General features: G+C 64.2%; 42 protein-coding genes, 1 tRNA gene and 1 pseudogene. 30 read left to right on the forward strand and 14 right to left on the reverse strand.

Translation table 11 applies throughout. The features are described 5' to 3' along the window. Positions 1-154: 154 nt before the first annotated feature. From iolB to ACXJ7R_RS00890, 6 genes are all read left to right on the forward strand, one after another. Positions 155-967 (forward strand): 5-deoxy-glucuronate isomerase, encoded by an 813-nt coding sequence (iolB, locus tag ACXJ7R_RS00865; protein ID WP_457150149.1) that lies wholly within the window; start codon positions 155-157, stop codon positions 965-967. 257 nt (positions 968-1,224) lie between these two features. Then, positions 1,225-1,932, forward strand: a complete 708-nt coding sequence (locus ACXJ7R_RS00870; protein WP_095083282.1) for a DUF1045 domain-containing protein — start codon at positions 1,225-1,227, stop codon at positions 1,930-1,932. 33 nt (positions 1,933-1,965) lie between these two features. Continuing rightward, a complete protein-coding gene (locus tag ACXJ7R_RS00875; protein WP_095083284.1) occupies positions 1,966-3,120 on the forward strand; it encodes an alpha-D-ribose 1-methylphosphonate 5-triphosphate diphosphatase in 1,155 nt (384 codons plus the stop codon). Then, complete coding sequence (gene phnN / locus ACXJ7R_RS00880; protein WP_457150150.1) at positions 3,117-3,746, forward strand: phosphonate metabolism protein/1,5-bisphosphokinase (PRPP-forming) PhnN; 630 nt, start codon at positions 3,117-3,119, stop codon at positions 3,744-3,746. Before ACXJ7R_RS00875 ends, phnN begins: the two co-directional genes overlap by 4 nt. A gap of 114 nt (positions 3,747-3,860) precedes the next feature. Continuing rightward, on the forward strand, positions 3,861-4,616 hold the full coding sequence (locus ACXJ7R_RS00885) for a COG4280 domain-containing protein (RefSeq protein WP_457150151.1): 756 nt from the start codon (positions 3,861-3,863) through the stop codon (positions 4,614-4,616). Beyond that, entirely contained in the window at positions 4,613-4,828 is a 216-nt protein-coding gene (locus ACXJ7R_RS00890) for a hypothetical protein (RefSeq protein WP_457150152.1), read from the forward strand. Before ACXJ7R_RS00885 ends, ACXJ7R_RS00890 begins: the two co-directional genes overlap by 4 nt. A gap of 16 nt (positions 4,829-4,844) precedes the next feature. Here ACXJ7R_RS00890 and ACXJ7R_RS00895 read toward each other — a convergent pair whose 3' ends face one another. The 4 genes from ACXJ7R_RS00895 to ACXJ7R_RS00910 form a co-directional block, all read right to left on the reverse strand. Beyond that, complete coding sequence (locus ACXJ7R_RS00895) at positions 4,845-5,744, reverse strand: aldose 1-epimerase (protein WP_457150153.1); 900 nt, start codon at positions 5,742-5,744, stop codon at positions 4,845-4,847. 122 nt (positions 5,745-5,866) lie between these two features. After that, positions 5,867-6,862: an ABC transporter permease gene (locus ACXJ7R_RS00900; protein WP_095083296.1), complete on the reverse strand. Its 996-nt coding sequence runs from the start codon at positions 6,860-6,862 to the stop codon at positions 5,867-5,869. A 59-nt stretch (positions 6,863-6,921) separates the two neighbouring features. Further along, positions 6,922-8,460 carry a sugar ABC transporter ATP-binding protein gene (locus ACXJ7R_RS00905; RefSeq protein ID WP_095084325.1) on the reverse strand — a complete coding sequence of 513 codons (1,539 nt, stop codon included), beginning with the start codon at positions 8,458-8,460 and terminating at the stop codon, positions 6,922-6,924. A gap of 105 nt (positions 8,461-8,565) precedes the next feature. Next, on the reverse strand, positions 8,566-9,528 hold the full coding sequence (locus ACXJ7R_RS00910) for a sugar-binding protein (RefSeq protein ID WP_095083299.1): 963 nt from the start codon (positions 9,526-9,528) through the stop codon (positions 8,566-8,568). A gap of 578 nt (positions 9,529-10,106) precedes the next feature. On the opposite strand from ACXJ7R_RS00910, the gene ACXJ7R_RS00915 reads away from it, so the two are divergent. Both ACXJ7R_RS00915 and ACXJ7R_RS00920 read left to right on the forward strand, forming a co-directional pair. Next, entirely contained in the window at positions 10,107-11,219 is a 1,113-nt protein-coding gene (locus tag ACXJ7R_RS00915) for a LacI family DNA-binding transcriptional regulator (protein ID WP_457150154.1), read from the forward strand. A gap of 468 nt (positions 11,220-11,687) precedes the next feature. Further along, positions 11,688-18,740 (forward strand): SdrD B-like domain-containing protein, encoded by a 7,053-nt coding sequence (locus ACXJ7R_RS00920; protein WP_457150155.1) that lies wholly within the window; start codon positions 11,688-11,690, stop codon positions 18,738-18,740. Between the two features lie 127 nt (positions 18,741-18,867). Here ACXJ7R_RS00920 and ACXJ7R_RS00925 read toward each other — a convergent pair. From ACXJ7R_RS00925 to ACXJ7R_RS00935, 3 genes are all read right to left on the reverse strand, one after another. Beyond that, positions 18,868-18,944, reverse strand: a tRNA-Arg gene (locus ACXJ7R_RS00925). A gap of 286 nt (positions 18,945-19,230) precedes the next feature. Continuing rightward, positions 19,231-20,151 (reverse strand): DUF1003 domain-containing protein, encoded by a 921-nt coding sequence (locus tag ACXJ7R_RS00930; RefSeq protein WP_457150156.1) that lies wholly within the window; start codon positions 20,149-20,151, stop codon positions 19,231-19,233. Between the two features lie 696 nt (positions 20,152-20,847). Further along, positions 20,848-21,762, reverse strand: a complete 915-nt coding sequence (locus tag ACXJ7R_RS00935; protein ID WP_457150157.1) for a D-alanyl-D-alanine carboxypeptidase family protein — start codon at positions 21,760-21,762, stop codon at positions 20,848-20,850. A 376-nt stretch (positions 21,763-22,138) separates the two neighbouring features. Between ACXJ7R_RS00935 and ACXJ7R_RS00940 the strand changes: the two genes are divergently transcribed. From ACXJ7R_RS00940 to ACXJ7R_RS00955, 4 genes are all read left to right on the forward strand, one after another. Continuing rightward, positions 22,139-23,953, forward strand: coding sequence for a methyl-accepting chemotaxis protein (locus tag ACXJ7R_RS00940; protein WP_457150158.1), 1,815 nt, complete (start codon positions 22,139-22,141; stop codon positions 23,951-23,953). Positions 23,954-24,290: 337 nt separating this feature from the next. Next, positions 24,291-25,394, forward strand: coding sequence for a hypothetical protein (locus ACXJ7R_RS00945; RefSeq protein WP_457150159.1), 1,104 nt, complete (start codon positions 24,291-24,293; stop codon positions 25,392-25,394). A gap of 111 nt (positions 25,395-25,505) precedes the next feature. Further along, positions 25,506-26,126 (forward strand): nucleoside triphosphate hydrolase, encoded by a 621-nt coding sequence (locus ACXJ7R_RS00950; protein ID WP_457150160.1) that lies wholly within the window; start codon positions 25,506-25,508, stop codon positions 26,124-26,126. Positions 26,127-26,210: 84 nt separating this feature from the next. After that, positions 26,211-26,558 carry a hypothetical protein gene (locus ACXJ7R_RS00955; RefSeq protein ID WP_457150161.1) on the forward strand — a complete coding sequence of 116 codons (348 nt, stop codon included), beginning with the start codon at positions 26,211-26,213 and terminating at the stop codon, positions 26,556-26,558. Positions 26,559-26,591: 33 nt separating this feature from the next. Here the strand turns inward: ACXJ7R_RS00955 and ACXJ7R_RS00960 are convergent, their stop codons facing one another. Beyond that, positions 26,592-27,296 (reverse strand): glutathione S-transferase family protein, encoded by a 705-nt coding sequence (locus ACXJ7R_RS00960; RefSeq protein WP_457150162.1) that lies wholly within the window; start codon positions 27,294-27,296, stop codon positions 26,592-26,594. A gap of 400 nt (positions 27,297-27,696) precedes the next feature. Here ACXJ7R_RS00960 and ACXJ7R_RS00965 point away from each other — a divergent pair, with 400 nt between their 5' ends. Then, positions 27,697-28,515, forward strand: coding sequence for a class I SAM-dependent methyltransferase (locus tag ACXJ7R_RS00965; protein ID WP_095083329.1), 819 nt, complete (start codon positions 27,697-27,699; stop codon positions 28,513-28,515). A 129-nt stretch (positions 28,516-28,644) separates the two neighbouring features. Here the strand turns inward: ACXJ7R_RS00965 and ACXJ7R_RS00970 are convergent, their stop codons facing one another. Then, positions 28,645-29,853: a beta-ketoacyl-[acyl-carrier-protein] synthase family protein gene (locus tag ACXJ7R_RS00970; RefSeq protein WP_457150163.1), complete on the reverse strand. Its 1,209-nt coding sequence runs from the start codon at positions 29,851-29,853 to the stop codon at positions 28,645-28,647. Between the two features lie 5 nt (positions 29,854-29,858). Next, positions 29,859-30,113 carry an acyl carrier protein gene (locus ACXJ7R_RS00975; protein ID WP_184873030.1) on the reverse strand — a complete coding sequence of 85 codons (255 nt, stop codon included), beginning with the start codon at positions 30,111-30,113 and terminating at the stop codon, positions 29,859-29,861. Between the two features lie 215 nt (positions 30,114-30,328). Here ACXJ7R_RS00975 and ACXJ7R_RS00980 point away from each other — a divergent pair, with 215 nt between their 5' ends. From ACXJ7R_RS00980 to ACXJ7R_RS01000, 5 genes are read left to right on the forward strand one after another with little or no spacing between them, the layout of a single operon-like run. Next, on the forward strand, positions 30,329-31,162 hold the full coding sequence (locus ACXJ7R_RS00980) for an urease accessory protein UreD (RefSeq protein ID WP_457150164.1): 834 nt from the start codon (positions 30,329-30,331) through the stop codon (positions 31,160-31,162). Positions 31,163-31,190: 28 nt separating this feature from the next. Beyond that, a complete protein-coding gene (locus ACXJ7R_RS00985; RefSeq protein ID WP_095083338.1) occupies positions 31,191-31,493 on the forward strand; it encodes an urease subunit gamma in 303 nt (100 codons plus the stop codon). An 11-nt stretch (positions 31,494-31,504) separates the two neighbouring features. Then, positions 31,505-31,759: a DUF1272 domain-containing protein gene (locus tag ACXJ7R_RS00990; RefSeq protein WP_457150165.1), complete on the forward strand. Its 255-nt coding sequence runs from the start codon at positions 31,505-31,507 to the stop codon at positions 31,757-31,759. A 31-nt stretch (positions 31,760-31,790) separates the two neighbouring features. Continuing rightward, a complete protein-coding gene (locus ACXJ7R_RS00995; protein ID WP_457150166.1) occupies positions 31,791-32,378 on the forward strand; it encodes a HupE/UreJ family protein in 588 nt (195 codons plus the stop codon). A gap of 6 nt (positions 32,379-32,384) precedes the next feature. After that, positions 32,385-32,690, forward strand: coding sequence for an urease subunit beta (locus ACXJ7R_RS01000; protein ID WP_457150167.1), 306 nt, complete (start codon positions 32,385-32,387; stop codon positions 32,688-32,690). A 50-nt stretch (positions 32,691-32,740) separates the two neighbouring features. Here the strand turns inward: ACXJ7R_RS01000 and ACXJ7R_RS01005 are convergent, their stop codons facing one another. Together ACXJ7R_RS01005 and ACXJ7R_RS01010 are read right to left on the reverse strand one after the other, a co-directional pair. Then, the gene (locus tag ACXJ7R_RS01005) at positions 32,741-33,235 is read right to left on the reverse strand and encodes a hypothetical protein (protein WP_457150168.1); all 495 of its coding nucleotides are present in this window, start codon (positions 33,233-33,235) and stop codon (positions 32,741-32,743) included. A gap of 114 nt (positions 33,236-33,349) precedes the next feature. Beyond that, positions 33,350-33,721 (reverse strand): hypothetical protein, encoded by a 372-nt coding sequence (locus ACXJ7R_RS01010; protein WP_457150169.1) that lies wholly within the window; start codon positions 33,719-33,721, stop codon positions 33,350-33,352. A 179-nt stretch (positions 33,722-33,900) separates the two neighbouring features. On the opposite strand from ACXJ7R_RS01010, the gene ureC reads away from it, so the two are divergent. From ureC to ACXJ7R_RS01055, 9 genes are all read left to right on the forward strand, one after another. Continuing rightward, entirely contained in the window at positions 33,901-35,616 is a 1,716-nt protein-coding gene (gene ureC / locus ACXJ7R_RS01015) for an urease subunit alpha (protein ID WP_457150180.1), read from the forward strand. A gap of 31 nt (positions 35,617-35,647) precedes the next feature. Next, entirely contained in the window at positions 35,648-36,082 is a 435-nt protein-coding gene (locus ACXJ7R_RS01020) for a hypothetical protein (protein WP_457150170.1), read from the forward strand. A 33-nt stretch (positions 36,083-36,115) separates the two neighbouring features. Then, the gene (locus ACXJ7R_RS01025) at positions 36,116-36,709 is read left to right on the forward strand and encodes a hypothetical protein (RefSeq protein WP_457150171.1); all 594 of its coding nucleotides are present in this window, start codon (positions 36,116-36,118) and stop codon (positions 36,707-36,709) included. Between the two features lie 113 nt (positions 36,710-36,822). Continuing rightward, positions 36,823-37,428, forward strand: coding sequence for a glutathione S-transferase family protein (locus ACXJ7R_RS01030; protein ID WP_457150172.1), 606 nt, complete (start codon positions 36,823-36,825; stop codon positions 37,426-37,428). Continuing rightward, the gene (ureE, locus tag ACXJ7R_RS01035) at positions 37,425-38,030 is read left to right on the forward strand and encodes an urease accessory protein UreE (protein WP_457150173.1); all 606 of its coding nucleotides are present in this window, start codon (positions 37,425-37,427) and stop codon (positions 38,028-38,030) included. Before ACXJ7R_RS01030 ends, ureE begins: the two co-directional genes overlap by 4 nt. After that, complete coding sequence (locus tag ACXJ7R_RS01040; protein WP_457150174.1) at positions 38,023-38,694, forward strand: urease accessory protein UreF; 672 nt, start codon at positions 38,023-38,025, stop codon at positions 38,692-38,694. Before ureE ends, ACXJ7R_RS01040 begins: the two co-directional genes overlap by 8 nt. After that, on the forward strand, positions 38,691-39,131 hold the full coding sequence (locus ACXJ7R_RS01045; RefSeq protein ID WP_457150175.1) for a DUF3995 domain-containing protein: 441 nt from the start codon (positions 38,691-38,693) through the stop codon (positions 39,129-39,131). The genes ACXJ7R_RS01040 and ACXJ7R_RS01045 overlap by 4 nt, the downstream gene beginning before the upstream one ends. Next, positions 39,128-39,769, forward strand: coding sequence for an urease accessory protein UreG (ureG, locus tag ACXJ7R_RS01050; protein WP_457150176.1), 642 nt, complete (start codon positions 39,128-39,130; stop codon positions 39,767-39,769). The genes ACXJ7R_RS01045 and ureG overlap by 4 nt, the downstream gene beginning before the upstream one ends. Before the next feature lie 118 nt (positions 39,770-39,887). Next, positions 39,888-40,655 (forward strand): class II aldolase and adducin N-terminal domain-containing protein, encoded by a 768-nt coding sequence (locus ACXJ7R_RS01055; RefSeq protein WP_095083360.1) that lies wholly within the window; start codon positions 39,888-39,890, stop codon positions 40,653-40,655. Positions 40,656-40,666: 11 nt separating this feature from the next. Here the strand turns inward: ACXJ7R_RS01055 and ACXJ7R_RS01060 are convergent, their stop codons facing one another. Beyond that, positions 40,667-41,299 carry an HAD family hydrolase gene (locus ACXJ7R_RS01060; RefSeq protein ID WP_457150177.1) on the reverse strand — a complete coding sequence of 211 codons (633 nt, stop codon included), beginning with the start codon at positions 41,297-41,299 and terminating at the stop codon, positions 40,667-40,669. A 257-nt stretch (positions 41,300-41,556) separates the two neighbouring features. Between ACXJ7R_RS01060 and ACXJ7R_RS01065 the strand changes: the two genes are divergently transcribed. Then, entirely contained in the window at positions 41,557-42,516 is a 960-nt protein-coding gene (locus tag ACXJ7R_RS01065; protein WP_457150178.1) for a sugar-binding transcriptional regulator, read from the forward strand. Between the two features lie 58 nt (positions 42,517-42,574). Here the strand turns inward: ACXJ7R_RS01065 and ACXJ7R_RS01070 are convergent, their stop codons facing one another. Then, positions 42,575-42,760, reverse strand: a complete 186-nt coding sequence (locus tag ACXJ7R_RS01070) for a hypothetical protein (protein WP_095084331.1) — start codon at positions 42,758-42,760, stop codon at positions 42,575-42,577. A 110-nt stretch (positions 42,761-42,870) separates the two neighbouring features. Between ACXJ7R_RS01070 and gcvA the strand changes: the two genes are divergently transcribed. Beyond that, positions 42,871-43,776: a transcriptional regulator GcvA gene (gene gcvA, locus ACXJ7R_RS01075; protein WP_457150179.1), complete on the forward strand. Its 906-nt coding sequence runs from the start codon at positions 42,871-42,873 to the stop codon at positions 43,774-43,776. A 230-nt stretch (positions 43,777-44,006) separates the two neighbouring features. Next, a pseudogene (locus ACXJ7R_RS01080) lies at positions 44,007-44,171 on the forward strand (sugar ABC transporter substrate-binding protein); the annotation flags it as partial.

A 44,171-nucleotide genomic window follows, 5' to 3' on the forward strand; every position in this document is an offset into this window, starting at 1 on the left:
GAATTCGCCACCGGCACGCCGTTCTGGGGCGTGATCGCGCTCGGCTTCGCCGGTTACGCCGTGTGGCAGTTCTTCTATCTCTACAAGCCGGCCGACGAGAGGCCGGCCGACGAGAGCAAGACAACGGCCGAGGCCGAACCGAAGGAGTAACCGGATGTCGAAACTGCTGGTGAAGGCCGACAAGGGCCATGGCCGCGTCGCCCATGTGACGCCGAAAACCGCCGGCTGGACCTATGTCGGTTTCGACCTGCATCGGCTGAGGCCCGGCGAGAGCGCTGCTGGAAAAACGGGCGATCGCGAAGTCTGCCTGGTGTTCGTCACCGGCAAGGGCAAAGCGACAGCCGGCGGTAAGGACCTCGGCCTGCTCGGCGAGCGCATGTCGCCGTTCGAGGGCAAACCCTGGTCGGTCTACATACCCGAAGGGTCGGACTGGTCGGTTGCGGCAGACACGGAGCTCGAACTCGCGGTCTGCTCGGCACCGGGCCTCGGCGGCGGCCTGCCGGTGCGTGTGATCAGACCAGAGGATCTCGGCCAGGAGGTGCGCGGCAAGGGCACCAACACGCGCTATGTCACCAACGTCCTGCCGGAAGGCAAACCGGCCGATTCATTGCTGGTGGTCGAGGTCATCACGCCCGGCGGCCACACGTCGAGCTACCCGCCGCACAAGCACGACCAGGACAATCTGCCGGCCGAATCCTATCTTGAGGAAACCTACTATCATCGCCTCAACCCGCCGCAGGGCTTTGCCTTCCAGCGCGTCTACACCGACGCCGACAAGAACGGTCATCGCGCGCTGGATGAAGCCATGGCGATCGAGGATGGCGATGTCGTGCTGGTGCCCAAGGGCTATCATCCCTGCGCCGCCTGCCATGGCTACGACCTCTACTATCTCAACGTGATGGCCGGGCCGAAGCGGACGTGGAAATTCCACAACGCGCCCGAGCACGAATGGTTGATGAAGGCCTGACCGGTCGCACGTTTTGGGTGAAGCTGTTGGTCCAGCTTGGAAAAATCGTCGGCTAAGGACCTGCCGGGTCGATTTGCCTTCGAAAACCCTTCAAAGCTTCGTCAATCCGTCATGGAAATCGCCTATGGCAGCGGGGCCAGTGCATGTCGCCCAAAAGTGAGCAGCGGTTTTGGGATTACGACATGCGAAAAACCAAGACTTAAAGCGCGTCGCAGCATTTCTTCAAACGCGGCGCGCTTTAACGAGGACTTCTTCTCATGCGCTACGCCATCTATTTCACTCCCCGGCAGGACGAGCCGCTGGCGCGGATCGCCGCCAACTGGCTGGGCCGCGACCCGTTCGGTGGCGCGACAAGGCCGGTGGAGACGGTGGCCGATCTGTCGGCGGCGGAAGTTGCCTTCCACACCGCTTCGGCGCGGCGCTACGGTTTTCATGCGACGCTGAAAGCCCCCTTCCGGCTGGCTGCCAACGAGACGGAGACCTCGCTGCGCGCGGCACTCGACCATTTTGCCGAGGCAACGCCGGTGGTGACGATCCCGCGCCTTGTCGTCAGCCAGATCGACAGCTTCTTTGCGCTGGTGCCGGAAGGACCGCTGCCTCCKCTCAACCGCTTTGCCGATGACGTGGTGCTCGGTTTCGACCGGTTTCGCGCGCCGTTGACAGAGGCCGAGATCGAACGGCGCAGCCCGGACTCGCTGAAGCCCGCCCAATTCCGCAATCTGTGCCAGTGGGGCTATCCCTATGTCTTCGAGACCTTCCGCTTCCACATGACGCTGTCCGGCCGGGCGGGGCCACAGGAAAGCCCTCGTCTTCGTGCAGCAATCGACAGCCTGTTCGCGGAGGTGCTGCAACAGCCGGTGCTGGTGGATGCGTTGACGCTGTTTGTCGAAACCGAACCGGGCGCACCGTTCATGGTGCTCTCCCATCACGCGCTCGGGCGCCGCCCTGCCAGAAAAACCGCCTGAATAACCGAGCCGGAATAACAAGGACTGCCTGAAATGACCGCCGAAACTGTTCTTACCAACGCGCGCATCGTGCTTGCCGACGAGATCGTCGAGGGTTCGCTGGTGCTGCGCGACGGCTTTATCGCCGGCATCGATGCCGGCACCGGCCACACCGGCGGGACCATGGCCGGCGAGGATATGGGCGGCGACTACATCATTCCCGGGCTGGTCGAACTCCACACCGACCATCTCGAAGGCCACTACGCGCCGCGGCCGAAGGTGCGCTGGAACCCGATCGCCGCCGTGCTCGCCCATGACGCGCAAGTGGCGACGGCCGGCATCACCACCGTGCTCGATGCCTTGCGCGTCGGCATGGACGAGGACGCCGACCTGACATCGGACGACATCCGCAAGCTGGCCGACGCGATCGAGGACAGTGTTCAGCAGGATCGTCTGCGGGCCGACCATTTCATCCATCTGCGCTGTGAGGTTTCGGCGCCGGACTGCCTTAAGGCCTTCGCCAATTTCGACGGCGATGAGCGGGTCAAGCTGGCATCGCTGATGGACCACGCGCCCGGCCAGCGCCAGTTCGTCAACCTCGAAACCTATGCCTATTACTACCAGCGCAAGCTGAAATTGACCGACCGCGACTTCAAGCTGTTCTGCGAAAAGCGGATGGCGGAATCGGCCCGGAATTCGGGACCGAACCGTGTCCATATCGCCGCAGCCTGCCACGAGCGCGGCATCGTGCTGGCCAGCCACGACGACGCCACGACAGGCCATGTCGACGAGGCGATCGAACAGGGCGTGCGCGTCGCCGAGTTCCCGACCACGGAGGAAGCCGCCAGGGCCTCGAAACAGGCCGGGCTTGGCGTCTTGATGGGTGCGCCCAACGTCATGCGCGGTGCTTCGCATTCGGGCAATGTCTCGGCCCGCACGCTGGCCGGCGACGGGCTGCTCGACATCTTGTCGTCCGACTATATTCCTTTCAGCCTGATCCAGTCGGCATTCTTCCTCGGCGACGTTGTCGAAGGCATTTCGCTGCCGCAGGCGGTCGCCATGGTCTCGAAGAACCCGGCCGAAGCGGTCGGCCTGACCGACCGCGGCATCATCGAACAGGGCCGCCGCGCCGATCTGGTGCGCGTGCGTGTCGACGACCATGTCCCGGTCGTGCGCACGGTCTGGCGGCAGGGACGCCGGGTCGCATGATGGTCTCGGCCTTGATCGAGCGCGAATTGTCCGCCGAGAGGTTTCCGATCCGCGACGGCGTCTTCGTCGCCGTCGTCGGCCCGAGCGGCGCCGGCAAGGATACGGTGATCGGCTACGCCCGCGCCCGCTTTGCCGACGAGACCCGGCTGGAGTTCGTTCGCCGCGTCATCACCAGGCCGAGCGATGCCGCGAGCGAGGATCACGACACGCTGGCCGACGCGGCCTTCGTCGAAGCCGAAGCGGATGGCGCCTTCGCCATCTCCTGGGAGGCGCATGGCCTGCGTTATGGCATTCCGGCCGATGTCGACTGGTCGGTCGCCAATGGCCATGTTGCCGTCGCCAACGTGTCGCGCGCGATCATCCCGGTGCTGCGCGAGCGCTATGCCAATCTGGCCATCGTCGAGATCACCGCCTCGCCGGAGGTGCTGGCCGAGCGGCTGGCGATGCGCGGGCGCGAGTCGCGCGGCGAAGTGCTGGCGCGGCTGGCGCGAAGCGCCAGTGTGACCTTGTCGGGACCTGATGTTACCTCGATCGACAACAGCGGCCCGCGCGAGGCGGCCGGTGAACGCTTCGCCGAGGTGCTGCGCAAGGCGATGGCCTTCTCCGACATATCGGGCTTGATCTAGAGCCAATTGGCGCTTCACTTGCTTTTTCGCTGCCACTGGAGCGCTGTATGGTGCTGACGGCATCATGATGCCGGATCGCGATCCCGGGGCAACGACCTTCCAGGAAGAATCTCCATGCAGACTCTGACACCCATCCTTTCGACGATCACGGCGGCATTCCTGGCGTCCTTCGTCGAGGTCGTCGAGGCCTTCACCATCGTGCTCGCTGTCGGGGTGACGCGCAGCTGGCGCCCGGCACTGACCGGCGCAGCACTGGCGCTGGCGCTGCTGGCGGCTTTGGTGCTGACGTTCGGCCCGCTGCTGGCGCTCGTACCCATCACCACGCTGCAGTTCGTCGTCGGGGTACTGCTGATCCTGTTCGGCATGCGCTGGCTGCGAAAGGCCATCCTGCGCAGCGTCGGCGTCATCGCCCTGCATGACGAGGAGGCGGCCTTCTCCAAGGAAACCGCTACCTTGCACCGGCAGGCCAACGACCGCCGCGCCGACTACCTCGCCGGGCTGGCGTCGTTCAAGGCGGTGCTGCTCGAGGGCGTCGAGGTGGTGTTCATCGTCATTGCGGTCGGCGCCGCACATGGACAGACGCTCTACGCCAGCCTCGGCGCGCTGGCGGCTTTCGTCCTGGTGATGCTTATCGGCCTGGCGGTCCACCGGCCGCTGGCACGCGTGCCGGAAAATGCACTCAAATTCGTCGTCGGGCTGATGCTGACCAGCTTCGGCATCTTCTGGACCGGCGAAGGCATCGGCGCCGACTGGCCGGGTGCCGATCTCGCCTTGCTCGCCATTTTCGCCATCGTCGCGCTGGCGTCGTTTGCCATGGTGCGCTGGCTGCGCAGTGCCTACCCCACACTCAGCGGAGGGCTCGCCCGATGAACGTCATTCGTCTTGCGGCCAAGGAATTCTTCGGCATGTTCGTCGATGACGGCAGCCTGGCGCTGCTGGCGCTGGTCCTGGTGGCCATCATCACGGCGGCGGTGAAGCTGCTGGCGCTGCCGCCGCTGCTCGGCGGCGCGCTGCTGTTGCTAGGCTGCCTCGCCATCCTGTTGCACAGCGTTCGCCGCGCCGCACGCGGAACCAATCGGTAGGGCTGGCGCTGTTGCTCTAAGCCCCAAGGGCAAAGGGCATCAGCGACACGGTGCCAGCCGCACTTTCGCCTGGGGCGAGCACGATGACGCCTTCGTCCGGTTCGCTCCATCCGCCCCGGTTGAAAGCGCCGGAGGCGTTGGTCTGCGGTTCGACGCAGAAATACGGTTTCGTCGGGTCGGCGTACAGCATCAGGTGTCCGAAGACGGGATCGGCCTTGATGCGCAAGCCTGCGCCGCGCGCCGGAAAGCGGAGCGTCGCGTCGCCCGTCCAGCCTCCATAGTCATTGTTGCGCCAGCCGGCGGGCAAAGGCCGGCCACCGGCGAAGTCGAGTTCGGGTGCAAGCGTGATCGGATCGCCCGCGATGCCTTGCGGTTCTTCGAGATAGAATCGCGTCGCCTCGAACTGCAATGTGACGTTCGGGTCGCGATCGAACCAGGGATGCAGGCCAAAACCGAACGGCATGGAAACCGGCCCCGTGTTGGTCAGCGTCATGGTCACGCTGAGCCCTACCTCGGACACCACGAAAGCCTGCGTCGCGCGGTAGGAGTAGGGTTCGACGCCGGCTGCGATATCCAGCGACAGCGTTGCTTGGGCGTCGCTCGCCTCAGCGACAGTCCAGGCGTGTTTCCAGCCACTGCCATGCACGTTTATTGTTTCGGGTGGATTGTTCGGTTGGACCTGCCAGCGCTTGGCTGCGAAGTCGAAGGCGTTTCCAGCGATGCGGTTGGCGTAGGGCATCATCGGAAACATGGCGACGCCAAGCACGTTGCCCGCTTGCCGATCGTCATCGGAAAGCCGGCGCATGAGGTCGATGCCGCGCCAGCGCAGCGAGCCCACGCTGCCGCCAATGCGCGGCACGAGGTCGACCTCGAGCGCCCCGGCCCTGAGCGTCAATGGTTCAGGAACTGCACCCATCGCCTACCATCCATCCGCCATCGATATCAGGCATTTGGCCCGATGTGCGTGTCCAGTGGATCGCAGAACAACACCACGGCTGCAATCATTTCATCGATACAGAGCTGTGCCGGGGCTGACGGTTATTCCGCGGCCGCACCGGCCACGTTCTTGCGAGCGGCGTCGACCATCAGCCGCCTTGCCCGGAACACGCCCCATTGCTGGTCGACCAGCACGCCGATGAGGATGACGCCACCCATCACCGCGAAATTGAGCGAGGACGGGATGCCGAGCAGGTTGACGAGGTTCTGCAGTTCCTGCAGCAGCACCGTGCCGAGGATGACGCCGATCAGCGAGCCCTCGCCGCCGCGCAGCGAGAAGCCGCCGAGCACGGCCGCGGCAATGGCATAAAGCTCGTAGAACTGGCCATGGCTGGCCGGCGAGATCGAGCGCGTGTACATGGCGAAATAGATCGCCGACAGCGCCGTCAGTACACCGCAGATGACATAGGCGGCCATGACGACGCGGCCTGTGCGGATGCCGGAGTACTTCGCCGCCTCCTCGTTCTTGCCGATGGCGTAGAGATAGCGGCCGAACACGGAGCGGTGCAGCACCACCCACATGACGATGGAGATGACGATCAGCGCGATGAAGCTGTTCGGCACGCCCCAGGAGCGGCCGGCCGTCAGGAATTCCAGGTCAGGAAAATTCTGACCGAAGGCGAAGCCGGCGGTGCCGTCGGCGGTGTAGAAGCGGGCGACGCCACGATAGATCAGCAGGCCGCACAGGGTGACGACGAAGGGCTGCAGCTTGAGCCGCGTGATCAGCCAGCCATGCACCAGGCCGATGATGGCGCCGAGCGCGATGATCAGCACGAAGGCCAGCGGCCAGTCCAGTTCGCGCACGGCGATGAAGTCGATGAACAGCGTTCCCAGCAACGCGACAACCGAGCCGACCGACAATTCGATGCCGCCGGTGATGATGACGAAGGCCTGGCCGATCGACAGGATGCCGAACAGGCCGATCAGGTTCGAGGTGTTGGCGAGATTGATCGGCAACAGGAAGCGCGGGTTGATGATCGCCACCACCGTTCCCACCACCAGGATCAGGATCAGCAGGCCGAGATCTTTCTTGCTCATCGTCTTCTCCCCAATGCCGCCTGAGCAGATCGCGCTTCCCGCGACCCCGCGGCAAAAAACTATTTCGGCTGCTTGCCCACCGCCAGCAGCAGCACGTTTTCCTGGCTGAACTGGTCCTTGTCGAGAATGCCCGATATCTGGCCCTCATGCATGACGGCGATGCGGTCGGACACGCCGATCACCTCCTCCATGTCGCTGGAGATCATCAGCACGGCGACGCCGGCGTCGGCCAGCGCCCGCATCAGCCCGTAGATCTCCGCCTTGGCGCCGATATCGATGCCGCGCGTCGGCTCGTCGAGGATCATCACTTTCGGGTTCATGGCCAGCCATTTGCCGAGCACGACCTTCTGCTGGTTGCCGCCCGAAAGCGTGCCGGTGCGTGTCTGCACCGACGGCGCCCTGATGCCGAGATTGCTCTTCTGCTTTTCGGCGGTGGCGGTCTCGGCACTTGCCGAAACCAGCGAGCGGCGCGCATGCGCCGGCAGATTGGGCAACGAGATGTTCTGGGCGATCGACAGGTCGAGCAGGATGCCGGTCAACTTGCGGTCCTCGGGCACCAGGAAGATGCCGTGGGCGACGGCATCCGCCGCCGAGCCCAGCGCAAGCGGCTTGCCGCCAAGCTCGAGGGCACCGCCAAGGCTGCTGTCGATGCCGAAAAACACCCGCGCCAGTTCGGTGCGGCCGGAGCCGACAAGCCCGGCAAGGCCGAGGATTTCGCCGCGCCTGACATCGAGATCGACAGGCCGGCTGGGATAGGCAGGAGTGCGGATGGCCTTGGCGGCAAGCGCGACCGCGCCGGGAGCCCGCGCGGCCTCGGAGGCTTTTTCGCGCTCCTTCAGCATGCGGCCGATCATCAGCTTGACCATCTGGTCGTGGTTGATGGCGCTCTTCTGCAGCGTGCCGGCAAGCATGCCGTCGCGCAAAACGACGACGCGGTCGGCGACGCGCTCGACCTCATGCAGGCGGTGCGAAATGAAGATGACGCTGATGCCATCGGCCTTCAAGGCCTTGATGACGTCGAGCAGTTTGTCGGTTTCGGCGAGCGGCAGGCTCGATGTCGGCTCATCGAGGATGACCAGCCTTGCCTTGATCGACAGCGCCTTGGCGATCTCGACCATCTGCTGCTGGGCCAGCGACAGAGCGGCAACCGGCGTGTCGGCCGAAAAATTGGCGCCGACGCGCTTCAGCAGCGGCGCCACCATGGTGCGCAGCCGGGCGCGGTCGACGAGCTTCAGTGCGCCGGCTCGCAACGGCTCGCGGCCAAAGAAGATGTTGGCGGCAACGTCGAGATTGTCGAACAGGTTGAGTTCCTGGTGGACGAAGGCGATGCCCGAACCGAGGCTGGCTTCGACCGAGAGCCCGTCATGCGCGATGCCGTCGACCGTGACGGTGCCGGTGTCGGGCCTGGTGACGCCACCGAGGATCTTCATCAAGGTCGATTTGCCGGCGCCGTTTTCGCCGACGAGGCCGATGACCTCGCCCGGCCTGACCTCCATGGAGAAGCCATCGAGCGCGACGACGCCCGGATAGGTCTTGCGCACGTTCTCGAGCGTGAGGAACGGGGTGGACGCCGTTATGGATGTTTCGGAATAATTCATCACGCCTGACAGCAGCCGGTGGGCCACAGACTGACCGGCCTTCGCCGGCCCGTCAATACGAATGCCGGCCCGGGGCGAACCCCGGACCGGCGCAATTGCTCTGTCTCAGTTTCCGGACATCGCCTTCAGATTGGCGGCATAGGCGTCGACGTCGTCCTTGCCGATGATCTTGGTGGGGATGATGATCAGGCCGCCCTCCGGGATGCCCGACTTGTCGCCCTTGAGATAGGAAGCCATCAGCTTCATGCCCTGATAGGCCCATTCGAAGGGCTGCTGCACGACGGTGGCGGCAACGGTGCCTTCCTTGACGCCGCCCAGCGTGATCGGATCGTCATCGAAGCCGACGACGGTGATCGAGCCGAGCTTGCCGGCGTCGCGCAGCGCTTCATAGATGCGCGGCGTGTTGTAGGAGTAGAAGCCGACCATGCAGGTGACGTCGGGGCTGGCGACCAGCGCGTCCTCGACGTTCTTCTTGGCGCGCGCCTGGTCGATGTCGTCGCCACGCACGTCGACGAGCTCGATCTTGGTGCCGGCGAGGCCGTCCTTCATGCCCTGGATGCGTTCCTTGGCATTGTCGGCGCCGAGCAGGCCGACGAAGCCGAGGCACTTGCCGCCATTGGGCATCGCCTTCTTGGCGATCTCGGCCGCCTGCTTGCCGGCATCGACGTTGGACGAGCCGATATAGGCGACACGCTTGGTCTGCGGGGCGTCGCTGTCGGTGGTGAACAGCGCCGTTTGCGAGGCGATCTTGTTCAGCCCGTCGGTCGAGGTTTTGGGATCGACGGCCGAGACCATGATGCCCTTGACGCCGGCCGTAACCAGGTCATCCATCAGCCGCTGCTGGATGGCGACGGAGGACTGCTCGGGATATTTGAGCTCGAGATTGTAGTCCGGCAGTTCGCCTTGCGCCTTCTTGACGCCGGCTTCGGCGGCCTTCCAGAAATCGGAAGCGCCGTTGACGACGAAGGCCAGCGTCGGCTTGTCGTCGGCGCGTGCGATGGCCGTCGCCGTCAGGCCGATGAGCAGCGCCGCTGTGGCTACGGATGCATTTCGTATCAAGGATTTCATGTTCAACCTCCCGTTTGGCTCAGTCGTTCGACTGACCGATCTTAGTCATCTGGAATTTGCCGTCTGCAGCTTGAACGCCCTCCTCCTCAAAGGGTCCCGGCGCCGAAACAACGGCGTCGTTCCAGCTGCGATCATGGACTTTAGAGACTCATCCTTCGTTCGTAAATAGTCCGATTTGTCAGACATATCACTTGTCCGAAACACAGCTTGCGGAGGTAGTATCCGCTCGCCATCGGGCTATTTTTACGCAATCCACCGCTCCCGGACCGACCGGGCCGGATGCGATGGATTGACGGTACAGCGCATTTTTGTATTAGTAAACAGTATTAGTTTTTGAGCCGTATCCAGGGCAGTATTGCGGTTTCGCGGCGCACCTGCCGGCGAGCCGGCGCATTGCGTGCGTCTGAGAGCAAGCCTTGTGGCTTTTGGGTTTCGAACCCTGTGGCACTGCGTGAGAGATGGACCTCGAGAGCGCTAATAGATATAAATGATCGCAGCGATCTCTATAAATCGATAATGTCACGCCATCTTGTCGGCCTCACCGGCTGCCGCTAGACAGGCCTAGGATTGGGGATGCCATGAGCGAGACGACGGATCCGGAAACCCTCGACACGGCGAAGCGGCGCAAGCCGCTGGCAAAGAGCGCCAGGGGTCGCGTCACCATGACCGACATCGCCAGGGCCGCCGGCTGCTCGCAGGCGACCGTTTCCTTCGTGCTCAACAATTCGCCCGGCATCAAGCTGTCGCAGCAGACGCGCGAACGGGTGATCGAGGCCGCGCGCTCCCTCGGCTATGCCGCGCCGGCATTCTCCGCCCTGCGGGCGCCCGTGGCCTCGTTCGAAGGGCTTGACGGGGTTATTGGCTTTGCCGTCGACCAGCTTGCCACCAGCCCCGAAGCCGTCGTCGCCATCGAAGGCGCGCGGCAGGCCTCGTGGAACGCGGGCAACGTGCTTCTGGTGGCGCAGACGCTGGGCGATTCCGTCATGGAGCCGCGCGCCATCGCCGCCTTGACCAAGCGGGGCATTTCGGCGCTCATCTACATGACCATCTTCACCCGCGAGATAACCGCACCCGACTATCTCTACGGCCTCGACATCCCGGTGATCCTGCTCAATTGCTACACGGCGGACTATGCCTTCCCCGCCGTGGTGCCGAGCGAGATCGCCGGCGGCCAAAGCTCCACCCGCCACCTGATCAGCCACGGCCACCGCCGCATCGCCACCATCACCGGCGAGCCGTGGATGCAGGCTGCACAAGATCGGCTGAAGGGCTATCGCCGCGCACTCGCCACCGCCGACATCCCGTTCGATCCCGAACTGGTGGTCGAGGGCGACTGGTCGGCCAGCGCCGGCTATGCCGCGACCGTCAAGCTTTTGGCGCTGAAGGACCGGCCGACCGCCATCTTCTGCCAGAACGACCGCACCGCGATCGGCTGCTACGAGGCGCTGAAGGAAGCCGGCCTGCACATCCCGCAGGATATTTCCGTCGTCGGCTACGACGACGAGGAAATCGCCCGGCATTTGTTCCCACCGTTGACGACCTCGATCCTGCCGCACATGGCAATGGGACAATGGGCGATCGAACAGCTCGAGGTGCCCGCGGCGCCAGGGCGAGGACGCTATCCGATCACCAAGCTGGAATGCCCGCTGGTGGAACGGGAGAGTGTGCGGGCCGTGGCGGCCGTGTCCTAAAAAAACGCGTCGCTTCTGAAGAGATACAGGCGACGCGCTTTCGGTCTTCCATTGTCGATAGGGCCGTCGCTGCCCGGTTGTTCGCAGCCACGCAAAAGTCCGCCCAGAAATAGTCAAATGCCGCGAATTGACCGCGAGCAAGTCCCGACCTAGCGTCCGCCGCGGTTGGGTTTGGTTTGGGTTACCTCAAGAATTTGGTGCTTGAAACGGATGCGCTGTCCGGCATCCGGGCGGACAGCTGTGTCCTGTCGACGGGCTCCAGCAGGGCACAAGGGGCGGATGACGCTTGAGCGGCAGGTCTTTTCGGATGGCGGGGCGCGACCCCTCGCGCGCCTGCGGTCCAGGACGCGGCGCGTTGGCGCATTCCTCTTGCCGACCAGGGTCGGCGGCTAACCCAGAGGATCAAGTTTTGCGGCGAACCCGGCCATCACCGCCAGGCGTCGGTGCGGGCGCTAACGAGGGACGACGATGACCACTTTCACGATTTCCGACCAGGCCACCCTCAACGCGGCGATCACTGCTATCGCGGGCCGCGCCGGGACAGACATCTTCAATTTCACGACCAGCTTCACGCTCAGCGGGAATATGACGTCGCTGTTCCTCACGGCCGGCGAAAACCTGACGATCAACGGCAATGGCCAGACGATTGACGGCGCCAACACCTATGGCGGCTTCGTCATCGAGCACGGCACAGTCGCCATCAACGACCTCGACATCGTCCATACCACCGCAAGAGGCGGTACTGGCGGCGTGTGGCAAGGCAATGGCAGCGGCGGCGGCGCCGGGCTGGGCGGCGGCCTGTTCGTCGGCGCCGGCGCCAATGTGACGATCAGCAATGTCGATTTCACCGGCGACCGGGCAATCGGCGGCAATGGCGGCGGTATCAGCAGCACTTTTGCCAATGGCGGCCTGTGGAATGGCTTCCTCAACGATGGCACCGGCTTCGGTGCTGGCGGCATTGGCGGGACTGGCTCTGGCCCTGGCGGCAGTGGTGCAAGTGGTGGCTTCGGCGCCGGCGGCGGCGCGGCCACACCTTCTGCCGGCGCACCCAATGTGCCTGGAAATGGCGGCTGGGGCGCTGGCGGAGGCGGCGTCGGAAGCTTCAGCCATGCCGGATATGCCGGCGGCGGCGGCGGCCTGGGAGCAGGCGGTGCCATCTTCGTCGATACGCTTGGCACGCTGACCATCGCCGGAGGCACGATCTCCGGTGGCGCAGTGCAAGGAGGGGCGGCGGGCCCGAATCAGGGCATCGGGGTCCAGGGCGGCGGCGGCGGCGGGTCAGCCGGCTCCGGCATCTTCCTGCACGGCACGACCATCAATTTCGCGACGGCGCTCGGGCAGATCTCGACCATCAACGACGTCATCCAGGACGGCGACGGCATCGGCGGCATCGTCATGAAAGGCGCTGGAACGCTGCAACTGGGTGGCGCCAACGGCTTTGCCGGCGGCATCACCGTCTACAGCGGCACGCTTTCACTGGCCAACACAACCGCCGCCGGATCGGGCGCCATCAACTTCTTCGGCCATGGCGCGCTGCAGCTCGCTTCGGGTGTGAACATCGCCAACCAGCTCAAGAATTTCGGCACATCCGACACGATTTCACTGCTCGGCTTTGGTTCGGCGACCGGCGTCTCGTACGATTCAGGCACCCACATCCTGACGATCACACGCGCTTCCGGCGGCAGCGAGATCCTGCAGCTCGATGTCACCCACAGCTATCTCGGCAATCATTTCGTGACATCCACCGACGTCAACGGCAACACGACGATCGCGATCTCCAACCTTCTCGCTGACGGCGATTTCCAGTTCATCGATCTGTCGGACACCGGCCCCGGCGTGAGTATCGATCACACTGCCGGCAATACGGTGGCTGGTGTGCTGACGGGATGGACCGGGATCGGCTCCTTCGGCGCTTTCGCGCCGACATCAGCCGTTTCGACCGGCTTTGCCGGCAGCAATATCGGTTTTTTGGGTAACGGCAGCAGCGTATCGCAAACGGTCAACGCGCCTGGAAACTTCGACAGCTACAGTGTCGCTTTCGACCTCGGGAGCCGGGCCGACACGGGCAACGGAACCACTGTGCGGGTGCAGGTGTTCGCGGGCGGGATCCAGATAGCCTCGCAGGACTACGACACCTCATCGGCTGTGCAGGCACATGGCAGCGTCGCGCACTACGTGCTGAACACAGCCGCGCTTGACGCGACCACACGCGGCTTGGCCGTCAAGGTCCTCATCACCGAAATCGGCACTGGCCAGACGCTGTTCGACAACGTCGTGCTGACCGGCATCGACACCACCACGCCCGTAGTGACCAACCACCTCCAGACCGACACCGGCATTTCCAGCATCGACACCCTCACCAACGTCGCGACCCTGACCGGGACGGGCGACGCCAACGCGATCGTGCATTTCACCGTCGACGGCACGCTCGTCGGCCAAACGGCGACCGCCAACGCCGCCGGCGTCTGGACATTCACGCCGACCGGCCTCTTGAATGGCCCGCACACCATCATCGCGAGCGAAACCGACGACGCCGGCAACACCGGAACCTCGTCGACGACCTTCACCCTCGACACCACCTTGCCGGCGGTGACCAACCATCTCCAGACCGATACCGGCATTTCCGGCGCCGACACCATCACCAATGTCGCGACATTGACGGGATCGGGTGACGCCAACGCGATCGTCCACTTCACCGTCGACGGCAACCCAATCGCCCAGACGGCGACCGCAAACGGCGCCGGCGTCTGGACATTCGCGCCGACTGGCCTGCTGGACGGCCAGCACACCATCGTGGCGACCCAGACAGACAACGCCGGCAATACCGGAACGGCGTCGCTGACCTTCACCCTCGACACCACCTTGCCGGCGGTGACCAACCATCTCCAGACCGATACCGGCGTTTCGGGCAGCGACACCATCACCAACGTCGCGACGTTGACCGGAACGGGTGACGCCAACGCCATCGTCCACTTCACCGTCGACGGCAATGCCGTCGCCGGGACGGCGACAGCCAACGGCGCCGGCGCCTGGGCCTTCACGCCGACCGGCCTGCTGGACGGCCAGCACACCATCGTGGCGAGCCAAACGGACGCCGCCGGCAACACCGCAACGTCGTCGCTGGACTTTACCCTCGACACCAGCGCGCCGACCCTGACGATCTCCAGCGATAGCGACCAGATCCACGCCGGCGAATCGGCAACGATCACCTTCACCTTCAGCGAGGACCCCGGCTCGACCTTCGCGTGGGACGGCACGACCGGCGATGTCACCGTCAGTGGTGGTACGCTCAGCGCAATCACCGGCACGGGGCTGACGCGGACAGCCATTTTCACGACCAACGCGGTGCATGGCAGCATCGGCGTCGCCGGCGCGACCTATACCGATGCCGCGGGCAATCCAGGTGGCGCAGGCAATGCGCTGGCGCTGACCGGGCTCGATCACAACATGATCAGCGGTACCGCGTTCGACGACAAAAACGGCAACGGCATCAATGACGACGGTGCCGTGCTGGGCGGAATTACCGTGCACCTTCTAGGCACGGACCATCTCGGCAACGCGGTCGACGTCTCGACCACGACCGGTCTCGATGGAGGCTATTCCTTCACCGACATCGTGGATGGCGCATATTCTGTCCAGTTCGACGCCGACGGCCATATTTTCTCACCGGCGAACCAAGGTGGTGATGCCGCCCTCGACAGCGACGTCAATTCCCTGGGCATCGCGCCGACGATCGTCCTCGTGGAAAACGCCGACATCTCCAATGTGGACGCCGGTATGGCTGTGCCCGCCACGGTCGGCGATTTCGTTTTCAACGACATCAACCTCAATGGTCGCCAGGACGCCGGCGAGGTGGGAATTGCCGGCGTTTCCGTCTCACTTGTCGACACATCCGCGGCGCATAACATCCTGGCAACCGCCACCACCGATGCGAACGGGCACTACGATTTCACCAATCTGCTGCCCGGTTCCTATCAGCTGCAGTTCACGGCGCCCTCGGGATATGTGCTGACGACGCAGGACTCGCCTGTCTCCAACGACGCGACCGACAGCGACGTGTCCGAGTCAACCGGCCTGACAGGTGCATTCAGCCTGATCGATGGCCAGAACGACACCAGCCGCGATGCCGGCATGTATGCCTTGCCGACCTTTGCCGGTCTCGACGGCGACGCGGCGACCTTCACCGAGGACGAGCCGGCTGTCCGTCTCGATACCGGCACCGCCGCTTCGCTGGCCGATGCCGACGGCACTGTCTTTTATACCTACGATTCAAACAATCTGGCGCAGCCCGAGCATCTCACGGTCTCGATCACCGGCGGCGGCACGGCGGCCGAGGACGTGCTTGGCTTCGACACCTCAGGCGATGTTTCGCTTTCCGACGGTCTCACCGCCGGCAGCGTCGTCACGGTCGGCGGGGTAACCGTCGGAACGATCACGGCCGGTGGCGATGGCCAGAACGGACATGACCTGACCGTCACTCTCGATCTCTCGCTGAACAACGCGAATTTCGAAACGCTGCTGCATGCGTTGACCTATTCCAACAGCAACGGCGCCGACCCATCGGCCGCCGATCGCACCGTCACGGTGAGCTTCGACGGCGATCTACAGACACATACGGCAACGACGACGGTGCACGTCTCCGCCGTCAACGACGCGCCGGTAGCCGCGAACGACAGCTACAACGCCAGCGAGGACACGCAGCTGACGATTGCGGCGTCCGGCCTGCTGGCCAACGACAGCGATGCCGACCACGATCCGCTGACGGCGCTGCTGGTCAACGGCCCGTCCCACGGCGTGCTGACGCTGAATGCCGACGGATCGCTGAGCTACACGGCGGACGCCAACTACAACGGCGCTGACAGCTTCACCTATAAGGTCGGTGACGGAACGACGACCTCGGACGTCGCCACGGTCAGCATAAACGTGGCGGCGGTCGACGACCCCGGGCTTGCGGCGGTCGATTCCTTCTCGACCAACGAGGCGACGGCGATCGGCCCGGGCTTCAACGTCTTCGCCGATAATGGCGACGGCATCGATGTCGACATCGACAATCCGCTTTCAGTCGCCGCCGTGAACGGCGTCGCCGGCAATGTCGGCACCGAGATCACGCTGGCCTCCGGCGCGCTGTTGACGCTGAATGCGGACGGCACCTTCGACTACGACCCGAATGGTGTCTTCAACGACCTGCCGGGCCCATCGTCGGGTGCGAGCAACACGACCGCAACCGACAGCTTCACCTATACGCTCGCCGGCGGCAGCATTGGTACGGTGACCATCGCCGTGCACGGGGTCGATGGCGACGGCGACAATCTGATCGGCACGGCGGGCGCCGACACGCTGAATGGCGGCATCGGCGCTGACACCATGCATGGCCTTGCCGGCAACGACATCTACACCGTCGACAATGCCGGCGACCAGGTGTTCGAGGCGGCGGGCGAAGGCACCTATGACACCGTCCGGACCTCGGTCAGCTATGCACTGGCCGCGGGCCAGCAGATCGAGACGTTGGCGACGGACAATGTTGCCGCCACGACCGCCATCACCCTGACCGGCAATGAGTTCGCGCAAACCATCATCGGCAATGCCGGCGCCAACATCATCGACGGCCTTGGCGGCGCCGACACCATGCAAGGCGGCCTCGGCAACGATACCTACACTGTCGACAATGCCGGCAACCAGGTGATCGAGGCGAACGGCCAGGGCACCGACAGCGTCTTCAGTTCCGTCTCCTTCAATCTCTTCGGCCAGGAGATCGAGGCCCTGACGCTGACCGGCACAGGGTCCATCAACGGCACCGGCAATCAACTTGCCAACACCATCACCGGCAACAGCGGCGACAACGTCATCGACGGTCTTGGCGGCGCCGACACCATGCAAGGCGGCACCGGCAACGACAGCTATTATGTCGACAATGCCGGCGACCGTGTCTTCGAGCTCAACGGCCAGGGCACCGACAGCGTCTTCAGCTCCGTCTCCTTCAACCTCTCAGGCCAGGAGCTGGAGAACCTGACGCTGCTCGGCGCCGCAAGCATCGACGGCACCGGCAATTCGACCGCCAATGTCCTCACTGGCAATTCCGGCGCCAACACGCTCATCGGACTGGGCGGCAACGACACGCTGGACGGCAAGGCCGGCGCCGACACCATGCAAGGCGGCGTCGGCAACGACATCTATTATGTCGACAATGCCGGCGACCATATCATCGAGGCCAACGGCCAGGGCACCGACAGCGTCTTCAGTTCCGTCTCCTTCAACCTCTCCGGCCAGGAGCTGGAAAACCTGACGCTGCTTGGCGCGGCAAACCTCGACGGCACCGGCAATTCCACCGGCAATTTTCTCACCGGCAATGCCGGCGCCAACACGCTCTTCGGCCTGGGCGGCAACGACACGCTGGATGGCATGGCCGGCGCCGACACCATGCAGGGCGGCCTCGGCAACGACACCTACTTCGTCGACAACATCGGCGATCATGTCATCGAGCTCAACGGCCAGGGCTTCGATACGGTCAACAGCGCCATTTCCTTCAACCTCTCCGGCCAGGAGCTGGAGAACCTGATGCTGCTCGGCACGGGCAACATCAACGGAACCGGCAATTCGACCATCAACGACATCACCGGCAACAGCGGCAACAACATCCTCGACGGCCTCGTCGGCGCCGACACGATGCGAGGCGGCCTCGGCAACGACACCTATTTCGTCGACAATATTGGCGATCATATCTTCGAGCTCAACGGCCAGGGCACCGACAGCGTCTTCAGTTCCGTCTCCTTCAACCTCTCTGGCCAGGAGCTGGAAAACCTGACGCTGACCGGCACAAGCAACCTCAACGGCACCGGCAACTCGACCGGCAACACGCTCACCGGCAATGCCGGCGCGAACACGCTTTTCGGGCTTGGCGGCAACGACACGCTGGATGGCAAGGCCGGTGCCGACATGATGCAGGGCGGCACCGGCAACGACATCTACTTCGTCGACAATGCCGGCGACCGGGCGATCGAGCTCGACGGCCAGGGCACCGACACGGTCAACAGTTCGGTCAGCTTCAATCTCTCCGGCCAGGAACTGGAGAACCTCAACCTGCGCAGCGGGGCCTCCATCAACGGCACCGGCAACCACATCGACAATGTCATCACCGGCAATTCCGGCGACAACATCATCAACGGCCTCAGCGGCAACGACACGCTGACCGGCGCGCTGGGCCATGACAGTTTCCTCTTCACCACCGCACTCAGCCTCGTCGTCAATGTCGACACCATCACCGACTTCTCGGTGGTCGACGACACCATCGTGCTCGATCACGCCATCTTCGCCGCACTTGCCGGCAACGGCACGCTGAGCGCCGACCAGTTCACCGCCAACGCCTCCGGCACCGCCACCGATGCCAACCAGCACATCATCTACGAGACCGACACCGGCTGGCTCTACTATGACAGCAACGGCGATGCCGCGGGCGGCTCGAAGCATTTCGCCACGGTGGCGGCGAACCTGGCGATGACCAACGCAGATTTTGTGGTGGTGTGAGGGGGGGCGAGAGCCACTATCTGGGGTGGGATGGTGGGCCGGTGCGCCCGCCCCTTGGGCCCAAAGTGCTACCCATGTCTCCGGTATAAACCGTAACCTATGTGTCCGGAATGGACCCTCAGGCTGTTGGCGCACCCGACAGGATTCGAACCTGTGACCTCTGCCTTCGGAGGGCAGCGCTCTATCCAGCTGAGCTACGGGTGCTTCCCGGCGATCCGGAAAACGAACCAGCCGGTGAACCGGCAAGTCACGGCTTCTTAGCGGAAGCCGGGGCAGGCTTCAACGGGCAATTGGCGATTGGCGGCGTCCGTTGATGGTTGGTCCTCTCACGGGTGCGGGCGCTCCCCCTCTCCGTCTCGGCTTCACCGAGCCACCTTGCCGGGGCGAGCCACCGGTCTCGCCCGGGGGCGAGGAACCGGAGCTTTCCTGGGACGCGCCTCGTGACCGCAGCCCGCTCCTTCCGTTCGACCTCGCACCGCGCTCCGCCCTACTACCCCGCCTCGCTCCTCACCGCCCGTGCCCTGCGTGGCGCGCGCTTGGGCTTCTTGGCGCCGGTCAGTTCGTGCATGGCGTCGAGCTGCATCTGCTGCATTTCGGCCAGGCGGGTCCATTGGCGCGAGATGAGGTAGTCGAGCTTTTCGTGCAAATGGCGCACTTCGAGCTCGGCCTTGAGGTTGACGCGGTATTCGTTGAAGGAGCGCAGGCGGTCCTTGGTCTCCTGCCGCTTCTGGCTCATCATGATGATCGGCGCCTGGATGGCGGCAATGCAGGAGAGCAGAAGGTTGAGCAGGATGAAGGGGTAGGGATCGAAGGCGCTCACYGTGCCCTCGAGCAGGTTGATGCCGATCCACACCAGAAGCACGGTGGCGAAGGAGATCAGGAACCACCAGCTGCCGCCGAAAGCGGCCATGTTGTCGGAGACACGGTCGGCAAATGTCCGGTGCTCCTCGAACTCCTCCTCGCTGTTTTCGGAAATGGTGTCTTGCCTGGCGATCGATTCGACCACCTGCCGGTCGAGCTCGGAGAATTCGCCATGCTCCTGCTGGAGCAGCTCCTCCATGTAGCGCATGCGGTAGCGGCCAAGCTCCGCGCGGCTGATGCGGGCGCCGGGCGGCAGGTCCGGATGGTCGGCATGGATGCGGTCGGCAAGGCTGGGGCGCAGCGTGTCGATGCGGACAAGATCGCGCTTGCGGAATTTCCGGCCCGAGATCGCCGATGGCTTTTTCTTCGGCTTGGCGTGTGATGCGCCTGGGGCCGATGGCTCCGAATCCGGCACTTCGGGCACCTCGGAGTGCTCGTCCGAACCATGTTCGGCCTCATGCTCGCCAATGGTCGGCGCCTCGAAATATTCGCCGCCGCCATCGTTCTGGTTGTCTGCCGGCTGCTCCGGCGTTTTGGGGACGGTGCTCATGGTGCGGGCTCCTGATGGGGGTGCTCAGCTTGACGATACGCCTATGCCGCAACATCGCCAGTTTCGCGACGGATTTCGCATGGCGTACAAGTTCTTGTGATCGATCTGAAGGGCAGCGGTTGGCATGGCCGAAGAATGCGGCGGCGGGATGGAAACTCGTTCGGTAGCGATCCTTCCCACCCCCCTCTGTCCTGCCGGACATCTCCCCCGCAAGGGGGGAGATTGGATGTCACAACGGCTTTCGCCAATCCCCAACGTCGAAGAAAAGGAGCCGTCAGAGCAAACTGCCAATCTCCCTCCTTGCGGGGGTTGAGGAGCGGTCCGCGTAGCGGACGGGAAGCCAATTGCTTGGCTTTCCTAACGACGAACGTCCGGCAGGACAGAGGGGGGTGCTGTCCCGCCGACATCACACGAACTTCAGCACCGCGGCAGCGCTCCGAAGTCGCGGCATGGTTAGCGACCGCAACAAAAAACCCGCCTCGCGGCGGGTTACTCGTCCAGTAGGTCAGTTGGCGCAAATCAGCACCGTACTCGAATCTATAGCACAATTGCCCTCACCGGGCAATCCGTTGGCGGGCAGCCGGGCGCGAAAGTGGCTCGATGCTTGCTACCGGCAGCTCGCCCTTCGCAGGCTCAGGGCGTTCGTCGTTCAAAAAGCCAAGCAATTGGCTTTTTGTCCGCTGCGCGGACCACTCCTCACTGCTGTTCGGCGAACATCAGCCTGGTCTTGGTGTCGGCCATGGCGGGCGACAGGCTGCGCTGGATCAGTGCCTCGACATGGTCGTTGCGCTGGCGGGCGCTGTCGGCGCCCATCACCACGACGATCAACTGGCGGCCGTCGGCGTCGTAGGAGGTGACGATGTTGAAGCCGGAGGCCCTGATGTAGCCGGTCTTGATGCCGTTTACGCCGCGCACGCGGCCGAGCATGTCGTTGTGGCCGCGCACCAGTCGGCCACGGAACATGAAATCGCTTTCCGAGAAATAGTGGAACTGCTGCGCGAAGCGGGAATGCAGCGCCATGCCGAGCACCGCCATATCGCGCGCCGAGCTGTGCTGGTCGCCGTCGGGCAGGCCCGACGCGTTGCGGAACACGGTGCTCACCATGCCGAGCTGGCGCGCCTTGGCGGTCATCATGGCGGCGAACTGCTCCTCCGAGCCGCCGAGATATTCGCCGACCGCCACCGCCACGTCGTTGGCCGACTTGACGACAATGGCGCGGATCGCCGAATCGACGTCGATGGTCTCGCCGCGCCGGAAGCGCATCTTGGTCGGCGGCTGCGAGGCGGCGTGGTCCGACACCGGGATCTGCGTCGCCTTGGTGACGCGACCGGACTCCAGCGCCTCGAACAGCAGGTACAGCGTCATCATCTTGGTCAGCGAGGCCGGGTAGCGCTGCGCCGTCGAGTTGACCTCGAACAGCTGCTTGCCGGTTTTGGCGTCGACGACGATGGCGGCATATTTCTGCGGCGGCGCCGGCACCGCCAGCACCGCATCCGGCGGCGTCACGGTCGTGCAGCCGGCAAGCAGCAGCAACAGGCCAAGGGCCGCAAAAAGTCTCTGGACGAGCGGAAGTGGACGCGGGTTGGACAAGGGCAAGTCTGTTCTGGTCATGCTGTTGCTGAGATGAGCCGAAGCTAACGTAACGCGCCAGCTGCGTCCAACTGGTTAATGACGGTCATACCCAGGATTGTCATCGTAAGCTTGGGTTCCTCGCCCCCGCAGAGCGGGGGAGAGGTGGCCGCGAAGCGGACGGAGAGGGGGATTTCGTAAAGCGCCATCGTGCGAACGAAGGTCTCGGATCATTTGGCGCAGCCGGCGCCGGCCCCCTCTCCGTCTCGGCTTCGCCGAGCCACCTCTCCCCACTTCGTGGGGCGAGGAACCAAGCTTGCGGGCCGCCCCGAAATCGCCTGTTTCCTGTCTTCCCTTGCCAAAGCCGCGCTTCCTGAGGGAAGGGGCGTGGCATTCTGTCGGCTTGGGGGGCTTGGGCATGACGAACATCGGGGCTGGCGGCGTTGCGCCGTCGCTTATCAAGGCATCACTCAGCCGCACCGGCAAATGGGCCGGCAGCATCGCCTTTGTCGGGGGTGCCGCTTCCGACGTCCTCAATCCGCTGGCGCCATTCGCCGCCTATATCGCGCTGGTCGCCTCGGTGGCGGCGGTCATCATTGCCATTGCCATCGTGCTGCGGCTGGTGCTGGCGGCCAAGGCACTGCCGGCCTTGATTTTCGCCACCAGCGCCGCCGCCGTCGCCGGCGGCGTCTACGGCCTGCAACAGCAGACCAACTCGCAGAACGGGGTGATCGCCAGCCTGGTGCCAGCCATCGCCGGGCTGCAGCAATCGATGGGCATCGTCTCGGAGAAGGTGGCCAAGATCGAGCAGACCGTCACGCAGACGCAAGAGACGGTCGAAGCGGTCAAGCAGTCGACCGACACGGTGGCGAAGAAGACCGACGAGATCGCGTCGGCCCAGCAGCAGCAGACGCAGCAGACGGCGCAGGTGCAGAAGACCGCCGAAGAGGTGAAGAAGCAGACCGAGACGCTGGCCGCCGGCCAGGCGCAGCAGCAGGCCCAGACCGAGAAGCTGCAAGCGACGACCGAGCAGATCGCCGCCTCGATCGACACCATCGCCAAGGGCTTTGCCGCCCTTGCCGCGCAGGGCGGGGCGATCGCCGAGCCGAAGCGGCCGGATGAGTTTTATCACAACGCCCGCGTCTACGAATTGTCGGGCGACATGCTCAATGCGCGGCGCTCCTACCTCGCCTTCGCGGGCTTCGATGTCGATGCCATCGACCCCTACACGCGCTTTGCCACGCTGCTCAGGGTCCAGGACGGCAAGGCCGGCGCCCGCGAGGTGTTCGGCGCCCTTTCCGACAAGGGCAAGGCGCTGTCGATCAAGCTCGTGCATATCCTGCAGTTCGACGACGCCCAGCGCCTCGACAAGCTCAACGCCTTCATCGCGGCCAATCCGGATTTCGCACCGGCCTATTTCCTGCTGGCGCAGGAGTTCTCGGAAGACCGCCTCGGCGCCCAGCCGCTGGCCGACAAGCGCAACGAGGCCAAGGCGCTGACCAAATTCATGTCCTACGAAAAGGACGGCGGACTGCTCAAATATTTCGTCGACCAGACCCAGCTCGCCGACTGGCTGGACCGCAGCCGCAGCCGGCTGGCAGCCCTCGGCGACGTGCTCGATCCCTCGCGCTTCGTGCCGACGCTGACGCCGATGCGCTCGAACCAGGGCTGGTCGATGACCATCTCGCTGCCCGAGCCGGCGACCGCCATCTCCTGGCGCATGGGCGACAGCGGCCCGTTCACCGACACCGGCTTCCTGGCGCTCAACGACCAGACCACCGGCAAGCCGATGCCCAATCCGAGTTTCGAGCTGCCTGGCAGCACCGCGGCCGGCACCATCGCCRTCAAATATCTCGACATCAGGGGGCGCGAGACCGGCCCGTTCGACATCCGCTTCGACCCGGAGGCAGCACTCCAGCAAGGCGACAAGCAGATCCTCGACCAGTTCTGGACCTCGTGGATCGCCTTCGACTCCGGCGGCAATCACGGCCTGGTCTATTTCACCCAGATGCTGTCCTACCGCTGCGCCATCAAGGAGGTGCATTACAGCCTCAACGGCGCCGCGCTCGACAAGTCGTTCGAGATACCAGCCTGCGACAAGAAAGACCCCTACGCCATCCCTTACGAGGCCAAGGGCTACATCAAGGTTGCCGACAGCGTGACGTCGATGTCGGTGCAGGTCACCTATACCGACGGCACCAAATCGCCGGTGCGGGAATACAAACGGCAGTAAGCCTTTCATGGCGATGGCTTCGGGTCGAGATTTGCCTTGCCCGGCGTTTGCGCCGCCCCTCACCTGCCTGCCGGCATCCTCTCCCCGTATAGGAACGGGGAGAGGGGCGCTGTCGTCAACGGTTTCGCCGATCACCAGCGTTGCAGAGAAAGCGCGGGCGTTGCGGTCAGTTCCCTTCTCCCCGTYMCTATAMGGGGAGAAGGTGCCGGCAGGCGGATGAGGGGCAGCGCCGACCCGACGGTTTCCATTGTGCCTGATGCAAAATGCCTTACGCGGTGCTTGCGCAAGCCGCGCCGAACGGGTTCTTGTTCCGCCCATCAGAATCGGTGAGAGCGCTATGACTATCAGCACGATCAAGGCAAAAGGCATTTCGGTCTCGCTCGACCTCACGGTCGGCCACATCGCCGACATGGTCGTCGACGGCGGCGGGCGGAAGCTCAAGCCGCTGCATCGCGCGCCGTGGATCGATGAGCCGCGCGAGACGCTGCCGAAAGACCTGCCCGAGGGCACCGTCCGCCTGTCCGGCGACTTTCTCTGCGCGCCGTTTTCGCGCAGCGATGTCGAGGAGGCGCCGCTGCATGGCTGGCCGGCCAACAGCGCCTGGGATGTCACCGACAGCGCCGCGACCAACGATGGCTGGCGGGCCAGCTTCCGCTTGCGGCACAAGGTGATGGGCGCGACGGTCGACAAGATCCTGACGCTGCGCGACGACCATCCCTTCCTCTACCAGGAGCATGTGTTTTCCGGCGGCCATGGCGCGATCTCGGTCGCCCATCACCCGATGACGGCGATGACCGGCGGCGGCAAGCTGGCCTTTTCGCCAAAGCGGTTCGCCGCGACGCTCGACGATCCACTGGAGCCGGATCCCGCACGCGGCCGCTTCATGCTGGCCTATCCGGCGCGGTCCACCGATCTCAGCCATTTCCCCGCCGCCGGCGGTGGCACGCTCGACCTGACGCAGTACTGCATGGACGACCGTCGCGAGGATTTCGTCACTTTGGTCGAGGCCGATCATGGCGGGCCGGGTTGGACGGCACTGGCGCGCCAGGCCGAAGGCGATCTGGTGCTGGTGCTGAAGAACCCGGCCGAGCTGCCGATCACCATGCTGTGGCTCAGCAATGCCGGGCGCGACTACGCGCCGTGGAGCGGTCGCCATCGCGGCGTGCTCGGCATCGAGGATGGCCGCGCGTCCGTCGGCCATGCCGCGTCGATCGGCGACAACTGGCTGAAGCGCGAAGGGGTGGCGACCGCCTTTGCGCTCCGCGAAGGCCACAGCGTTTCCTTTCGCCATGTCATCGGCGCCATGCCGCTCTCCGGCGGCGAGCCACCACAGGCGGTCACCACGGCGAACGGCCGCATGCGGCTGGCGGCCGGTAGCTCGACCTGGGAGGTTCCCTTCGACAGCGATTTCCTGCGCATCGGCCAGCCTGTGGCTGCCTGAGTGCGCGGCATCAATGCGGATTTGAAATTTCCGCCGACTGCCGCCAAGATGTGGCCGAAATCATCATGCGGAACATGGTGGATTTGAAGCTCCTGCCAGAGAGAGGCTCTCATGTCCGAAATCGCCCATCTCGCCGCCACCATCTTCAAGCGCGCCGGCAAGGTGCGACGCTTCGTCGTCGCCATTGCCGGTCCGCCGGGTGCCGGCAAGTCGACATTGTCGGCAAGCCTGCATGACCTGCTGCCGGAAGGCGCCGTGGAAGTCGTGCCTATGGATGGCTTCCACTATGACGACATCGTGCTCGAGCGGCGCGGCTTGCGCGCGCGCAAAGGGGCACCGGAAACCTTCGACTTTGCCGGCTTCGAAACCTTGCTGAAACGGATCCGCGCCGGTGAACCCGATATCGCCATCCCGGTTTTCGACCGCACCATGGAACTGTCGCGCGCCGCCGCCTCGATCGTCGCCACCGAGACCAAGTTCATCCTGGTCGAGGGCAATTACCTGCTGCTCGACGAGGAGCCGTGGTCGCGGCTGGCGCCGCTGTTCGATTTCTCGATCTTCGTCGACGTGCCGCGCGACGAGCTCGAGCGCCGCCTGCTCGAGCGCTGGCACGGTCATGGCCGCTCCGACGCGGATGCCCGCGCCTGGATCGCCTCCAACGACATGCCCAACATCGACCGGGTGCTTGCCCGCCGCCGGACCGCTGACCTGGTGATCGGCGTTTCGGCGTGATTGTAAGGATTCTTCAAGGGGAACCTTAAGACTTTCAGGCCGTTATCTCCCCAGGCAATTCGGCCAGAAGAGGGATTCCATCCGATGGCACAAAAGGCAAGAAGACCCGCGCCCGCCAAGGGCAAGGCAACCCAATCGAAGGCAGGCGCCGGTCCGGCGATCGCCGAGCGTTCCAAGGACGCCAAGCCGTCTTTCGGCAAGGCGGCGCCGAAGAAAGTGGTGCCTGCCGCGGCGAAGACCGCGCCCAAGGTGGCAAAGCCCAAAAAGCCGGCAAACACTGGCGATTCGCTGTCGGGCAGCGCCATGCGCACGGTCAAGGCCACGGCCAATGTGGCAGCCGGCGCCGTCGTCGTCGCGGCAAGGGGTGCGGCATCGTTTGCCGCTTCCGTCGTGGGCAGGGGCGGCTCGAAAGCCAAGGCGAAGGCAAAATAGCAGCGTTCTGTCGAGGGCCTGGCCGGCTTTGATTCAGCCCTTCGCCGGGATGGTCAGGCCCTTTTGTACGGCTGGCCTGGCAAGGCCGCGTTCCAGCCATGTCCCGACATTGCCGAAATCATCGAAGCCGACGAGTTCGCGCGCTTCGTAGAAGCCGATCAGGTTGCGCACCCAGCCGAGCAGCGAGATGTCGGCGATGGTGAAGTCATTGTCCATGATCCACTTGCGGCCCTTCAGCCTGCCGTCGAGCACACCGATCAGCCGCCGCGATTCATCGCGATAGCGCTCCAGCGGGCGCTTGTCGGCAATTTCACGGCCGGCGAATTTGTGGAAGAAGCCTACCTGGCCGAACATCGGCCCGACCGAGGCCATCTGGAAGAACACCCATTGGATCGTCTCGTAGCGCCGCGCCGCGTCCACCGGCATGAGCAGGCCGGTCTTTTCGGCGAGGTAGAGCAGGATGGCGCCGGATTCAAACAGGCCGATCGGCTTCCCGTCCGGACCGTTCGGATCGATGATCGCCGGTATCTTGCCGTTGGGGTTGAGCGACAGGAATTCCGGTGTCCAGCTCTCGTTCTTGCCGATGTTGACCAGATGCGGCTCGTAGGGCAGGCCGAGCTCTTCCAGGGCGATCGATATCTTCACCCCGTTGGGCGTCGTGGCCGAATAGAGCTGGATCTGGTCCGGATGCCTGGCTGGCCAGCGCGTTGCGATCGGAAAGGCGGACAGGTCGGCCATGGAAAACTCCTGAACGGGGATTGGCGCCGGGGCGGCACTGGTTTTGGCGGGTTCAGCCAAGGATTTAGGCGGACGGCCGATTCTGATCAATATGGCGGCGACTGTTTCACTGCGCACGGACAGTCCATGAACCGGACGGTTCGGGGACGGTAGGGATCGCCTGGGCGGGTGGTAGCCGCCTTATTGCCACGCCTGGCGCGATGCGCCACCTGACCGTCATAGCACTTTTGAAAGCAGGGCGCGCGCAGGCTCGATCGACGTGGGAGCATATTGCCGGAAAGACCACCGGCAGCAATTGCCTGCGGTATCCGAAGCACGTCCGTCATCAGGATGTCGGCAACAGGTGCACGACATAGCGAACGTCGCGATCCGTGCTATATCTGGGCAGTTGGGGGGCTCGATGAACGACACCGACTACGCGCTGGGACATGCAGAGGCGGAGTTGCGCCGCCTCAGCACCCAGGCACGGTTGATCGATCCGATCACGCGTCGCTTTCTGGAAGCTGCCGGAATCACCAAAGGTATGCGCATCCTCGATATTGGCAGCGGCGCCGGCGATGTCGCGTTTCTCTGTGGCGAACTGGTTGGGCCGACTGGAGAAGTTGTGGGTACCGACCTTGCCCTTGCAGCCGTCGAAAGGGCGGAGCTGCGCGCCAGGAATGCCGGGTCAGGCACAATCTCCTTCAGACACGGCGATCCGGCTGAACTGAATTTTGACGAACCCTTCGATGCGATCGTTGGTCGCTACGTTCTCCAATTCATGCCCGATCCAGCACAGTCGCTCCGACGGATCGCCCGTCATTTGCGGCCTGGTGGGGTCGTCGTATTCCACGAACTTGACTGGGATGGCGCTCGTTCGTCGCCCCCGTCGCCGACATACGATAAGGTATGCGGGTGGCTCAGCCGTACAATCGAGGGGGCGGGAGCGCAGGTGCGCCTTGGTGCCCGACTTGCCTCTCTGTTTGAAGAGGCTGGTCTACCCTCGCCTGTCCTGAGGCTGGAGGCGGTCATCTCGTCAGGGCCACGGGCAGTTGACGTTGTACACCTTGTGACCGATCTCGTGGAAACACAATTGCCGACCATGGAGCGGCTAGGGATCGCAGCAGCTTCGCAGGTCGAGCCCCTTACACTCGCTGACCGCATCCTGTCGGAGGTCGGTGCCGACGGCACGTTGATGGGGCGATCGGAGATAGGTGCCTGGACCACGAGGCCGGAGTGAACGCACGCGTCGTCGTGCGATGACCGCTCTCCAACCTCCTCCAGACGGTCTTCCAGCAGCACAGCATCGGGCAGACGCAACCGCCCGGACAGGCCGGGATCGCCTGCGGCCGGTCGAGATCGGGTGGGATCAAACCGCCTTGAAGGCCAGCACCGCATTGGTGCCGCCGAACGCGAAGCCATTGCTGATCGCCGTGCGCACCTTGCGTTCACGCGCCACGTTCGGCGTGATGTCGAGGTCGCAATCGGGATCAGCTTCGCGAAAATTGGCCGTCGGCGGCACCATGCCTTCACGGATCGCCATCACGCAGGCGATCATCTCCAGCGCGCCCGATGCGCCAAGGCAATGGGCATGCATGGATTTGGTCGACGACACCGACAGTTTGTAGGCATGGTCGCCGAAGACGCGCTTGATCGCCGCCGTCTCGATCTGGTCGTTGGCCTTGGTGCCGGTGCCATGGGCATTGAGATAGTCGACATCCTCGGGATTGAACCCGGCGTCGGCCAGGCAGGCGCGCATGGCGGCCGTCGGTCCTTCGATGGTTGGCGCGACGATGTCGGACGCGTCGGCGGAAAGGCCGGCGCCGGCAATTTCGGCAAGGATGGTGGCGCCGCGCGCCATGGCATGTTCGTAGCTCTCCAGCACCGCCATGCCGGCGCCCTCGCCGAGCGACAGGCCCTGGCGATCAGCCGAGAATGGCCGGCAGGTGTCGGGCGCCAGCACCCGCAATGCCTCCCAGCCCTTCAGGATACCCCAGACCAGCGGCGCATCGGTGCCGCCCGCGACCATCACGTCGGCGCGGCCGAGCCTGATCTGGTCGACGGCCGAGGCGATGGCATGGTTGGACGACGAGCAAGCGGAGGTGACGCCGAAAACCGGACCGCGCAGGCCGAGACTCATGCTGACCTGGCCGGAGGCCGCACTGGGCATCACTTTCGGCACGGTGAAGATGCCGGCGCGGTTCTTGCCCTCGATCAGGATGGCGCGGTAGTTTTCCTCGATCGCTTCCCAGCCGCAAACACCGACGCCGACGACGGTGCCCATCCGGTAGGTAGTGGCTTCGTCCGAGGCCAGACCGGCCTGCTGCATAGCCTCCCTGGCCGCGATCACCGCCAGCAGGCTGAAACGGTCCATCGACACCAATTGCTTGCGGTCAATGCCGTGATCGGGAAGCGTCTTGATTTCGCAACCGACCTTGACCTTCAGATCATGCAGTTGCGGACTGCTGATCTGGCCGATGGCCGAGCGGCCGGCGCGCATTTCATTCCAGATCGCGGGCGCGTTGGTGCCAAGCCCGCAAATACCGCCCATGCCGGTGATGACAACGCGCTGCCGCATTCAGGTCAGGCTTTTTTCGCGATCAGCGCGCGAACAGCTTCCACCATGTCGCCGACATTCTTCAGATTGCTCCAGGCATCGACCGTGTTCATCTCGATCTCGATGCCATAATCTTCCTCGAGATCGAAGATGATCTCCGTCAGCTCGAGCGAATGGATACCAAGCGAGGTCAATTCAGTGTTGGTCGTGATTTCTTCGCCGCCGGGCTCGGCATGAGCCTTGATCTTCGCGATGATATCCGTTGCCAGCTGGTCGGCCATTCGGTTTCTTCCCCACTATGTCGCGTTTCCCGACGCCAATTGAGCAGCGCCCCTTTTTCTCCCGGTATCAAGCCGCCGTCTTCGCTCTATACCCCCGCCAAGCGCTGCATGACCGTACCAAGGTGGTTCCCTCTATAGAAACCGAAACGTTGTCAAGCAACAAGCTATATCAAGCCATGCATCGACAAAGGCGCCGGAGTGCTTAACGTGCTGGCATGGATAAGACCGAACATGGCAGGATTTCGACGCAGCGCGCCGCGGGCGCGGCTCGGCTTTCCTGCGCCGTCGTCGACGGTCGCACGCGGCTGCGGCGCCTCTATCAGGACGGTGCCGCCAAGATAAGGATGCCGGCGGTCTCGACCGATCCGCTCGAAGCGGTGCTGATCAACACCGCTGGCGGGATGACCGGCGGCGACCGTATCGCCTGGGACGTGGATGTCGGCGCGGCGGCCTCGGCATCGATCACGACCCAGGCCTGCGAGAAAATCTATCGGGCGGCATCCGACCATGCCGAGGTGCGGGTGAAACTATCGGTCGGTGAAAACGGCCGCATCGCCTGGCTGCCGCAGGAAACCATCGTCTTCGACCAGACGGCGTTTGCCCGCACGCTGGACGTCGAGCTTGCCGTCGGCGCCGAGGCGCTGGTGCTGGAGGCCGCCGTCTTCGGCCGCCTGGCCATGGGCGAACACGTCACGAAAGGCAATTTCCATGACCGCTGGCGTGTCCGCCAGGACGGCGAGCTCATTCATGCCGAGGATTTCCGCATCGGACCCGATATCGCGGCCACGCTCGACCGCCCGGCGATTGCCGGTGGCGCGGTCGCGATGGCGACGCTGCTGCTGGTGTCGCCGCGGGCCGAGGCCCTGCTCGATCCGGTTCTGGAGATCGTCGGCGACCAGGGCAGCGCCAGCGCCTGGAGCGTGAGGAAATCTGGCAAGCTTCTTGCGAGGCTCTACGCCGGGGACGGCTATCGGCTCCGCCAGCGGCTGGTTCCGCTGGTCCAATTGCTCAACGGAAAGGCGGGGTTGCCCAAATTATGGTCATTGTAAGTCCGTCTATGCCAGTCCAGGGAAGCGCATGAACCTGACACCGAGGGAAAAGGACAAGCTGCTGATCGCCATGGCGGCGATCGTGGCGCGCAAGCGGCTCGAACGCGGCGTCAAGCTCAATCATCCGGAAGCGATCGCGCTGATCACCGATTTCGTCGTCGAAGGCGCCCGTGACGGCCGCCCGGTCGCCGAGTTGATGGAGGCCGGCGCCTACGTCGTCACGCGCGCGCAGGTGATGCAAGGCATCGCCGAGATGATCCCTGACGTGCAGGTCGAGGCGACATTCCCCGACGGCACCAAGCTGGTGACCGTGCACGAACCCATCAGGTGAGGAGAGAAAAAATGCTTGAGCTGCGTCCCAATTGCGAATGCTGTGACAAGGACCTGCCGCCGCAGGCGACGGACGCGCTGATCTGCACCTTCGAGTGCACCTTTTGCGCCGACTGCGTGGAACACATCTTGGGCGGCACCTGCCCCAATTGCGGCGGCAATTTTTCGGCGCGGCCGATCCGCCCGCCGGCGATGCTGAAGAAATATCCCGCTTCGACCAGGCGCGTTCTCAAAGCTGAAGGGTGCGGGCCCCGCAAGGCGGCGTGACACCACCACCCGCAAACGAAAGGCAAATAGAATGATGTCCGCCAAACGCCTGTGCCTGTCGGCGATCCTACTGCTGGCAGCAGTCATGCCGGCCTATGCCCATGTCGGCATCGGCACGACCTCCTCCTTCACGGTCGGCTTCATGCACCCGCTCTCCGGCCTCGATCACATGACGGTGATGATCGCGGTCGGCCTGTGGGCGGCGCTCAAGGGCGGCAAGGCAATCTGGGCCTGGCCGGCGGCCTTTGTCGGCGTGATGCTGGTCGGCGGCGGGCTCGGCATGCTGCATATGCCGCTGCCGTTCGTCGAACCCGGCATATTGGCGTCCGTCGTGGCGCTCGGGCTGCTGGTGGCGCTGGCAGTCGATCTACCGGTCTCGGCCGGCGTCGCCATCATTGGCCTGTTCGCGCTGTTCCACGGCCACGCGCATGGCACCGAGGTGCCGGAAAATGCCGGCGGGCTGGAATATATAGCCGGCTTTGCCATCGCGACAGTGCTGCTGCATGCCACCGGCATCGCTGCCGGGCTCGGGCTTGGCATCAGGTTCCGTGGCCTGGCCCGCGCCGCCGGTGCGGGCTGCGCGGCGGTCGGTGTCGGCCTCGTCTTCGGCGTGATGTGAGGCACGATGATCCCCGGCGAAATCATCCCCAAAGACGGCGACATCGAACTGAACAAGGGGCTGCCGACCGTCACCCTGAAAGTGGCCAACAGCGGCGACCGGCCGATCCAGGTCGGCAGCCACTATCATTTCTTCGAGACCAACGAGGGACTGAGATTCGACCGCGAGCGGGCGCGCGGCATGCGCCTCGACATCGCCGCCGGCACGGCCATGCGTTTCGAGCCTGGCCAGGAGCGCGACGTGACGCTGGTGCCGCTCGGCGGCAAGCGCGAGGTCTACGGATTTCAGCAGAAGGTGATGGGCAGGCTGTGAGATCGATGGCGTCTCATGCATGTCGCCCAAGAATAATTGGCGCTTTCGACTCAGTCCGACGGCTTGGCCGCAGCGTAGATGACGATCTTTCCAGGGTCATCGAAGTCGACGGCGAGGACGTCCTGTGCCAGCACGCGCCGCGACTCGATGGCGTTGAACAGCAGCGCGTTGGCCTCGATCTCCTTGCGCAGCTCAGCAATGTCGTCCTGATGCTGTTTGACCTTGCTCTCGATCACCGGCGGCGGGCCGCCTTCGCTGCGCGCCGCATCGGTGAGGCGCACAATCTCGACCTTGTCGAGCTTGGACGTCTTGCGCACCATGCCGATGTTTTCACGCGTCCGGTCGATCGCCGTGTTGACGTTGCGGGCTTCGGCGGTGGCGTTGGCCTCTTCCTTCTTGACCTCCGAGCCGACGATGCGGTTGACGGTATCGGGGCTTTCAAGGCCCTGCGCTTTCAACGTGGCGTTGGRCAGGCTCGCCGACAGAAACGCAGCCGCTGCAATGGCATGCAGCCATCGGGGGTCGGGCAAGGTGGTGATGGTCATCGCTCGCTTTCGAGATTTGTTTCGACACTCAAAAGGCGAAACGAATCCAGCCCTGCCAAGGTTCCTTTCCCTCTGCAGCCGGCGGGCCGGACGTCGGCCCGCCGTGCCGCGTTGTCAGCTCGCCTTCTTGGTGATCAGGGTCAGCGCGCCATTGGGCTGCATGCTGGCGGCGACGACCTGCGCCGAGCTAAGCCCCTTGGCTACCAGCGCGGACTTCACCTTGGGCGTGGCGTCGATCGAACTGCGCAATTTCTGGAGGCCGGCGTCGCCACGCTGGGCGATCACCTGGTTGACCTGCGTCTGGGTGTCCTTTGGCAGCTCCGTGATGTCGACGATGTTGACGCTCTGGATCGTCGGAACGGCAGGCTGAGCCTTGGGCGCGGCCGGGGCAGGCGTGGTCGGCGCCGGAGCGGGTTGCTGCTGGGCATTGGCGGCGCCCGCCAGCATCAGCGTGGCGGCGGCTGCAATCAATATCGTCTTGCGCATGGATTTTCCTTCCATCGATTTGGCAAACGGTCGGTTTGGGGTGACGCCCTAACCTCAACCGTCAAATCGGATGAGAAGGTGTCGGCCAGCGGGTCATTGCGTGACCATTGGATGGCGACAATGTGCAGCCAGGCTTCAATCAAATCGCATTTCGGCAAACCACATTTCGGGAGCAATCGCTGATGGCCAGAGTTACCCGCGCCGCCTATGCGCAGATGTATGGCCCGACCGTCGGCGACCGCGTGCGGCTTGCCGACACCGAGCTGTTCATCGAGGTCGAGAAAGATCTCACCACCCATGGCGAGGAAGTAAAATTCGGCGGCGGCAAGGTGATCCGCGACGGCATGGGCCAGAGCCAGGTTTCACGCGCGCAAGGCGCGGTCGACACCGTCATCACCAATGCGCTGGTGGTCGATGCCAGCGCCGGCATCTTCAAGGCCGATATCGGTCTGCGCGACGGCCGCATCGCGGCAATCGGCAAGGCGGGCAATCCGGACATGCAGGAAGGCGTCACCATCATCATCGGTCCCGGCACCGAGATCATTGCCGGCGAGGGCAAGATCCTGACCGCCGGCGGCTTCGACGCGCATATCCATTTCATCTGCCCGCAGCAGATCGAGGAAGCGCTGATGAGCGGCATCACCACCATGCTCGGCGGCGGCACCGGCCCGGCCCACGGCACACTGGCCACCACCTGCACGCCGGGGCCATGGCACATGGCCCGTATGATCCAGTCCTTCGACGCCTTCCCGATGAACATCGGCCTGTCGGGCAAGGGCAACGCTTCGCTGCCTGCGGCACTCGAGGAAATGGTGCTCGGCGGCGCCTGTTCGCTGAAGCTGCACGAGGACTGGGGCACGACGCCGGCGGCCATCGACTGCTGCCTGTCGGTTGCCGACGATTACGACGTGCAGGTGATGATCCATACCGACACGCTGAACGAGTCCGGCTTCGTCGAGAACACGGTGGCGGCGATCAAGGGCCGGACCATCCATGCTTTCCACACCGAAGGCGCCGGCGGCGGCCATGCGCCTGACATCATCAAGGTCTGCGGGCTGCCCAACGTCATTCCGTCCTCGACCAATCCGACCCGGCCCTACACGGTCAATACGCTCTCCGAGCATCTCGACATGCTGATGGTCTGCCATCATCTGTCGCCATCGATCCCCGAGGACATCGCCTTCGCCGAAAGCCGCATCCGCAAGGAGACCATCGCGGCGGAAGACATTCTGCACGACATCGGCGCGTTCTCGATCATCTCGTCGGACAGCCAGGCCATGGGGCGCGTCGGCGAGGTGGCGATCCGCACCTGGCAGACCGCCGACAAGATGAAGCGCCAGCGCGGCGCCCTGCCGCAGGAGACCGGCAACAACGACAATTTCCGCGTTCGCCGCTACATCGCCAAATACACCATCAACCCGGCCATCGCGCATGGGCTGTCCAGGGATATCGGCTCGATCGCTGTCGGCAAGCGCGCCGACCTGGTGCTGTGGAACCCGGCCTTCTTCGGCGTCAAGCCGGATATGGTGCTGATCGGCGGCATGATCGCCGCTGCCCCAATGGGCGATCCCAACGCCTCGATCCCGACACCGCAGCCGATGCACTACCGGCCGATGTTCGGCGCCTATGGCAAGGCCAGGACCAACTCGTCGGTGACCTTCGTCTCCAAGGCGGCGCTCGAGTCGGGGCTGCATGGCAGGCTCGGCGTCGACAAGCAGTTCGTCGCCGTCGAGAACACCCGGGGCGGCATCGGCAAGCATTCGATGGTGCTCAACGACGCCATGCCGCGTATCGAGGTCGATCCCGAAACCTATGAGGTCCGCGCCGACGGCGAGCTGCTGACCTGCGAGCCCGCGACGGTGCTGCCGATGGCGCAGCGGTATTTTCTGTTTTAGGGTCATGGTCTGCAACGAATCTGGACCCGCCATGGACGAGCAAAAGAAGGCAGCCCTGATTTCAAGGATGGGTCCGTTGGAAGCCTACAACGGTGGCGCTGCTCCACGCGTCATGCCGATGATTACGCTGGAGCAGTATTTTGACGGAGCCGAAGGCGAAGCGGGTCTACTGTGCAATAGCCACGCTGCTCCCGACAACGACACGGTCCTGGCGACGTTCAAGTCGATACGCGACCGACCCGAGGTTCACGACATCAGGATAGCGATTACCCAATGCGATAACGGGGAATGGCCGTTCTCGGACAAGGTCGTCGTAGTAACTCGCGCCAGCGAAGACGAAGTGCTTGGCTGGCTGCCGTCTGGCTTTGAGCCGGACGAGACCTGGGAGGGAGATGTCGACCATCTGCCTGCGGAGAAGATCGAGGTTCCGTCCGACTACAGGAAGCTGTGGCTCTGGTACGATTGAGGCCGCAACTGCTGGAGTGCACAGAGTCGACCTATGGCCACCGAAATCACTTCCGCCCACGACATCTTTCCGCATATTCGCATCGTCATGGGCATGGTGATCGGGCTTGGCGTCGCCCGCCTGCTGTCGGGGGTGGCGCGCATCGTCCAGCATCCCGGCCAGTACCGGCTCTATCCCGTGCACCTGGCCTGGGTCGCTTCGGTGCTTCTGATGCTGGTGCATTTCTGGTGGTGGGAGTTCGGCCTCTACACCATCGAGACGTGGACCTTCGGCAAGTACCTGTTCATCATCTTCTATGCGATCACGCTGTTCCTGCTCTGCGCGCTTCTGTTTCCGGATTCGATGCTGGACTACACCAGCTACGAGGATTTCTTCTATTCGCGCCGGGCGTGGTTCTTCGGCCTGCTGGCGGCGACCTATCTGCTCGACGTGATCGACACGCTGCTGAAGGGACCGGAACATTTTGCCCGCTTCGGCAACGAATATCTGTTCCGCACGCCGGTCTTTGTCGCGCTGTGCATCGCCGCGATCCTGGTGCAAGACCGCCGCTTCCACATCGYCTTTGTCGCGGCCGCGCTCGTCTATCAGATATCGTTCATCCTGCGGCTCTTCGACACGATCGTTTGACTACAGCGCCGCGCGTCTTTCCGACGCGCAAAGGACGCTGTAGCACTTTGACTGGCGCCCATTGGGATGAAGTGAGGGATGGTCTAAGCTTCCAGGGAAAGGCAGGTTTGCGCATGTACAAGGCCGTCGGATCGCGTGGATCCCGGGTCAGCCGCGTTCTCTGGATGCTCGAGGAGCTCGGGCAGCCCTATGAATTCGTCGAGGTCAAGCTGCGCTCACCGGAAGCCTATGCGCTGAACCCTTCGGGCAAGGTGCCGATCCTGATCGACGGCGATTTCACGGTGACGGATTCGGCGGCGATCTGCGTCTATCTCGCCGACAAGCACGCCGACAAGGGCATGGGCGCCGATCCAGGCGTTGCCGGGCGTGCCGAAATGGATTCCTGGATGCATTTCGCTCAATCGGAATTCGAAGCACCGCTTTGGAACAAGCTGCGCCATCGCTTCCTGCTGCCGAAGGAGGTGCGGGTCGATGTCGGCCCGGCGGCGGCTTACGACTTCGCGTCCGAGCTCAAGGCTCTGGACCGTCGGCTGGGCGACAAGCCCTTTGCACTGGGCGACCGGTTTTCGGCCGTCGACGTGCTGCTCGGCGATATGGGCGGCTGGGCGCGCGCCGGCCGGTTTCCAATCGAATCCGAGCGCGTCAACGCATATTTCGACCGCGTGCTGGCGCGGCCCGCCCGTGCGCGGGCGCAAGCCAATGGGGGATCCATGAAATGAAGCTCGACATCCGCACCGACTTCACCAAATTTCCCCGCGCCGTCTCGGTGCTGACTGCCGGCAATGCCGGGGCCACGGCACCCTCCGGCCGCGCCATTCTCGCCCATGACGAGCGGCATCTGCGCCGCCGGGCGATCGAGCTTGCCGACGGCAGCAAGGTGCTGGTCGACCTGCCCGAGCCCGTCGCCCTGAACGATGGCGACCGGCTGGTGCTGGAGGATGGCCGCCACATCGAGATCATCGCGGCGCCAGAAGATGTCTACGACATCCGCGCTCGCGACGGCGTGCATCTGGCCGAGCTCGCCTGGCATATCGGCAACCGCCATCTCGCCGCGAGCATCGAGGCCGGGCGCATCCTCATCCTGCGCGACCATGTCATCAGGGCGATGCTGGAGGGGCTGGGGGCCACGGTGACCGATGTCTCCGAGCCGTTCAGGCCGGTGCGCGGCGCCTATTCCGGCCACGGTGGACACAGCCATGATCACGGCCATGCGCACGCCGAGGCGCACGCGCACAGCCATGGTGAAGCGCATTCCCACGCGCACAGCGAATCCCTTTCCCATTCGCATTCCCACGCTGGCCACCACCACGATCATGAGTGACCAGCCTTCCAACATCGCCCTGCTACGGCTGATGGCGTGGCTGTCGCCGGCCTTTCCGGTCGGCGGCTTTTCCTACAGCCATGGTCTGGAACGCGCGGTGCATGACGGGCTGATTGCCGACGCGAAAACCCTCGCCGGGTGGCTGGAAACGCTGGTCGAGATGGGTTCGGGCTGGAACGACGCCGTGCTGTTCGCCGAGAGCTGGCGCCGCGCGCGCAACGACGGTGATCTAGACGAAATTGCAGCACTTGCCGAGGCGCTCGCCGGTTCGCGTGAACGCCACACCGAGGCCATGCTGCAAGGCGCCGCCTTTCTCAAAGCGGCGGCAGCCTGGCCCAGCCCCGTGCTGGAGCGCCTGCCGGCCGAATGCGCCTATTGTGTCGCCGTCGGCGCCATCGCAGGCGGCAATGCGATTGCGCTTCAGGACGCGCTGTCCGCCTTCCTGCAGGCCTTCTTCTCCAACCTCGTCCAGGCCGCGATCCGGCTCGGCATCGTTGGCCAGAGCAAGGCCACCGCGCTGCTTGCCGGCTTCGAGCCGCTGGCGTTGTCGACAGCCGGCCGCGCCGCGCGCTCGACATTGGACGATCTCGGCGGCTGCGCCCTTGTCTCCGAAATCATGGCTATGAGACACGAAACCCAGTATTCGCGGTTGTTCCGTTCATGATTTTTCTCGCCTTCGCGCTATCGTTTGTCCTGCTGCTGATCACGGCGCTGCATGTCTACTGGGGCATTGGCGGCATCTGGCCGGGCCGGGATGCGGCCTCCTGCGCCCGCGCCGTCGTCGGCTTTCGCGGCGTCGATGAGATGCCGACACCGTTCGCCAGTTTCGCAGTTGCCGCGTGCCTTGCCCTGGCGACACTGTGGCCGCTGGCGCTTGAAGGCGTCTTTGCCTCGCCCTTTCCCAAGCAAGGCCTCGCCGCCACCTCGCTGCTCATCGGGCTGGTGTTCCTGGGGCGCGGCATTGCCGGCTTCACGCCATGGTGGCGACGGCTGGCGCCGGAACAACCTTTCGCGCGGCTCGACCTGCGCTACTACTCGCCGCTGTGCCTGTTGATCGGGCTCGGCTTCGCCATCCTCGCCATCACGGAGTTTCCCGCATGACACAGAAAAATGGCCCGCTGCGCGTCGGCATTGGCGGTCCGGTCGGTTCGGGCAAGACGACGCTGACCGAAAAGCTGTGCAAGGCGCTGCGCGACGAATTCTCGATCGCTGTGGTGACCAACGACATCTACACCAAGGAAGACGCCATGATGCTGGCCCGGCTGCAGGCGCTGCCGGAGGATCGCATAATGGGTGTCGAGACCGGTGGCTGTCCGCATACCGCCATCCGTGAGGATGCCTCGATCAACCTGCAGGCGATCGCCGAGATGAACAAGAAATTCCCCGACCTCGACATCGTTTTCATCGAATCCGGTGGCGACAACCTCGCCGCCACCTTCTCGGCTGATCTCGCCGACCTCACGCTTTATGTCATCTCGGTCTGCCAGGGCGAGGAGATCCCGCGCAAGGGCGGGCCGGCGATCACCCGCTCCGATTTCCTGGTCATCAACAAGAGCGATCTGGCGCCCTATGTGAACGTCAATCTCGATGTCATGGAGAGCGACGCCGGCCGCATGCGCGGCAAGCGGCCGTTCGGCTTCACCGACCTGTCGCGCGGCAAGGGTCTGCGGGAGGTCATCGACTTCATCGTCGAGCATGGCGGCCTGCGGGCTGGCGCCGCCGCCAGCACGGCGGCATAGGCAAGGACATCGGCGTCCGGCGGCGATCGCAACAAGGACCTTGGCTCTGCACCAAGCGAAAGCGGTTGCGAGCCTCGGCTGGTCGCGGCATTCTCGCCTCTTTCACGGAGTGTCCTCGATGAGCATCGCCCGCCTGCAAAAGGAAACGCTGACCAACCTGCCCTTCTATGAGGAGCGCGTCGATCTCGCCTGCGCCTTTCGCTGGACGGCGCGGCTCAACATGCACGAGGCGGTGGCCAACCATTTCTCGCTGGCGGTCAATGACGACGGCACGCAGTTCCTGATGAACCCCAACCAGGTGCATTTCTCGCGCATCAAGGCGAGCGACCTGCTGCTGATCGACGCCAACGATCCCGACACGCTCTCGGGGCCGAACGCGCCCGACCCGACGGCGTGGGGGCTGCATGGCGCCATCCATCGCAATGTCCGCCACGCGCGCTGCGTCATACATGTGCATTCCATACACGCCACGGTGCTGGCATCGCTCGCCGACTCTCGCCTGCCGCCGATCGACCAGAACTCGGCGATGTTCTTCAACCGCCATGTCGTCGATGCCCATTATGGCGGGCTGGCCTTCGAGGAGGAGGGCGAACGCTGCTCTCAGCTCCTCGTCGATCCCAAGGTCAAGGTGATGGTGATGGGCAATCACGGCGTGCTGGTCATCGGCGACACGGTCGCCGATGCCTTCAACCGCATGTTCTATTTCGAGCGCGCCGCCGAGACCTACATCAAGGCGCTGTGGACCGGCCGCCCGCTGCGCACGCTGTCCGATGCGATCGCCGAGAAGACGGCAAGCGAGATGGACGACTATCCCGGCCAGGCCGAACGCCACCTCAGCGAGTTGAAGGCGATCCTCGACGAGCAGGAACCGGTCTACCGCAACTGAGCCTCTGAAGGCTAAAGCCCGAGTTCGGCGCGCAATTCCTCGGCGCTGTTGATGACGATAGCACCGGGCGGGCCTTCCATCGGCTTTTCCGGCCAGAAGATCGTCGTCATGCCTGCCGCCAGCCCCGCCATGGCGCCCGGCCAGCTGTCGTCGATCGCTATCGCCTCAGCAGGAGCGACGCCAGCGAGATATGCGGCGCGCAGGAAGGGTTCGGCGTGCGGCTTGCCCTCGCGCACATCGTTGCGGCTGATCGTCTTCATGCCGGGATAGGTCAGCCCGACCATCCGAAGGTTGGCGTCGACGATCATGCGGTCCGAATTCGACACCACGGCTTGCGCCACGCCCCTTGCCCGCAAGTCGTTGAAGATCTCGATCGCGCCGGGGCGCGGCTGCAAGCGCTCGACCAGCGGCAGATAGTGCTCGTATTTGCGGATGATCCAGTCGTCGAAGGGCAGGTCCAGGCAGAACTCGTCGCGCATCATCTCATAGACCGGCCAGGCGGCGACGCCGAGCACGCGCTCATGCAGGTCGGCCGGCGGGACGAGGCCGACATTGCGCATCGCCGCCACCAAAGCGGCCTCGTGCAGCGGTTCGCTGTCGACCAGCGTGCCGTCCATATCCCAGAAAACCGCTTTCGGCGTCATGCAAGGCTCCTTTTTGCGATCCCTTAAAGGGTTTACGCGGGGAGATAAACCTTCCCGATCGCAGAACGTGCCGGCTGTCGGAACTGAAACCGATGGTCTTTCTCCGGCGCAATCATCGCCGAAGAACGAAATTCTCTCGCCATGTGCCCCCAAGCTTGCAAGCAATTGCCCTTGAGATTGACAATTGCGCAGCAGCCCGTTCCCTGCAAGAGTAGAAGCGGACCGCGCTCATGACAGGCGGTTTCGGGAGGCAGGACGTGAATACCCGGCAAGATGGCGGCAGCAACAGGCTGGACGACGCGGCGCGCGCCGGCTGGCTTTATTATGTTGCCGGCAACACGCAGGACCAGATCGCCACCACGCTCGGCATATCGCGGCAGACGGCGCAGCGGCTGGTGTCGCTGGCGGTGTCGGAAGGCTTGATCAAGGTCCGTGTCGACCATCCGATCGCCAACTGCCTCGATCTGGCGGCGCGGCTGAGATCGCGCTTCGCGTTCGACCTAGTCGAAGTGGTGCCGAGCGATCCCAATTCATCGTCCACCACCATCGGCATCGCCGAGGCGGCGGCGGCCGAGATCGAGCGGCGGCTGCGCTCGCCGACGCCGATCGTCATGGCGATCGGCACTGGTCGCACGCTGAAGGCGGCGATCGAACAACTGCCGCCGATGGAATGCCCGCAGCACAAGGTCGTGTCCCTGACCGGCAACATCTCGCCGGACGGCTCGGCCGCCTTCTACAACGTCATCTTCACCATGGCCGACAGGGTCAAGGCGCGATCCTTCCCGATGCCGCTGCCGGTCATCGCCTCTTCGCCGGAGGAGCGCGAGATGCTGCTCAACCAACCGATGATCCAGCCGACGCTGGCGCTGGCCGCCGAGGCCGACGTCACCTTCATCGGTATTGGCGATCTCGGCCCCAAGGCACCGCTCTATGAGGACGGTTTCATTTCCGAAAGTGAACTGAAGGCGCTGCAGAAGGCCGGCGGCATCGCCGAAATCGTCGGCTGGGTATACGATCGCGAAGGCCGCATGATCGAGGGCATCACCAACGACCGGGTGTCGTCGGCTTCGCTGCCATCGCGCGAAAAATCCCTGGTGATTGCACTGGCGATGGGCGAACGCAAACTGCCGGGTATCCTGGCGGCGGCCAACCGGCGGTTGATCAACGGCCTCATCACCGACGAGCGGACGGCGGCGGCCCTGCTGGCCAGCGTTTGATCGGGCTGCCGTCGATCGCAGACGCCGGCCCGACTGATTTCCGATAAAGCCAGCCGGGCTATTTGCCCCGCCCGAAAGGGTCGTTGCCGTCGAGGAAGCCGACGTCGCGCTGCAGATGCGGCGACAGGTCCCTGATGTCGAGATGCGTCCGTTTTCTGATTGCGAACCAGCCCAATCCGTCCGTGAGCCACGAAATCCAGCGATGATCCGGAGCGGGAGTGCACTTTTGCTGCGCCATGGTCATGATCGTCAACCTTCGCTATCCTGAACCCGAATGAATGGTTGACTCTGAATGTCGGTCTTGCCGGCCGGCTTTGCCAATCGAACATCTGTTATGGCCCATAAGGAGGTTTTATGCCTGACCTCAGCTCGCGACAGCTCTCCCAACTCCCGCCGCTGCAAGCGATCAGGGTGTTCGACGCGGTGGCGCGGCATCTTTCCTTCACCAAGGCCGCCGAGGAGCTCGCCATGACGCAGGCGGCGGTCAGCTATCAGATCAAGGTGCTGGAGGAGCGGGTCGGCACACCGCTGTTCCTGCGGCGGCCGCGCCAGATTGTGCTGACCGAAGCCGGACAGCGCCTTGCCCCGGGGGTCAGTGAAGCCTTTGCCCTTCTTGGCCAGGCCTACGCCGCGGCGCGCGGCGGCGCCGACGGGCTGCTGTGCGTCACCACGGTGCTGACCTTTGCCTCGAACTGGCTGGCGCACCATCTCGGCTCGTTCCAGATCGCTCATCCCTCCCTTGCCGTTCGGCTCGAGACGTCAAGCCGCCTGACCGACTTCGCCCGCGAGGATGTCGATCTCGCCATCCGTTCGRGCGGCGGCAAATGGCCGGGACTGGAAGCCTACAAGCTACTCGATGCCGATTTCACGCCGATGCTGAGCCCGAAACTCGCGGCGAGCATCGGCGGCGTCAAAGAGCCGGCCGACCTGTTGCGGCTGCCGATCCTCGATCCCGGCGACATCTGGTGGACCGAGTGGTTTTCGGCTGCCGGCGTCAACTCGCACGACCTTGCCAAACGGCCCGGCAGCAGCATGGGCGCGCAGGCCTATGAGGCCAATGCGGCCATCGCCGGCCATGGCGTGGCGATCCTGACCCGGGCGCTGTTCAAGGCGGAACTCGCCGACGGCCGGCTGATCCAGCCTTTCGACCTGGTGGGCGACGATGGCCATGCCTATTGGCTGGTCTATCCCCAGGCGCGCCGCAACGTGCCGAAGATCCGCGCCTTCCGCGACTGGCTGCTGGCCGAAATCGCCTGCTGACAGGCAAGTCCTCCGGCACTCCAATCCTGCCCTGTCGCCTGAATGGCTGTCCTGTCGCCTGAATGCCCAGGACCGGCGAAGTCGGCTTGGCAATTTCCACACACACATGGTCCGCCGATACCGCCGGGTGCTGCGCTGYAGCATCGAATCCGGCTTGACATAATTGACGTCAGGTGAGTAATTGCTCAAAGCCAAGGCAAATGCTCATCTTGGTTCATGGGAGGAATTTGATGAAACTTCGTACGCTCACCCTGGGCTTGTTGTCGGCCAGCGCTCTTGCCTTCGCCGCACATGCCGAATCCATCACCATCGCCACCGTCAACAATGGCGATATGGTCCGCATGCAAAAGCTGACGGAAGACTTCACCAAGGCTAACCCCGACATCCAGCTCAAC

The organism is Mesorhizobium sp. P5_C1, assembly GCF_054049815.1.

Coding starts and splice junctions, on each gene's coding strand:
- iolB (WP_457150149.1), top strand. CDS start 155: ATGTCGAAACTGCTGGTGAAGGCCGACAAGGGCCATGGCCGCGTCGCC.
- ACXJ7R_RS00875 (WP_095083284.1), top strand. CDS start 1,966: ATGACCGCCGAAACTGTTCTTACCAACGCGCGCATCGTGCTTGCCGAC.
- phnN (WP_457150150.1), top strand. CDS start 3,117: ATGATGGTCTCGGCCTTGATCGAGCGCGAATTGTCCGCCGAGAGGTTT.
- ACXJ7R_RS00885 (WP_457150151.1), top strand. CDS start 3,861: ATGCAGACTCTGACACCCATCCTTTCGACGATCACGGCGGCATTCCTG.
- ACXJ7R_RS00890 (WP_457150152.1), top strand. CDS start 4,613: ATGAACGTCATTCGTCTTGCGGCCAAGGAATTCTTCGGCATGTTCGTC.
- ACXJ7R_RS00895 (WP_457150153.1), bottom strand. CDS start 5,744: ATGGGTGCAGTTCCTGAACCATTGACGCTCAGGGCCGGGGCGCTCGAG.
- ACXJ7R_RS00900 (WP_095083296.1), bottom strand. CDS start 6,862: ATGAGCAAGAAAGATCTCGGCCTGCTGATCCTGATCCTGGTGGTGGGA.
- ACXJ7R_RS00905 (WP_095084325.1), bottom strand. CDS start 8,460: ATGAATTATTCCGAAACATCCATAACGGCGTCCACCCCGTTCCTCACG.
- ACXJ7R_RS00910 (WP_095083299.1), bottom strand. CDS start 9,528: ATGAAATCCTTGATACGAAATGCATCCGTAGCCACAGCGGCGCTGCTC.
- ACXJ7R_RS00915 (WP_457150154.1), top strand. CDS start 10,107: ATGAGCGAGACGACGGATCCGGAAACCCTCGACACGGCGAAGCGGCGC.
- ACXJ7R_RS00920 (WP_457150155.1), top strand. CDS start 11,688: ATGACCACTTTCACGATTTCCGACCAGGCCACCCTCAACGCGGCGATC.
- ACXJ7R_RS00935 (WP_457150157.1), bottom strand. CDS start 21,762: ATGACCAGAACAGACTTGCCCTTGTCCAACCCGCGTCCACTTCCGCTC.
- ACXJ7R_RS00945 (WP_457150159.1), top strand. CDS start 24,291: ATGACTATCAGCACGATCAAGGCAAAAGGCATTTCGGTCTCGCTCGAC.
- ACXJ7R_RS00950 (WP_457150160.1), top strand. CDS start 25,506: ATGTCCGAAATCGCCCATCTCGCCGCCACCATCTTCAAGCGCGCCGGC.
- ACXJ7R_RS00955 (WP_457150161.1), top strand. CDS start 26,211: ATGGCACAAAAGGCAAGAAGACCCGCGCCCGCCAAGGGCAAGGCAACC.
- ACXJ7R_RS00960 (WP_457150162.1), bottom strand. CDS start 27,296: ATGGCCGACCTGTCCGCCTTTCCGATCGCAACGCGCTGGCCAGCCAGG.
- ACXJ7R_RS00965 (WP_095083329.1), top strand. CDS start 27,697: ATGAACGACACCGACTACGCGCTGGGACATGCAGAGGCGGAGTTGCGC.
- ACXJ7R_RS00970 (WP_457150163.1), bottom strand. CDS start 29,853: ATGCGGCAGCGCGTTGTCATCACCGGCATGGGCGGTATTTGCGGGCTT.
- ACXJ7R_RS00975 (WP_184873030.1), bottom strand. CDS start 30,113: ATGGCCGACCAGCTGGCAACGGATATCATCGCGAAGATCAAGGCTCAT.
- ACXJ7R_RS00980 (WP_457150164.1), top strand. CDS start 30,329: ATGGATAAGACCGAACATGGCAGGATTTCGACGCAGCGCGCCGCGGGC.
- ACXJ7R_RS00985 (WP_095083338.1), top strand. CDS start 31,191: ATGAACCTGACACCGAGGGAAAAGGACAAGCTGCTGATCGCCATGGCG.
- ACXJ7R_RS00990 (WP_457150165.1), top strand. CDS start 31,505: ATGCTTGAGCTGCGTCCCAATTGCGAATGCTGTGACAAGGACCTGCCG.
- ACXJ7R_RS00995 (WP_457150166.1), top strand. CDS start 31,791: ATGATGTCCGCCAAACGCCTGTGCCTGTCGGCGATCCTACTGCTGGCA.
- ACXJ7R_RS01000 (WP_457150167.1), top strand. CDS start 32,385: ATGATCCCCGGCGAAATCATCCCCAAAGACGGCGACATCGAACTGAAC.
- ACXJ7R_RS01010 (WP_457150169.1), bottom strand. CDS start 33,721: ATGCGCAAGACGATATTGATTGCAGCCGCCGCCACGCTGATGCTGGCG.
- ACXJ7R_RS01020 (WP_457150170.1), top strand. CDS start 35,648: ATGGACGAGCAAAAGAAGGCAGCCCTGATTTCAAGGATGGGTCCGTTG.
- ACXJ7R_RS01030 (WP_457150172.1), top strand. CDS start 36,823: ATGTACAAGGCCGTCGGATCGCGTGGATCCCGGGTCAGCCGCGTTCTC.
- ureE (WP_457150173.1), top strand. CDS start 37,425: ATGAAGCTCGACATCCGCACCGACTTCACCAAATTTCCCCGCGCCGTC.
- ACXJ7R_RS01040 (WP_457150174.1), top strand. CDS start 38,023: ATGAGTGACCAGCCTTCCAACATCGCCCTGCTACGGCTGATGGCGTGG.
- ACXJ7R_RS01045 (WP_457150175.1), top strand. CDS start 38,691: ATGATTTTTCTCGCCTTCGCGCTATCGTTTGTCCTGCTGCTGATCACG.
- ureG (WP_457150176.1), top strand. CDS start 39,128: ATGACACAGAAAAATGGCCCGCTGCGCGTCGGCATTGGCGGTCCGGTC.
- ACXJ7R_RS01055 (WP_095083360.1), top strand. CDS start 39,888: ATGAGCATCGCCCGCCTGCAAAAGGAAACGCTGACCAACCTGCCCTTC.
- ACXJ7R_RS01060 (WP_457150177.1), bottom strand. CDS start 41,299: ATGACGCCGAAAGCGGTTTTCTGGGATATGGACGGCACGCTGGTCGAC.
- ACXJ7R_RS01070 (WP_095084331.1), bottom strand. CDS start 42,760: ATGACCATGGCGCAGCAAAAGTGCACTCCCGCTCCGGATCATCGCTGG.